Annotated in this window: 50 protein-coding genes and 1 pseudogene (1 of these 51 running past the window's edge); 16 read left to right on the top strand and 35 right to left on the bottom strand. The window is 73.2% G+C overall.

The window, feature by feature from the left end; translation table 11 throughout:
* Positions 1–68: 68 nt before the first annotated feature.
* The 8 genes from RY076_RS05700 to RY076_RS05665 all read right to left on the bottom strand — a co-directional run bounded on the left by RY076_RS05700 (position 69) and on the right by RY076_RS05665 (position 10,015).
* Positions 69–1,121 (bottom strand): NAD(P)-dependent alcohol dehydrogenase, encoded by a 1,053-nt coding sequence (locus RY076_RS05700; RefSeq protein WP_323096626.1) that lies wholly within the window; start codon positions 1,119–1,121, stop codon positions 69–71.
* A gap of 140 nt (positions 1,122–1,261) precedes the next feature.
* Positions 1,262–2,083: a ParA family protein gene (locus RY076_RS05695; RefSeq protein ID WP_323096625.1), complete on the bottom strand. Its 822-nt coding sequence runs from the start codon at positions 2,081–2,083 to the stop codon at positions 1,262–1,264.
* A 226-nt stretch (positions 2,084–2,309) separates the two neighbouring features.
* The gene (locus tag RY076_RS05690; protein ID WP_323096624.1) at positions 2,310–3,164 is read right to left on the bottom strand and encodes a RecB family exonuclease; all 855 of its coding nucleotides are present in this window, start codon (positions 3,162–3,164) and stop codon (positions 2,310–2,312) included.
* 52 nt (positions 3,165–3,216) lie between these two features.
* Complete coding sequence (locus tag RY076_RS05685; protein ID WP_323096623.1) at positions 3,217–4,260, bottom strand: NAD(P)H-dependent flavin oxidoreductase; 1,044 nt, start codon at positions 4,258–4,260, stop codon at positions 3,217–3,219.
* Entirely contained in the window at positions 4,257–5,996 is a 1,740-nt protein-coding gene (locus RY076_RS05680) for a class I adenylate-forming enzyme family protein (RefSeq protein WP_323096622.1), read from the bottom strand. Before RY076_RS05680 ends, RY076_RS05685 begins: the two co-directional genes overlap by 4 nt.
* A gap of 85 nt (positions 5,997–6,081) precedes the next feature.
* Complete coding sequence (locus tag RY076_RS05675) at positions 6,082–7,128, bottom strand: winged helix-turn-helix transcriptional regulator (RefSeq protein WP_323096621.1); 1,047 nt, start codon at positions 7,126–7,128, stop codon at positions 6,082–6,084.
* A 7-nt stretch (positions 7,129–7,135) separates the two neighbouring features.
* Positions 7,136–8,653, bottom strand: a complete 1,518-nt coding sequence (locus RY076_RS05670; protein WP_323096620.1) for a carotenoid oxygenase family protein — start codon at positions 8,651–8,653, stop codon at positions 7,136–7,138.
* A 111-nt stretch (positions 8,654–8,764) separates the two neighbouring features.
* A complete protein-coding gene (locus RY076_RS05665; RefSeq protein WP_323096619.1) occupies positions 8,765–10,015 on the bottom strand; it encodes an acetyl-CoA acetyltransferase in 1,251 nt (416 codons plus the stop codon).
* A gap of 201 nt (positions 10,016–10,216) precedes the next feature.
* Between RY076_RS05665 and RY076_RS05660 the strand changes: the two genes are divergently transcribed.
* Complete coding sequence (locus RY076_RS05660; protein ID WP_323096618.1) at positions 10,217–11,482, top strand: acetyl-CoA C-acyltransferase; 1,266 nt, start codon at positions 10,217–10,219, stop codon at positions 11,480–11,482.
* A gap of 166 nt (positions 11,483–11,648) precedes the next feature.
* Here the strand turns inward: RY076_RS05660 and RY076_RS05655 are convergent, their stop codons facing one another.
* From RY076_RS05655 to RY076_RS05640, 4 genes are all read right to left on the bottom strand, one after another.
* Positions 11,649–12,524 (bottom strand): PHP domain-containing protein, encoded by an 876-nt coding sequence (locus RY076_RS05655; RefSeq protein ID WP_323096617.1) that lies wholly within the window; start codon positions 12,522–12,524, stop codon positions 11,649–11,651.
* A gap of 216 nt (positions 12,525–12,740) precedes the next feature.
* Complete coding sequence (locus tag RY076_RS05650) at positions 12,741–13,679, bottom strand: type IV toxin-antitoxin system AbiEi family antitoxin domain-containing protein (RefSeq protein WP_323096616.1); 939 nt, start codon at positions 13,677–13,679, stop codon at positions 12,741–12,743.
* A 210-nt stretch (positions 13,680–13,889) separates the two neighbouring features.
* Complete coding sequence (locus RY076_RS05645) at positions 13,890–14,432, bottom strand: MaoC family dehydratase (protein ID WP_323096615.1); 543 nt, start codon at positions 14,430–14,432, stop codon at positions 13,890–13,892.
* A gap of 124 nt (positions 14,433–14,556) precedes the next feature.
* Positions 14,557–16,203: a threonine/serine exporter family protein gene (locus RY076_RS05640; protein WP_323096614.1), complete on the bottom strand. Its 1,647-nt coding sequence runs from the start codon at positions 16,201–16,203 to the stop codon at positions 14,557–14,559.
* 205 nt (positions 16,204–16,408) lie between these two features.
* On the opposite strand from RY076_RS05640, the gene RY076_RS05635 reads away from it, so the two are divergent.
* Positions 16,409–17,950 (top strand): aminopeptidase P family protein, encoded by a 1,542-nt coding sequence (locus tag RY076_RS05635; protein WP_323096613.1) that lies wholly within the window; start codon positions 16,409–16,411, stop codon positions 17,948–17,950.
* 18 nt (positions 17,951–17,968) lie between these two features.
* Here the strand turns inward: RY076_RS05635 and RY076_RS05630 are convergent, their stop codons facing one another.
* The 5 genes from RY076_RS05630 to RY076_RS05610 form a co-directional block, all read right to left on the bottom strand.
* A complete protein-coding gene (locus RY076_RS05630; protein ID WP_323096612.1) occupies positions 17,969–19,246 on the bottom strand; it encodes a hypothetical protein in 1,278 nt (425 codons plus the stop codon).
* 70 nt (positions 19,247–19,316) lie between these two features.
* Positions 19,317–19,952, bottom strand: coding sequence for a YflT domain-containing protein (locus tag RY076_RS05625; protein WP_323096611.1), 636 nt, complete (start codon positions 19,950–19,952; stop codon positions 19,317–19,319).
* Positions 19,953–20,033: 81 nt separating this feature from the next.
* Positions 20,034–21,233: an acyl-CoA dehydrogenase family protein gene (locus RY076_RS05620; protein ID WP_323096610.1), complete on the bottom strand. Its 1,200-nt coding sequence runs from the start codon at positions 21,231–21,233 to the stop codon at positions 20,034–20,036.
* 122 nt (positions 21,234–21,355) lie between these two features.
* Entirely contained in the window at positions 21,356–22,231 is an 876-nt protein-coding gene (locus tag RY076_RS05615) for a caspase family protein (RefSeq protein WP_323096609.1), read from the bottom strand.
* A 95-nt stretch (positions 22,232–22,326) separates the two neighbouring features.
* The gene (locus RY076_RS05610) at positions 22,327–25,827 is read right to left on the bottom strand and encodes a DUF7379 domain-containing protein (RefSeq protein ID WP_323096608.1); all 3,501 of its coding nucleotides are present in this window, start codon (positions 25,825–25,827) and stop codon (positions 22,327–22,329) included.
* Positions 25,828–26,036: 209 nt separating this feature from the next.
* On the opposite strand from RY076_RS05610, the gene RY076_RS05605 reads away from it, so the two are divergent.
* Positions 26,037–26,978 (top strand): peptidoglycan-binding domain-containing protein, encoded by a 942-nt coding sequence (locus tag RY076_RS05605; protein ID WP_323096607.1) that lies wholly within the window; start codon positions 26,037–26,039, stop codon positions 26,976–26,978.
* 164 nt (positions 26,979–27,142) lie between these two features.
* Positions 27,143–28,051, top strand: coding sequence for a serine protein kinase RIO (locus RY076_RS05600; protein ID WP_323096606.1), 909 nt, complete (start codon positions 27,143–27,145; stop codon positions 28,049–28,051).
* 84 nt (positions 28,052–28,135) lie between these two features.
* On the opposite strand, the gene RY076_RS05595 is transcribed toward RY076_RS05600, so the two are convergent.
* The 3 genes from RY076_RS05595 to RY076_RS05585 all read right to left on the bottom strand — a co-directional run bounded on the left by RY076_RS05595 (position 28,136) and on the right by RY076_RS05585 (position 31,215).
* Positions 28,136–28,813 carry a nitroreductase family protein gene (locus RY076_RS05595; RefSeq protein WP_323096605.1) on the bottom strand — a complete coding sequence of 226 codons (678 nt, stop codon included), beginning with the start codon at positions 28,811–28,813 and terminating at the stop codon, positions 28,136–28,138.
* Between the two features lie 114 nt (positions 28,814–28,927).
* Positions 28,928–30,337: a proline--tRNA ligase gene (gene proS, locus RY076_RS05590; protein WP_323096604.1), complete on the bottom strand. Its 1,410-nt coding sequence runs from the start codon at positions 30,335–30,337 to the stop codon at positions 28,928–28,930.
* 29 nt (positions 30,338–30,366) lie between these two features.
* Complete coding sequence (locus RY076_RS05585) at positions 30,367–31,215, bottom strand: hypothetical protein (RefSeq protein WP_323096603.1); 849 nt, start codon at positions 31,213–31,215, stop codon at positions 30,367–30,369.
* 271 nt (positions 31,216–31,486) lie between these two features.
* Here RY076_RS05585 and RY076_RS05580 point away from each other — a divergent pair, with 271 nt between their 5' ends.
* From RY076_RS05580 to RY076_RS05570, 3 genes are all read left to right on the top strand, one after another.
* Complete coding sequence (locus RY076_RS05580; RefSeq protein WP_323096602.1) at positions 31,487–32,407, top strand: RNA polymerase sigma-70 factor; 921 nt, start codon at positions 31,487–31,489, stop codon at positions 32,405–32,407.
* 61 nt (positions 32,408–32,468) lie between these two features.
* The gene (locus RY076_RS05575) at positions 32,469–32,993 is read left to right on the top strand and encodes an RNA polymerase sigma factor (protein WP_323096601.1); all 525 of its coding nucleotides are present in this window, start codon (positions 32,469–32,471) and stop codon (positions 32,991–32,993) included.
* Positions 32,990–33,916, top strand: coding sequence for a hypothetical protein (locus RY076_RS05570; RefSeq protein WP_323096600.1), 927 nt, complete (start codon positions 32,990–32,992; stop codon positions 33,914–33,916). Before RY076_RS05575 ends, RY076_RS05570 begins: the two co-directional genes overlap by 4 nt.
* Positions 33,917–33,928: 12 nt before the next feature.
* Here RY076_RS05570 and RY076_RS05565 read toward each other — a convergent pair whose 3' ends face one another.
* Positions 33,929–34,810, bottom strand: a complete 882-nt coding sequence (locus RY076_RS05565; protein WP_323096599.1) for an HpcH/HpaI aldolase/citrate lyase family protein — start codon at positions 34,808–34,810, stop codon at positions 33,929–33,931.
* 6 nt (positions 34,811–34,816) lie between these two features.
* On the bottom strand, positions 34,817–35,893 hold the full coding sequence (locus tag RY076_RS05560) for an HpcH/HpaI aldolase/citrate lyase family protein (protein ID WP_323096598.1): 1,077 nt from the start codon (positions 35,891–35,893) through the stop codon (positions 34,817–34,819).
* A gap of 90 nt (positions 35,894–35,983) precedes the next feature.
* Between RY076_RS05560 and RY076_RS05555 the strand changes: the two genes are divergently transcribed.
* The 4 genes from RY076_RS05555 to RY076_RS05540 all read left to right on the top strand — a co-directional run bounded on the left by RY076_RS05555 (position 35,984) and on the right by RY076_RS05540 (position 39,790).
* Positions 35,984–36,619 carry a hypothetical protein gene (locus tag RY076_RS05555; RefSeq protein ID WP_323096597.1) on the top strand — a complete coding sequence of 212 codons (636 nt, stop codon included), beginning with the start codon at positions 35,984–35,986 and terminating at the stop codon, positions 36,617–36,619.
* 18 nt (positions 36,620–36,637) lie between these two features.
* On the top strand, positions 36,638–37,942 hold the full coding sequence (locus tag RY076_RS05550; protein ID WP_076262613.1) for a magnesium transporter MgtE N-terminal domain-containing protein: 1,305 nt from the start codon (positions 36,638–36,640) through the stop codon (positions 37,940–37,942).
* Positions 37,939–38,511, top strand: a complete 573-nt coding sequence (locus RY076_RS05545) for a DUF1003 domain-containing protein (RefSeq protein WP_323096596.1) — start codon at positions 37,939–37,941, stop codon at positions 38,509–38,511. Before RY076_RS05550 ends, RY076_RS05545 begins: the two co-directional genes overlap by 4 nt.
* Positions 38,512–38,647: 136 nt before the next feature.
* Positions 38,648–39,790 (top strand): Mrp/NBP35 family ATP-binding protein, encoded by a 1,143-nt coding sequence (locus tag RY076_RS05540; protein WP_323096595.1) that lies wholly within the window; start codon positions 38,648–38,650, stop codon positions 39,788–39,790.
* A gap of 75 nt (positions 39,791–39,865) precedes the next feature.
* Here the strand turns inward: RY076_RS05540 and RY076_RS05535 are convergent, their stop codons facing one another.
* The 7 genes and pseudogenes from RY076_RS05535 to RY076_RS05505 form a co-directional block, all read right to left on the bottom strand.
* Positions 39,866–41,701 carry an ABC transporter ATP-binding protein gene (locus tag RY076_RS05535; protein ID WP_323096594.1) on the bottom strand — a complete coding sequence of 612 codons (1,836 nt, stop codon included), beginning with the start codon at positions 41,699–41,701 and terminating at the stop codon, positions 39,866–39,868.
* Positions 41,698–43,479 carry an ABC transporter ATP-binding protein gene (locus RY076_RS05530; protein WP_323096593.1) on the bottom strand — a complete coding sequence of 594 codons (1,782 nt, stop codon included), beginning with the start codon at positions 43,477–43,479 and terminating at the stop codon, positions 41,698–41,700. Before RY076_RS05530 ends, RY076_RS05535 begins: the two co-directional genes overlap by 4 nt.
* A gap of 102 nt (positions 43,480–43,581) precedes the next feature.
* Positions 43,582–43,929, bottom strand: coding sequence for a Sec-independent protein translocase protein TatB (gene tatB, locus RY076_RS05525; protein ID WP_323096592.1), 348 nt, complete (start codon positions 43,927–43,929; stop codon positions 43,582–43,584).
* Between the two features lie 61 nt (positions 43,930–43,990).
* Positions 43,991–45,634, bottom strand: a complete 1,644-nt coding sequence (locus RY076_RS05520) for a S1C family serine protease (protein ID WP_323096591.1) — start codon at positions 45,632–45,634, stop codon at positions 43,991–43,993.
* A complete protein-coding gene (locus tag RY076_RS05515; RefSeq protein ID WP_323096590.1) occupies positions 45,631–46,308 on the bottom strand; it encodes an anti-sigma factor in 678 nt (225 codons plus the stop codon). Before RY076_RS05515 ends, RY076_RS05520 begins: the two co-directional genes overlap by 4 nt.
* 75 nt (positions 46,309–46,383) lie before the next feature.
* Positions 46,384–47,037, bottom strand: coding sequence for an RNA polymerase sigma factor SigE (gene sigE / locus RY076_RS05510; protein WP_413785738.1), 654 nt, complete (start codon positions 47,035–47,037; stop codon positions 46,384–46,386).
* Between the two features lie 244 nt (positions 47,038–47,281).
* Positions 47,282–47,740, bottom strand: a pseudogene (locus RY076_RS05505) (hypothetical protein); the annotation flags it as partial.
* A 73-nt stretch (positions 47,741–47,813) separates the two neighbouring features.
* Here RY076_RS05505 and RY076_RS05500 point away from each other — a divergent pair.
* Positions 47,814–48,437, top strand: coding sequence for an O-methyltransferase (locus RY076_RS05500; RefSeq protein WP_076262629.1), 624 nt, complete (start codon positions 47,814–47,816; stop codon positions 48,435–48,437).
* 276 nt (positions 48,438–48,713) lie between these two features.
* Positions 48,714–49,922: a MinD/ParA family ATP-binding protein gene (locus RY076_RS05495; RefSeq protein WP_323096589.1), complete on the top strand. Its 1,209-nt coding sequence runs from the start codon at positions 48,714–48,716 to the stop codon at positions 49,920–49,922.
* A 103-nt stretch (positions 49,923–50,025) separates the two neighbouring features.
* On the opposite strand, the gene RY076_RS05490 is transcribed toward RY076_RS05495, so the two are convergent.
* The gene (locus RY076_RS05490; protein WP_076262632.1) at positions 50,026–50,199 is read right to left on the bottom strand and encodes a DUF3117 domain-containing protein; all 174 of its coding nucleotides are present in this window, start codon (positions 50,197–50,199) and stop codon (positions 50,026–50,028) included.
* Positions 50,200–50,340: 141 nt separating this feature from the next.
* Between RY076_RS05490 and RY076_RS05485 the strand changes: the two genes are divergently transcribed.
* Positions 50,341–51,198 carry an enoyl-CoA hydratase/isomerase family protein gene (locus RY076_RS05485; RefSeq protein ID WP_323096588.1) on the top strand — a complete coding sequence of 286 codons (858 nt, stop codon included), beginning with the start codon at positions 50,341–50,343 and terminating at the stop codon, positions 51,196–51,198.
* A gap of 15 nt (positions 51,199–51,213) precedes the next feature.
* Here RY076_RS05485 and RY076_RS05480 read toward each other — a convergent pair whose 3' ends face one another.
* The 4 genes from RY076_RS05480 to dapE all read right to left on the bottom strand — a co-directional run bounded on the left by RY076_RS05480 (position 51,214) and on the right by dapE (position 54,947).
* Positions 51,214–52,431, bottom strand: coding sequence for a hypothetical protein (locus tag RY076_RS05480; protein ID WP_323096587.1), 1,218 nt, complete (start codon positions 52,429–52,431; stop codon positions 51,214–51,216).
* A complete protein-coding gene (locus RY076_RS05475; RefSeq protein WP_323096586.1) occupies positions 52,428–52,904 on the bottom strand; it encodes a cell division protein DivIVA in 477 nt (158 codons plus the stop codon). The genes RY076_RS05480 and RY076_RS05475 overlap by 4 nt, the downstream gene beginning before the upstream one ends.
* Positions 52,901–53,656: an LOG family protein gene (locus RY076_RS05470; RefSeq protein WP_413785747.1), complete on the bottom strand. Its 756-nt coding sequence runs from the start codon at positions 53,654–53,656 to the stop codon at positions 52,901–52,903. The genes RY076_RS05475 and RY076_RS05470 overlap by 4 nt, the downstream gene beginning before the upstream one ends.
* A 151-nt stretch (positions 53,657–53,807) precedes the next feature.
* On the bottom strand, positions 53,808–54,947 hold the full coding sequence (gene dapE, locus RY076_RS05465) for a succinyl-diaminopimelate desuccinylase (RefSeq protein WP_323096585.1): 1,140 nt from the start codon (positions 54,945–54,947) through the stop codon (positions 53,808–53,810).
* Positions 54,948–55,039: 92 nt separating this feature from the next.
* Between dapE and dapD the strand changes: the two genes are divergently transcribed.
* A complete protein-coding gene (gene dapD / locus RY076_RS05460) occupies positions 55,040–55,972 on the top strand; it encodes a 2,3,4,5-tetrahydropyridine-2,6-dicarboxylate N-succinyltransferase (protein ID WP_323096584.1) in 933 nt (310 codons plus the stop codon).
* A gap of 55 nt (positions 55,973–56,027) precedes the next feature.
* Complete coding sequence (locus RY076_RS05455) at positions 56,028–56,903, top strand: hypothetical protein (RefSeq protein ID WP_323096583.1); 876 nt, start codon at positions 56,028–56,030, stop codon at positions 56,901–56,903.
* Between the two features lie 29 nt (positions 56,904–56,932).
* On the opposite strand, the gene RY076_RS05450 is transcribed toward RY076_RS05455, so the two are convergent.
* Positions 56,933–57,116, bottom strand: the 3' portion of a protein-coding gene (locus RY076_RS05450; RefSeq protein WP_323096582.1) for a hypothetical protein. The gene runs 173 nt beyond the window's last position; the window shows 184 of its 357 coding nt (coding positions 174–357); its start codon lies off the right edge, out of view; the stop codon is at positions 56,933–56,935.

The raw sequence follows: 57,116 nt of genomic DNA, 5'->3' as shown, positions 1-57,116 counted from the left end.
CCGGCACCGGGTCTCGGTGCCGGCCCCTCGCGTCCGGGCCGTGGGAGCATACGGCCCGGACGCCCGCGTCAGGACTGCGGGTTGATCGTGGCGGTGTCGATGACGAAGCGGTAGCGCACGTCGCCGGCGACGACGCGCTCGTAGGCGGCGTCGACCTCGTCGGCAGAGATCGTCTCGATGCTCGCGCCGATGCCGTGCTCGGCCGCGAAGTCGAGCATCTCCTGGGTCTGCGCGATGCCGCCGATGTTCGAGCCGGCCATCACCTTGCTGCCGCCGATGAGCGAGAACGCGGCGAAGGTGTCGGGGTCGCTCGGGGCGCCGACGTTGACGAGCGCGCCGAGGGGCTTGAGCAGCGACAGGTAGGCGTCGACCGGCAGGTTGGCGCTGACCGTGTTGAGGATGAGGTCGAAGCTGCCCTTGAGGTCCTCGAACGTCTGCTCGTCGGCGGTGGCGCGGTGGTCGCTCGCCCCGAATGCCCGGGCGTCCTCCTGCTTGCCGAGGGTGCGGCTGAGCACCGTCACCTCGGCGCCGAGCGCCGCGGCGAACTTCACGGCCATGTGGCCGAGCCCGCCGAGGCCGACGACGGCCACCTTCTTGCCGGGGCCGGCGCCCCAGCGCTTGAGGGGGTTGTACGTCGTGATGCCGGCGCAGAGCAGCGGCGCGGCGACGTCGAGGTCGAGGCCCTCGGGGATGCGGACCGCGAACCGCTCGGACACGACGACCTGCTGGGCGTAGCCGCCCTGGGTGGCCTCGCCGTCGTAGCCGCGGCCGTTGTACGTCATGACGGCACCCTGGGTGCAGAACTGCTCCTCGCCGTCCTTGCAGTACTCGCACTCACCGCACGAGTCGACCATGCAGCCGACGCCGACGCGGTCGCCGACCTTGTAGCGGGTGACGCCGTCGCCGACGGCGGAGACGACGCCGGCGATCTCGTGCCCGGGGACCATGGGGAAGATCGCGCCGCCCCACTCCTCCCGGACCTGGTGGATGTCGCTGTGGCAGATGCCGGCGAACTTGATGTCGATGAGGACGTCGTCGTCACGCAGATCACGGTGCTCGACGGTCCGGGCCTCGAAGGCGGCTCCGGCGCTCGGCGCGACCAGTGCGGGCGTGGAAATCACAGGGTTTCTCCTTCACAGGGGTTGGCGACGCTCTGAGGTGCAGCGTCACCCGTCCCCGGAAACATTCCCGGCGGCGCAGATCCACGAACCGGCTCTGGGTCCCCCGGACGCGCCGGACGCGCGACGGTGTGACGGACGCCTCAGAGGCGCGGCAGGAGCGACGCCGCGACGTCGCGGTAGGCCTGTGCGCCGCGCGAGGTGCGGGCCGTCGACAGGATCGAGCGGCCGACCGCGGGCGCCTCCGCGAACCGGACCGTCTTGGGGATCGGTGGGTCGAGCACCGGCAGGTCGTAGCGCTCACCCACGTCGGCGAGCACCTCGCGGGCGTGGTTGCTGCGGCCGTCGAAGAGCGTCGGCAGGATGCCCCACACCTGCAGGTCGCGGTTGAGGATGCGCTGCACGTCGGCGACGGTGTCGAGCAGCTGCCCGACGCCGCGATGGCTCAGCATCTCGCACGGCATCGGGATGACGAGGCCGTCGGCGGCGGTGAGCGCGTTGAGGGTGAGCACGCCGAGGCTCGGCGAGCAGTCGAGCAGCACGACGTCGTAGAGCGTCGGCAGGTCCTCGAGCGCCGAGCGCAGCACGTACTCGCGGCCCGGGCGCGGCATGAGGGCGGCCTCGGCGCCGGCGAGGTCGATCGTGGAGGGCACGAGGTCGACGCCCTCCTCGCACGCCACGACGACGTCGGCCAGCGGCGTGCCACCGGTCAGGACGTCGTGGACCGACTTCTCGACCGTGTCGGGGTCGACACCGAGGGAGAAGGTGAGGCAGGCCTGCGGGTCGAGGTCGACGAGCAGGACGCGTCTGCCGTGCTCGGCGAAGGCGGCGCCGAGGCTCGCGACCGAGGTGGTCTTGGCGACGCCGCCCTTCTGGTTCGCGACGGCGAGCACGGAGGGGCGTTCCGCGGGCTCGCGGCGGGTGGTCGGGGCGGTGCTGGCGTCCTGGCGGGAACGGGCGGCCATGGGCGTCAGTGTGTCAGGTCGAGGGCCCAGAAGGCCGAGATCGTCCGCGGGCGCGCCCGCAGCGTGACGGAGCCGACACGACGGCACGTCGCCCGCGTCGCGAATGCCTCGGATCGCCGCCGAGCGCAACAAGCGACCACCTAGCACGTTGCCGCGTCAGATCGCGCCCACGACCACGGCGAGCGACCACGTGGCGGGCGGGCCGGAGCCTGGCCCCGGCGGGCGGTCAGACGTCGTCGCGGTCGAGCCCGGCCCAGTCGGACTTCTCGGGGCCCTGCTGCTGGCCCTCGGGGCAGTGCGCCCGGAAGTCGCACCAGGAGCACAGCGGCGAGGTGCGCGGCGCGAAGCGGGTGGACTCCACGCCGACGTCCTTGAAGTCGGCGTCGGCGCGCCTCAGGTCGGAGGCGATGGACTCGGCCTCGGCGACCTTGCGGGCCAGCGACTCCTCGGTGTGCACGTGGCTCGCGACGGTGCCGCTCGGCAGGTGGTGCAGCTCCACGCGCAGGCACGGCCGGCGGAACATCCGCGCCACCGCGACGGCGTAGAGCGCGAGCGGCAGCGACGTGCGCGCGTCGTCGTCGGTGGGCACCTGCCGGCCTGTCTTGTAGTCGACGACGACGAGATCGCCGTCGCGGTCGTCGAGGCGGTCGATGCGCCCGGTGACGGCGATCTCGTCGGTCTTCAGCGACACGCTGCGCTCGATGCCGACCGGCTGGTTGTCGCGGTCGCTGTGGCGCAGGTAGTCGGTGACGAGGTCGCGGACGCGCAGGCGCCAGGCCATCGACTGCTCGGGGTCGCGGAAGCCGACGTCGATCCACGACGAGCGGACGAGCTCGGCGACCCCGGCGGGCGTGCGCTGGGACACCGGGAGGTCCCAGAAGTCGCGCAGCACGTTGTGCGTGGCGATGCCGACCGACGTGTGCGCCCGCTGCGGCCGGGCCTGTGGGCGAGGACGGTCGAGGTACTGCATCCGGTAGCGACGCGGGCAGTCGAGCCAGGCGAGCAGCTTGGACGGCGATCCGGTGTAGAGGGGTGTCGGCATGCCGGCGAAGGTCGTCTGCTCTGCCGGTCCCGTCGTCACGCCGACACCCTACGGCCCTCCCCCGACATCCGTCGGGCGACACCCACAGGGGTCAGGATCGGCTTCCGCCGGTCCGCGCCACGGCCGCGAGCCGGTCTGCCGCGGCGTGGAACTCGGTCTGGAGCGCGTCGACGACCTCCGCCACCGACGCGACGCCGGTGATGGCGCCGACGCCCTGACCCGCGGCCCACAGCTCGGCCCACCGCTTCGGCTGCGGTTGGGCGACGTCGTAGGTGCGGTCGCCGGTGAAGACGAGGTGGTCGGGGTCGAGGCCGTGGGCCACGAGGCTCGGGCGCAGCCACGACGCCGGAGCCCCGGTGACGCCGTCGCTGACGACGAGGTCGCCGCTCGCGGAGTCGACGACCATCCGCTTGTACTCCTCGGCGGCCCGGCTCTCGCGGGTGGCGAGGAACCGGGTGCCCATGTAGACGAGGTCGGCCCCGGCCGCGACGGCCCCCGCGACGCCGAACCCGTCGGCGACCCCGCCGCCCACCACGACCAGGCCGTCGAAGAACCCGCGCACCGCCGACACGAACGCGAACGGCGACAGGTGGCCGGTGTGCCCGCCTGCGCCCGCGCTGATGCACGCGAGCCCGTCGACCCCGGCGTCGACCGCCTTGTGCGCGAGCCGGAGGTCGACGACGTCGCCGACGACGACCCCGCCGTAGCCGTGCACGGCCTCGACGACCGGGGCGGGCGATCCGAGCGCCGTGATGACGACCGGTGGCCGGTGCCGCACGACGAGCTCGAGGTCGGCCGCCAGGCGCGCGTTGCTGCGGTGCGTCACGAGGTTGACGGCCCACGGCGCGCCGCCGACGCCGGCTGCCACCTGCGCGAGCCAGCCGTCGAGCTCCTCGGCCGTGCGGCAGTTCTGCGTCGGGAACGCGCCCAGGATGCCGGCCCGGGCGGCCGCGACGACGAGCTCGGGTCCCGACACGAGGAACATCGGGGCCGCGACGACCGGCACCCGCAGCCCTGCGGCGAGCGCCCGGGCGTGCTCGACCCCGCCCGACGCGTCGACCTCGCGTGACGTGTCGACCTCGCGTGACGCGTCCACCCCGCCCGACGCGTCGACGCCGCGTGACGCGTCGGTCACGGGACGGGCTCGCGGACGTCCGGGGCGCCGGGCCGGCGCAGCATCCGCTTGAGCACCTTGCCCACCGGGTTGCGCGGCAGCGCGTCGCGCACCTCGAGGCGCTCGGGCAGCTTGAACGAGGCGACCTGCTGCTCGCGCAGCCACGCGACGAGGTCCTCGAGCGTCAGCGACTGCCCGTCGCGCAGGACGACGACGGCCGCCACCCGCTCGCCGAGGGCGTCGTCGGGGTCGCCGATGACGGCGACGTCGGCCACGGCAGGGTGGGCGGCGACGAGCCCCTCGATCTCGGCCGGGGCGATGTTCATGCCGCCGCGGATCACCTGGTCGCGCGCCCGGTCGAGGTAGCGCAGGAACTGGCCCTGATCGCCGGCGATCTCGAACAGGTCGCCGGTGCGCAGGTAGCCCTGCTCGTCGAAGGGGCTCGGCAGGTGGTCGCCGCCGAGGTAGCCGGCGAAGACCGTGGGGCCGCTGATGCGCAGCTCGCCGGGACGGCCGGCGTCGGTGACCTCCTCGCCGGTGACGATGTCGACGAGGCGGGTGTGCATCCACTCCCCGGCGCTGGTGGACCACGTGACACCGGGCGCGCCGAAGCGGGGGAAGAACTGGGCGCGGTCGTCGGGGTCGGGGAAGTCCTCGGGGCTGGAGAGCAGCCCGATGCCCTCGTTCGAGCCGAAGAAGTTGATGACGCTGATGCCGCGGTCCTGCCAGCCGCGCACCATCGCCGGCTGCAACGGGGCCGAGCCCGACCCGATGCGGGTCAGGCTCGAGGTGTCGAGGGCGGCGAGCAGCTCGGGGTTGCCGAGGAGCATCCAGAGCAGCGCCGGCGGGGCGCACGTGTACGTCGCGTGCTCGGTGGCGACCTGGCGCAGGAAGGTCGGCAGGTCGAACGGGTGGTGCTGCACGAGGACGCAGCCGCTGAGCAGCCACGGCAGGAACATCCCGCTGATGCCGGCCATGTTGACCATCGGGAAGGGGTTGAGCAGGACGTCCTCGACGGTGACGCGGGGCGCCTCGGTGGTGGCGACGCCGACCGCGAGCCAGTCCATGTGGCAGCGCGGCACACCCTTCGGCTCGCTCTCGGTGCCGGAGGTCCAGCAGATCGTCACGGCGTCGTTGGGGTCGCCCGGGTCGGCGGCGACGTGGGCGGCCACCGCGGCGCGGTCCTGCTCCGACGCCGGCTCCGGGTTCCAGACGACGACGCCCTCCGGAGTGTCGGCCGTGTCGGCATCGGGGCCGAACGCCACGACGGTCTGCACCGACGCGACGCCGGCCAGCGCGTGCGCGGCCTCGGCCGCGAGGGCGTGCTCCCCGACGCGTCCGGTCGTGACGAACGCGACCGGCGCGGCCTGGCGCGCGGTGCCGGCCACCTCGCGCTCGCGCAGCTGGACCGGCAGCGGCGACGCGACGACGCCGAGGGTCCACGCCGCGAGGTACACCTCGACGAGCTCGACGGTGTTGGGCAGCTGGACGCCGAGCACGTCACCACGGCGCAGGCCCAGCTCGAGCAGCCGGGCCGCGAGCCACGTCACCTCGGCGTCGAGCTCGGACCACGTGAGACGGCGCGGGGCGGAGCCGGTCAGTGCCTCGCGGTTGGCCGGGTCGACGACCGCGAGCGCGTCGCCCCGCTCGGTGACGCGCTGCCGGAAGAGCCCGTCGAGGGTGTCGCCGCTCCACCAGCCGCGCGCCCGGTAGTCGGCGACCTTGTCGTCCGGGTGCAGTCCTCGTGCGATCGCCATCGGGTGGGCTCCTGTCGGGTCGGAGGGCTCGGTGGGTCCGGTGGTGCGTCGGGTGATCGGGTCCGTGGTTCGGGCCGGGCCCGGGCTAGGTGAGGCTCGGGCGCCGCGGGCCCGAGCCGTCCCGCGGCACGACGCGGATGTCGCTGCCGTGGAGCAGCTCGCCGCACGCGTCGCACGCGAGGCGCACGGCCAGGGCTGCGCCGCAGGCCTGGTGCCGCTGCATGAGGGCCGGCCCCTCGGGCGCGACGTACCAGTGCTCTGCCCACTCGAGGGCGAGCGCGACGGGTGGGTAGAAGGCGCGGCCCTTCTCGGTGAGGCGGTACTCGAACCGGTCGGGGCGCTCCCCCGCCACGGGGGCGAGGAAGCCGATGTCGGTGAAGGCCCGCAGCCGCTCCGCGACGACCGCCGGGGGCGCGCCCAACGCCTCCTCGAAGTCGCCGAAGCGTCGGACGCCCCGCATGGCCGCACCGGTGATGGCCGCCGACCACCGGTTGCCGAAGATCGTCATCGTCTCGGGGAAGAGCCCGGCGTCGGTGCGTGCCTCGCTCGCCGGGCGGCGACGCGTCGCTCCACCGGGCACGGACCGCTGCCACGATCCGCTCGGTCCGAACCGGCCCTCGATGTCGCGGATCGTCACCGTCGCCCGGCACGTCGTGCACTCCAGGACCGGCGAGAAGTGCCGGCCGCACGCGGTGTGCTCCATGTCGGGCAGCGTCTGCGCGTGACGGGTGACCCACCGCCGCTCCCACTCCCAGATCGCGATGAGAATCGGCCACATCGCCCGTCCGCGCGCCGTCAGCACGTACTCGGCCCGCACCGGCCGCTGCTGGTACACGACGCGCGTCAGCACCCCGTCGCGCTCCATAGCCGCGAGACGAGCGGTGAGCACGGCGTTGGAGATCGGCAGCTGCTCGAGGAACTGCCCGTACCGCGTCACCCCGCGCAGCGCCCGCTGGAGGATGAGCAGGGTCCACTCGTCGCCGACGAGGCCGAGCATGCGGCCGATCGAGTTCGTCGAGCCGCGGTCGAGGCGCGTCGGGGCATCGCCCGACTGGGCCGGCAGGGTGGGCGGGTCGAGCGGTCCGGGCGGCAGGGGGCCACCGGGCACGTCGGCGTCGGCAGGACGCGGCACGAAACGCTCAGAGACCGATGGCATCGGCCGCCCGGTCGGTCTCGCGCCAGCGGCGCAGCTCGGCGCCCGGTGCCCAGGTGGAGTGCGTGCCGCTCGAGATGCGTTCGGGCAGGCGCAGGGTGCACACCGGCCCGTCGGACACCCGCGCCGCGTCGAGGACGAGGCAGAAGGACGCGTCGGCGCGCATGTCGGTGGTCAGGGTGACGAGGTAGCCGTCGTCCTCGCCGGTGCTGCCGATGCGCGGCGCCATCGCGGTCTCGCTGCCGAAGACGTCGTCGCCGAAGGCGTACCGCTCCTCGCTGCCGGTGTGCAGGTCGTGCTTGACGAGGCCGTCGAAGAGGAACCACGCCGGCTTGCCCGTGGCGGCGTAGGCGTACCGGTAGTCGCCACCGGCGTAGCTGCCGTTCATCATGCCGAACTCGGTGATGCTGTCGGAGAGCTGCTCCTCGCGGACGAGCCCGGTGCGCAGGTCGAGGCGCCAGCGGTGCAGCCGCGACTGCATCCGGTCGAGGGCGAGGAACCGGAACGCGCGCTCCCACCGGTTGCCCATGCCGTTGTCGCGCGGCGAGGGGTCGCCCTGGTAGAAGCCGTCGAGGACGATCGTGTCGCCGTCCTCGTAGGCGTTGACGAAGTGCAGCACGTAGGTCGGGTCGGCCTCGAACCACCGGATGTCGCGCGTCTGCCCGCGGCGCGGCACGACGGCGAAGCGACTCGGCAGGTCACGGTGGAAGCGTGCCACGTGCGCCCCGTGCCGCAGGGCCTCCGGCTCCCAGAAAAGCGGGAAGTCGTTGAGGATCACGTAGTTCTCGGTGAAGGCCATGTCGTGCGGCAGCCTCGGGCCTGGCAGCGGCACGTCGATGTAGTGCACGAGCTCGTCGGACGCGTCGACGACGCCGTAGTGCATGTACGGGTCGTCCTTGGCGTAGTTGAAGAAGAGCAGCTCGCCGGTGCGGTCGTCGACCTTCGGGTGGGCCGACACGCCCCAGTCGAAGGGGAACCGGCCGTTCCACGTCGCCTTGCCGAGGGTCTCGGCGGTGGTCGGGTCGAGGCGGTAGAGGTCGCCGCACTGGTAGAAGCTCGTGAGCGCGGTGCCGCGGTGCACGACGACGTCGGTGCTCGACGCGTCCTTCATCCGCCCGCGTGCCCCCCAGCCCTCCTCGCGCAGCGACAGGTACGGCGGCTCGGCGAGGCCGGCCCACAGCGACTGCCCGGCCTCCTGCTCGGCGAGGAACCCATCGGTGCGCACGAACCTGTTGCGGTAGAAGGTCTTTCCCTCCCTGAAGCCGACGACGTGCACCATGCCGTCGCCGTCGAACGGGTGGTAGTTCTTCAGCGACGGGTGCACCGGGTTCTCGGTGTTGCGCAGGTAGACGCCGTCGAGGTCGGTGGGCACCTCGCCCTGGACCACCTCGAGGTCGTCGGCGACGAACTCGGTGGTCTGCGGCCGCCAGGGGCCGGTGCGGTACGGATGGTCGTCGTCGGGGGGCAGCGTCGACAGCATCCGGCCGACGATCTCGACGTCCATGTGAGTCTCCTTGCGCCGCGGTTGGCTGTGCGGGCCGTACTGGTGGTGCTGCGTGCTGGTGGTGCTGCGGGCTGGTGGTGGTGATCTGGTGGCGCTGGCGCTCCTGGTGGCTCAGGTGCGCCTGCCGCGCCCGTCGGGCGCCGCGCCGACGACGAGCGCGACCGTCGTGGCCGTGCTGCCGCCGAAGTTCAAGGTGCCGAAGGTAGTCGCCCCCTCGACCTGGTACTCCCCCGCCGCGCCGCTGACCTGCCGGGCGGCGTCGACGAGCATCCGGACGCCGGTGGCGCCGACGGGGTGGCCACCGCCGATGAGGCCGCCGCCCGGGTTGACCGGCAGCCGGCCGCCGAGCTCGATCGAGCCGTCCTCGACGGCCTTCCAGGACTCGCCCGGTCCGGTGAGGCCGATGTGGTCGATGGCGAGGTACTCGGTGGGCGTGAAGCAGTCGTGCACCTCGAAACCGTCGACGTCCGCGAGGGTGACGCGGGCGCGCGTGAAGGCGTCGGTGACGGCGTCGCGCACGTGGGGCATGACATAGGGGTCGTCGGCGTCGCGCTCGAGCTTCTGCCTCAGCCCGAGGCCGACGGTGCGGTGGCCCCAGCCGAGGACGCGGGCGGCCGGCCTGGCGTCCGGGTGGGCGCGCAGCCACGCGTCGGACACGAGGACGACGCCGGCGCCGCCGTCGGTCACCTGGCTGCAGTCGTAGCGGCGCAGCCGGCCTTCTACGACGGGGTTGCGGGTGTCGTCGCCGGCGACCGACGCGTCGGTGAGATCGGGGACGTCCCAGGCGCGGGTCTGCGCGTTCGGGTTGCGGCGGGCGGCCGCGAGGTTGAGGGCGGCGATGGCGCGCAGGTGCTCCTCGTCGAGGCCGTAGCGGCGGTCGTACTCGTCGGCGACGCCGCTGAAGACGTGCGGCCACATGAACGTCGCACCCTCGCCGTCGTGGCCGACCCAGGCGGCCGCCGCGAGGTGGCGGGCGGCCTCGTCGCCCGGCACGGTCTTCTCCAGCTCGACGCCGACGACGAGCGCGCAGTCGTAGCGGCCGGACTCGAGGTCGGCCATGGCGGCGAGGACGGACGCGCCGCCCGACGCGCAGGCCGCTTCGTGGCGGGTGGCCGGCCGACCCCAGAGGTCGGGCTCGACGGTGGCTGGCATGGCGCCGAGGTGGCCCTGTCCGGTGAAGAGCTGGCCGAAGGCGTTGCCGACGTGGACGACCTCGACGTCGGTGGCGGGCACCCCCGAGGTGGAGAGGGTTCCGCCGACGATCTCTGACGTGAGATCGGCGACGGACCTCCCCTCCCGGCTGAGGTTGCGCGCATAGTCACTCTGGTATCCGCCGAGCACCCACACTGTCGTGTGCGTCATCGGTGCCTCCTTGCCCGGCCGGCCTCGCGGCGTCGGGGCCGGGCTCGTCAGCGTCGCCAGGGCGACGTGCCTTGCCTCCCACGCCAGACCGTACTACAACTAGCAGAGTTACTCCACGGGTCGGCTTGCGGCAGGGGCCGCTTCAGCGCAGGGGACGGGTCGGCCCGTGGGGTACGCCGGCGACGCGGGCGAGGAGGCGGCGTGACGACGACAGCCCCCGACGCGGGCAGCCCTGGTGGCTCGGACGCGTTCGTCCTCGACTTCGTGCGGACGCCGCGGGGTCGGGCGAGCGCCCGCGGCTCGCTGCACGGCCGCACGGCCATCGACCTCGTCGTCCACCTGCAGGACGCCCTCGTTCGCCGCACCACCCTGGACCCGCAACGCGTCGACGACGTCACCCTCGGCTGCGCCACCCAGAGCGACGAGCAGGGCGCCAACCTCGCCCGCACCGCGAACCTCCTTGCGGGATGGGGCGACTCGGTCCCGGGCGCGACAGTCAACCGGTTCTGTGCGAGCGGCATCGACGCCGTCGGCCAGACCGCCGCGCGGCTGCGTGCCGGCGACCTCTCGCTCGCGGTGGCCGGCGGCGTCGAGAGCGTGTCGCGGGTGCCGATGTTCTCCGACCGCGGGCCGCTCTACGCCGACCCTGCGGTCGTGCGGCGCGTCGGCTCGGTTCACATGGGCATCGCCGCCGACCTCAACGCGACGCTCGAGGGTTTCACCCGCGACGAGCTCGACGCGTACGGGCTCGAGACCCAGACGAAGGCCGCACGAGCCCGCGCGGACGGCGTGTTCGCCCGGTCCCTCGTGCCGGTCCCGGCCGACGACCGCGGCCCCGGTCTCGACCACGACGAGCTCGTCCGGCCCGGCACGAGCGCCGAGACCCTGGCCGCCCTGCCACCCGCTTTCGTGGCGCTCGGGGCCGACGGGCAGGACGCCGTGGCCCTCGACGCGTACGGGCGCGGCCCGGGTCGGGCGCCCCTCCCCCGCATCGAGCACCTCCACACGGGGGGCACCTCTCCCGCCGTCGCCGACGCCGCGGCGCTCCTGCTGCTCGGCACGCGTCGGGCCGGGGAGCAGGTCGGGGTGGCGCCCCGCGCGAGGGTCGTCGCTGCGGCGTCGACGGCCTGCAACCCCGTGATCATGCTCACCGCAGGGCAGCGCGCCGTCGAGCAGGTGCTGGCCCGGGCGGGTCTGCGGCCCGCCGACATCGACGTGTTCGAGTTCGCCGAGGCCTTCTCGGCGTTGTGCCTGCGCTTCCGGCGCGACCTCGGTGCCGGGCCCGACCGGATGAACCCCGACGGCGGCACCATGGCGATGGGTCACGCGTTCGGCGCCACCGGGGCGATCCTCGTCGGGGCATGCGTCGAGGCCCTCGAACGACGCGGCGGCCGCTACGGGGTCGCCGCCGTCAGCGGCGCGGCCGGGCTCGGCACCGCGGTCCTCCTCGAGCGCGTCGACCCCTGAGTGCCGGGCAGGCGGCTCAGCCCTCACCGGCCGGCGACCCGCCACCCCGACCGACGCGTCGGGTGTCCGTTCGCGTCAGAGGTTCGCACTTCCGGCAGCGGTGCACGACGCGTCGCGCACCGGTCGAGGAAGCGCGCACTGCTCACGGTCCGGCGTCGGACCAGGGCTACGGGCGCAGCACCTGCGTGACGCCGCTGCTGCGCGCCTCGATGACCGCGAGCGCCTCGGGGCTCGTCGTGTTCTCGCCGAGGCGGTTCAGCTTGCCGCTGCCGTGGTAGTCGCTCGAGCCGGTGACGACGAGCCCGAGCCGGTCGGCGAGCGCCGTGGCGCGGGCGACCTCCTCGGGCCCGTGGTCGCGGTGGAAGACCTCGAGGCCGACGAGGCCGGCGTCGGCCATCCGCTCGAGCAGGTCGTCGGTCAGGCCGCCGCTGCGGGTGCGCGTGAACGGGTGCGCCACCACTGGGGAGCCGCCCGCGGCCCGCACCAGCTCGACGGCCTGGATCGGGTCGGGCGACCAGTGCCCGACGTAGTACGGCGAGTCGTCAGTGAGCCACTCGCGGAACGCCTCGTCGCGGTGCGCGATGACGCCGCCGACGATGAGCGCGTCGGCGATGTGGGGACGCCCCGGCGTGGCACCCGGCGCGACCTGCGCGAGCACCTGCTCGTAGGTCACCGGGATGCCGTCGGCGGCCATCTTGGCGACCATCCGCTGCAGGCGCGTCGCCCGGCTCTCGCGAGCACGGCCCAGTGCCCCCATGAGGTCGGCGTCGTGCGGGTCCGTGAGGTAGCCGAGCAGGTGCACCGAGGCGTAGCGCCACGTGCACGACACCTCGATGCCGCGCACGAGGCCGACGCCGTGCTCCGCTGCCGCGGCGGCCGCCTCGTCCCAGCCACCGACCGTGTCGTGGTCGGTGAGGGCGAGCACGTCGATGCCGGCGGCGGAGGCGGACGCGAGCAGCTGTGACGGCGTCTCGGTGCCGTCACTGACCGTCGAGTGGGCGTGCAGGTCGATGACCGGCGCCCCTCCCCTGACCGTGCTCACGGGCCCAGCGTAGGGGCGAGGCCGTGCTCGTGGTCGCCACCACCCCGCCGTCCTCACCCCCAGCCACCGTCCCCGCCGTCCGTGCTTGACCCCGCAACACACCGAGTAGTTGCCAAGTCGGGCCGGAATAACCGGAACGGGTTGGCAACTACTCGGTGTGTTGCGAAGTGGGTTGGCGGCCGGTAAGGGGGACGGCGCGAGACCGGGCGGGAGCACTCAGGCGGAGCGACGCCGCGGTCGGGCGTCGCGGATCCGGGCACCGATGAGCCCGGGGCGGTCGAGCTCGGACCAGATGACGCGCTCGAACGGATGGCCCAGGCGCCGTACCCGGTCCTCGCGACGCTTCTCGAGCCACACGACCTGACCGGGATCGGCGGGCGTGCCGTCGAGGTCGTCGCGAGCGCGCTGGTACTTGACCTTGCCGTCGAACTCGAGCACGACGCCCTCGACGAGGAAGTCGACGCGAGCGGCGAACCCATCGCTGTCAGTGATGAGCACCTGGCTCTCGAAAGACAGGCCGAGGTCCTGCAGGATCATTCGCGTTCGCGACTCCCCCACCGACTCCGCCTTGCCGTCCATGCGCAGCACCGCCGCGAGCGCCCGCCTCCGGCCTTCGTGCGGCGAGACCTTCGCCGCGGCGTCCAGCAGCTCGTGCAGCTCGACCAGGCCACGGTGCAAGGCGGCGTCGCCGGCCACCACCGCGCACTCGTGCCCCATCGTCAGGGCGGCGCGGACCAGGGCGGTCGCGACGGGAACCGCCGGCAGCCCCAGCAGCTCGCGCGTCGATCCACCGGTGCGCGGGTGCAGGGTCACGCCATCCCGCCGCACCGACTGCCCGACAGATCCCGAGAGATCGATGCGGTCGGCGTCGTACCGCCAGAGCGGCAGGCCGTACAGCGCCAGTGCCGCGTGGTGGCTCAGCACCTCACCGGGTCGAGTGCGGGCCACCGCCATGGCCGCCAGCCGGTAGCGCTCGTCGCGGTCGGCGTCGGTCCACGGCGCCCGCGCCACGAACGCACCGCGCCGCACCCTGATGACCTCGCCCGCGCGCACGGCCGCCCGCAGGCCGGTGGGTCCGATGCCCCGGCGCCCCGCCTCTGCTGCCGAGAAGACGCCGTGCTGCTCACCCGCGAGGGCCTGGAGTCGGGAGTCCATGCGCCGATCGTCGGGCCCTCAAACAACGTGCGCAGCGACGAGGGACTGCTCCTGTGGACGGCGCCGTGCGGCCCCCGGGGCTGTGGACGACCGCAACACACCGAGTAGTCGCCAACCCGTTCGGGTTATTCCAGCCCGAATTGGCAACTACTCGGTGTGTTGCGGGGCCGACACGAGGAGGGGCGGCGGTGGCGGTCAGGGACGGTGGGGTCAGGCCTGGGAGGCGGGGTCGGGGCCGGGCCAGTTGCGGTCCGGAACCGGGGTCGGGCGGCCGGGCTGCTCGCCGCCGCGCGCCTCGAGGTAGGACTCCTTGGGCACCATGACCTTGCGCCGGAAGATGCACACGACCGTGCCGTCCTGCTTGTAGCCGATCGTCTCGACGTGGACGACGCCGCGGTCGTCCTTCGAGGTCGACTCCCACTTGTCGAGGACGCGGGTCTCGCCGTAGAGCGTGTCGCCGTGGAAGGTCGGCGCGACGTGGCGCAGCGACTCGATCTCGAGGTTGGCGATGGCCTTGCCCGAGACGTCGGCCACCGACATGCCGAGCAGGATCGAGTAGACGTAGTTGCCGACGACGACGTTCTGCCCGAACTGCGTCGTCTCGCCCGCGTAGTGCGTGTCGAGGTGCAGCGGGTGGTGGTTCATCGTCAACAGGCAGAAGAGGTGGTCGTCGTACTCGGTGACCGTCTTGCCGGGCCAGTGCTTGTACACCGCGCCGACCTCGAACTCCTCGTAGCTGCGCCCGAACTGCATCGCTCCTCCATCTGCCAGACACCGACGGCCAACGGTCCCCAGCCTGCCCGAGCCCCACGCGTCGGGACACCGCCGGACGCCGTGGGCTTGCTCACGCCGTGGGATCGCTCACCGACGCCTCCCGCTACGTCGTCGTCTCCGACGCGCCCAGTGCCGCGCCTCCCGACGCCCCCGACGCCGACGCCGACGTGGCTCCCAGCGTGACCGACACACCGGACGCCGACGCGTCGCCGCTGGCGGCAGCCTCCTCGAGGACGGCCGACAGCTCACCCGTGTCGGACAGGACCGGCGCGGTGCTGGCCGCGGCGTCGCGGTCGGGGTCGGACGGGAGGGTGGCTCCGGCCGCCGGTCGGGGCCGCACGCCCTGCTTCTTGGCCTCGAGCAGCCCGGCGAAGTACGTGCCGAGCGAGACCCCGGCGGCCAGGCCCAGACCCAGGCCGAACGCCTGCAGCAGCGTCGGGATCCCGGTGGCGAGACCGTTGCCGTCGGGGTTGGTGACGATGGCGGAGATGCCCTCGTAGGCCATCCGTCCCGGCAGCAGCGGCACGATGGCTGCCGTGGTGACGGCCAGCGCCGAGACGCCGAGCCGTCGTGACACGAGCCGCGCCGCGAAACCGGTGAGCAGGGCGGCGATGGCCGAGGCGGCCACCGCGCCGAAGTCGAGACTCTCGGCGCCGGCCAGCGCGAGCCAGCCGAGCGCGCCGGCCAGCGCGGCCACGACGACCGCGCGCCCGCTCGCGAACGACGACACCGCGAACGCCGCCGAGATGATCGCCGCGCACACCACCTGGACCGTGAGGTTGCCGATGAGCTGGGTCTGCGACGAGATGGCGATCGGGTAGTCGAGCCGCGAGCCGACGGCCAGCACGACGGAGATGCCGACGGCGATGCCGAGGGAGAGCACGATGACCTCGAAGGCGCGCGCTCCGGCCGTGACGTAGTACCCCTCGAGCGCGTCCTCGGCGGCGCCGACGATCGACAGCCCGGAGAGGAGCAGCACGATGCCCGAGGCGACGACGAGCGAGGGCGAGACCTGTTCGGCGAGGTCGAGGCCGTGGGAGCCCGCGACGACGACCAGGGTGGCGACGGCGGTCGGGATGGCCGCACCGACGCACTGGGCGAAGAACGCCGAGACCCCGGCCCCGGTGAGCCAGGTGATGGCGCGGCCGGCGATCGTCGCGGTGACGAAGCTCGTCAGGATGATGAGCCAGCCCGCCCCGAGCAGGCCGGCCGCGCCCGCCGCGAGCACGCCGCCAGCGACGGTGACGACCCAGCGCCGGTACGGGTGGGGGGCCGTGATGACGGCGTCGAAGCGCACCCGCGCCTCGTCGACGGTGACGGGGTCCTGGACGAGGCCGACGATGAGGTCGCGCAGCCTCTCGAGGCGCGTGTAGTCCTGCACGCGGAACCGGACGATGCGCAGCACGGTGATCGGGTCGGCGTGCGGCCCGCGGTGGTAGGACACCGAGACCGAGGTGTACGTGACGTCGACGTGCACGGCGGACAGGCCGTAGGCCCTGGTCAGCATGAGGACCGTGGCCGTGACGTCGGCGGCCGCGGCCCCGGTGGACAGCATCGCGACACCCGCACGCATCGCGAGGTCGATGACGGCCAGCGAGGTCTCGCGGTCGACCCCGTCCGGACTGGTCCAGACGGGGATCTCGTCGGTCGGTGGGCCGTTCGGCCGCATGGCCCGACGGGTGCTCGCGCGGAGCGAGGGCAGGGCCCGTCGTGCGGTCGTCGGCCGGGTCGGTCGGTCGGTGCGCGCCACCTCCCTGACCCTAGGACACCGGGCCGACGCGGACGCGGGCCCCCCGGCGTGGACGCGGGTCCCGACGCGGGTCCCGACGCGGGTCCCGACGCGGGTCCCGACGCGGGTCGCGCGGCGCGCGGTCACGGGGCCGTCCGTCCCGCTGCCGCGGGTGCCGGAAACCGGCTACGGCGTACCCGCCGGTTCGTGGCACCATGAGCCGGTGATGAGCGAGAAGCAGCAGACCTCACCGAGCCGCAAGCGCCCGACGACCGACGAGTTCCGGGCGTTCGTCGCCTCCGGCTGGGCGCCGCGGACCACCGGGGTGGCGCCCCGGTCCGAGGCCGCCGACTGGGCCGCCAGGCGTCGCGACGCCGTGAGCGCCGCCTTCCCCGGCGAGCGCCTCGTCGTGCCCGCGGGTGGCCTCAAGGTGCGCAGCAACGACTGCGACTACGTCTTCCGTCCGCACAGCGCGTTCGCCCACCTCACCGGCCTCGGCAGCGACCGCGAGCCCGACGCCGTGCTCGTCCTCGAGCCGACCGGCGAGGGCGACGACGCCGGGCACGAGGCGGTCCTCTACTTCCGACCGCTCGCCGACCGCGACACCGAGGAGTTCTTCGGCGACTCGCGCTACGGCGAGTTCTGGGTCGGCGCCCGCCCGACGCTCGCCGACGCCGAGTCCGAGCTCGGCCTCACGGCCCGCCACATCGACGAGTTCGCCGACGCGGTGGCCAAGGACGCCGGCTCGGTCACGGTCCGCGTCGTGCGTGACGCCGACGCCGAGGTCTCCGAGCGCGTCGACAAGGCGCGCGCGGCCGCCGCCGAGTCGCAGGACGCCGCCGAGGTCGAGTCGCGCACCGAGCAGGAGCGCGAGGCCGACGACGCGCTGGCCCACTTCCTCTCCCTGCTGCGCCTCGCCAAGGACGACTGGGAGGTCGAGCAGATGCGCTCGGCCATCGAGGGCACGCACCAGGGCTTCGAGGCCGTCATCGCCGACCTGCTCGAGGCGGTCCGCCGTGGCCGCGGCGAGCGCTGGGTCGAGGGCGTCTTCGGCCTGCACGCCCGCCACCACGGCAACGGCGTCGGCTACGACTCCATCTGCGCCAGCGGCGACCACGCCAACACGCTGCACTGGATCAAGAACACCGGCGACATCAGCGAGGGCGACCTGCTCCTGCTCGACGCCGGCGTCGAGGTCGACTCCCTCTTCACCGCCGACATCACCCGCACCCTGCCCGTCAGCGGCACCTTCAGCGACGCGCAGCGCAAGATCTACGACGCCGTGTACGCCGCCCAGGAGGCCGGCATCGCGGCCTGCAAGCCGGGCAACAAGTTCAGCGACGTCCACGCCGCCGCGATCCGCGTCATCGCCGAGCACCTGCACGAGTGGGGCCTGCTGCCCGAGGGCGTCGACGTCGAGGGCACCCTCGACGCCGAGCACGGCCAGTACCACCGGCGCTGGATGGTCCACGGCACGAGCCACCACCTCGGGATCGACGTCCACGACTGCGCCCTCGCCACCCGCGAGGAGTACAACGACGCGATCCTCGAGCCGGGCATGATCCTCACCGTCGAGCCGGGCCTCTACTTCAAGGCGGACGACGAGCTCGTCCCGGCGGAGCTCCGCGGCAACGGCGTGCGCATCGAGGACGACGTGCTCATCACCGAGGACGGCTGCGAGAACCTCTCGGCCGCGATGCCGCGCAGCAGCGCCGACGTCGAGGCCTGGATCGCGCGCGTCTGGGCCGAGCGCGGCGTCACCGCCTGAGCCATCCGCATCAGGGCGTCAGGGCGTCAGCGGGACATCCGTCGGCGTCGCCGTCCCGATGCCGCTGCCGGGGCTGCCCGGCACCGCGCCCGAGCCGCTGGAGCCACTCGAACCGCTCGACCCTCCCGTGGTGCCCGACGTCGCGTCGGGCGCCACGGGCCGTTCCGGGCTGATGACCCCGGCCCCGCTCCCGCCGGACGAGACCGCGCCGTTCGGGTCCGGTCCCGGGATGCGCGGGCTCCACTGCTCGACGAGCCCCACGACCTCCCCCACCTGCGCAGACTCGACGCCGCCGCCCCGGACGGGCGGCCCGCAGTCGGGGTCGACGTCGACGCGCACGGCCGGGCCCTGCGGGTAGGTGAGCACGAGGTGGAAGCGCCGGTCGGTGGCCGCGCCCGAGCCGTTGCACGTGTGCGAGGTCGGACGCGTCGGCAGCGCCTGCAGCGCGGCGACGACCTGCGCCGACCTGGACGCGTCGAGGGCGGTGGGCTTGGTGCTGCCGTCGGCGGCGACACGGCACACCGTCACGAGCGGCGCCCCTTCCGGGGCGAGCGTGTGGTCGTCGCCCAGACGCCCGAACGTCCTTGCGTCACAACGCGCCCCGGCCGGATCGGGAGTTGCGGCGAGGAGGGCGCGGAGCGGGACGCCGAGCGGGGCGCCTGACGTGAAGTCGCCGTTCGTGGCCTTCGAGCAGGCGTTGGCGTCGGCCTTCGCGGCCACCCAGACGATCGCGTCGTCGTAGCGCACACCGACGAGGTAGGCCGTCTCGTCGCCGGCCATCATCGTGCAGACGTTCTCCTGGCCGTTCCACCGTGGCGCCCAGGAGAGCAGGTCGACGACCTGACGCCGTTGCTCGGCCGTGGCGAGCGTGCGCTGGGTGAGCCGGTACGGCGCGGTGGGCGGCGCCGACGACGTGACCGTCATCGTCGGGTAGGCGCAGACGACGAGCGAAGCCGGGTCGCGCTCGGGCAGGAGCCGGGCGTTGCCGTCGAGCCCCTGCGGCTTCTGCGGCACCGTGAGCCCATCGGCCGAGGCAAGGCTCCTCGGGCACAACAGGGCGCCGTCGGCGTCGACGGGCTGGGCGGTGACGGGGCGGTTCGGCCCTGCCGTCGCCGCCGGAGGCGTCGTGGCGCCGGTGCCCGGAGAGGGCGTCGAGCCGCAGGCGGCCAAGGCCGACCCCGCCGCGAGGACAGCGCCCACGAGCAGGACGCGTCGGAGCGGGCCCGCTGGCCGGGGACGGGCGGCGTCGGCGGGGGTGCTGCGGGGCGGGCGGGTCGGCATCGGGAGCTCCTCCATCGGGTGGTCCTTCACCCGTGGTGACACGTCGGGGCCGCGAACCGTTCCACGCCCCGACGCGTCGGCACCCCTACGCGCTCGGCGGTGCGGGCGGGTCGGAGCGGGGGGCGTCGTCCGGCGTCGTGCCCGACGGCCCGCCCGGCGTCGAGGACGGCGCCGCTGCCGGGTGGGTGGCGGACGTCGGGGTATGCGTCGTGCGGGCTACGCCGACGATGCCGGCCTCGGCGAGGATCGCCCGGCCCTGCTGGGCGAACTTGTGCTCGCAGAACACCTCGTACTTCGTGGCGACGACCTGGCTCACCGAGGAGAAGTCGCGCGCCCCGCGGGTGAAGGAGTAGCCGACGAGCGACCAGATGAGGCCGAACGCCGCGCCGTACCCGACGGTGAGCAGCAGGAGGCTGAGGGGGTTGGACGTCTGGGTGAAGAGCATGAGGATGAGGCCCACGAACAGGCCGAGCCACACGCCGGACAGCATGCCGCCGAGGGCGACGCGGCCCCACGTCAGACGCGCGGTCACCCGTTCGAGCTGCTTGAGCTCGGTGCCGACGATGAGGCAGTTCTCGACCGGGAACGCCTTGTCGGACAAGGTGTCCACGGCTCTCTGGGCGTCCTCGTACTTGTCGAAGATGCCGAGCGACATGGGGTAGTCGAGGGAGAGCGTCGCGAATCGTGGCCGTCCCCCCGGCCCTTTCGGTTGCAGGCTCATACGTCCATCCTCGCATCCCGGGTGCTGCGCTCAGGGCACCTCGGGGCAGGTCGGACCTCGGGGCATCTCGCGCCCACGGCCTCAGGCCTTGAGCTTGTACTCCTCGACGAGGCGACGGCCGATGATCATCCGCTGGATGTCGGCGGTGCCCTCGCCGATGAGCAGCATCGGCGCCTCGCGGTAGAGCCGCTCGATCTCGTACTCCTTGGAGTAGCCGTAGCCGCCGTGGATCCGGAAGGAGTCCTCGACGACCTGGGCGCAGTTCTCCGACGCGAGGTACTTGGCCATGCCGGCCTCGAGGTCGTTGCGCTGGCCGGAGTCCTTCGTGCGGGCCGCCTTGACCATCATCTCGTGGGCCGCCTCGACCTTGACGGCCATGTCGGCGAGGCGGAAGAGCACCGCCTGGTGGTCGACGATCTTCTTGCCGAAGGTCTCCCGCTGCTGGGCGTAGGAGACGCCGAGCTCGAAGGCCCGCCGCGCGACGCCGCAGCCGCGGGCTGCGACGTTGACGCGGCCCACCTCGACGCCGTCCATCATCTGGTAGAAGCCCTTGCCCGGCTCGCCGCCGAGGATCTGCGCGTCGGTGGTGCGGTGCCCGTCGAGGATGAGCTCGGTCGTGTCGACGCCCTTGTAGCCCATCTTCTCGATCTTGCCGGGCACGGTGATGCCCTGGGCGGTCTCGCCGAAGCCGGCCTCCTTGTCGACGAGGAAGGTCGTCATGTTCTTGTAGACCGAGTCGGCGCCTGTGTCGGTCTTGACGAGGACGGCCACGAGGTTGGCCGAGCCGCCGTTGGTGAGCCACATCTTCTGGCCGTTGATCGTCCACTCGCCGTCGTCGCCCTTGACGGCCTTGGTCTTGATCGCGGACACGTCACTGCCGCAACCCGGCTCGCTCATCGAGAAGGCGCCGCGGATCTCACCGGTGGCCATCTTTGGCAGGTAGTGCTGCTTCTGCTCGTCGGTGCCGTGCTGGAGCAGCATGTAGGCGACGATGAAGTGGGTGTTGATGATGCCGCTGACGCTCATCCAGCCGCGGGCGATCTCCTCGACGCACAGGGCGTAGGTGAGCAGCGACTCGCCGAGGCCGCCGTACTCCTCGGGGATCATCAGCCCGAAGATCCCCATCTCCTTCATCCCCTCGACGATCTCGGTCGGGTACTCGTCGCGGTGCTCGAGCTCGGTCGCGACCGGGATGATCTGCTCGTCGACGAACTCACGCACGAGCTTGACCAGCTCGGTCTGCTCCTCGGTGAGGCCGTCGGTCTGCTGGAGTCGGGACATGCTCGGATCGCCACCTTGCGTCTGGGCTGCATCGTGCCGGGGTCGGCTGCGACCGAGTATGCCGCCGCGTCGCTCACCCTCGCAGCGCCCTCGCGTGTGAGGGTGCCCACCTGTGTCGTCGGTCACCAGGGCTGGCCGAACCCGACCTTCTTCGAGGCGACCGGACCCTCGAGCGTCGACCGCTGGCTGAAGTCGCCGCCCTTGAGGCCGGAGGTGACCGAGCGCAGCAGCTCGGTGCGGGTGGCGGTGGGGCTGCCCTTGAGCGCCTGGAGGAACATGTAGGTGAACGCGCCGTTGGAGCGGCCGTCGAAGGTGGCGTCGGCCGCCGTCTGGTCGGGCTTGCACGCGGCGAAGAGCACCGGCTTGGCGCCGGCTCGACGGCCCTTGGTCAGCTCGACGAGGGCCTTGCGGTCGACGGTCCGGGGCGGCGCGAGGGCACGGATCGAGCGGACCTGCTCGAGGCCGGCCGGGGTCGGCGGCGGCAGGAACCGGGGCGCCCGGCCCAGGACGGCGGCCTGCATGACCTCCTCGAGGTCGCGCAGCCCCGTGCCGCTGTGGCACGTGTCGAGGAGCACCTCGAGCAGGACGCCGCTCGGCACCGACGCGAACAGGTCGTGCAGCTCGTCGTCGACGATGACGGTGTCGCGGTCCCACTGGTTGCCGCGCTGGCGGATGTCGTGGCACGCGAACGCCTCGTCGAGGCCGTCGGGCTCGTAGTCACCGCCCGGCTCGTTGGGCACCTGCGTGCCGTGGCTGGAGAAGGTGAAGACGATGGTGTCGCCGGCCTTGGCCTTGCCGACGAGGTCGGTGAGCGCGGCCATGATGTTCTTCTTCGTGGCGTCGGCGTCGGTGAGGACCGTCGTGTTGCGCGCGGTGAACCCGAACGCGCGAAGTCCTGCCGCGACGTCGTTGGCGTCGTTGACGCAGCCGTTGAGCCAGCTCGTCCGCGGGAGCGACGCGAACTCGTTGATGCCGACGCAGAGGGCCTTGCGTGCCATGGCCGTTCCTTCCTACTTCGAGGGGTGGAGGTGACGCGGGTGGTGGTACGGGTGGTGCACGTGTCGGTGGAGTTTGGGTCGGGCGAGGCTGCGGCTCAAGCGGTTTCGAGAACCGCATCGGGCCGCGCGTAGACGACGTAGGCGAGCCAGGTGGGGTCGCCCGCCTCCCGGGCGGCGGTGCGCGCGGCGGCGGTGGCCCGCGACATCGGTGTGCCGCGGAGCAGCTCGTCGTAGAGCGTCTCGACGAAGACGCGGGCCGGCTCCTCGTGCACCGACCACAGGCACGAGACGAAGGCCGACGCCCCGGCGTCGAGGAAGGCCTTGGCGAACCCGCCGACGGTCGTGAACAGCTCGCCGCCACGCCCGGTCTGACAGGCGTTGAGCACGACGACGGGCCCGGGCTGCCCGGCCGCCCACGCGACGTTCTGCGAGACGTCGGTGGAGGTGAGGAACTCCTGTAGCACCTCCTGCCCCCGGCGCCGCCCCTTGAGCAGCACCTTCGCATCGGCGATCTCTGCAGCGTCGGCGGCGCCGTGACCGGAGAAGTGCAGCAGGTCGAAGGACCCGCCACGCAGGACGCGCTCGACTCCGTCGGGCGTGGCGGTGACGGGCCGCGCCCCGAAGCGCTCATGCAGGTACGCGGCCTCGAGCAGGCCGACGTCGTTCTTGAACATGGGGTCGGCGTACTCGGGGCAGATGGTGCGGGCCCTGCCGGACCGGACCCGGATCCGTTGCGGCGGGAAGCTGCCCAGCTGCCAGCGCACGAGGCCCCCCTGGGCCAGGAACCTCGGCTCCACCCCGCGCTTGCCGCGGGCAGGCTTGAGGTGGAACAGCTCCCAGGGCACGTACGGCTCGTCCGTGTAGACGATGAGGTCGGTGACGCGGTCGCGGTTGGCCCACAGGTAGGCGCGCATGTCCTCGGGGAAGAACTGGTCGAACAGGAGCGAGCCGGTGTTCTGCAGCTGCTTGAGGCGCCGGGAGTCGGTGAGGTCGGGGTCGCGGATGACGTGCTCGACCTCGGCGATCCGCTCGCGCACGAAGTCGTCACGCCCGACGACGGGCTCGGACTCGAACAGCCTCGGCTCCTCCCCCGGCACGAGGCGCACCGCGTAGGAGTAGACCCGGTCCCCGTTCGGCCGTCGGCACTCGACGATGTCGAGGCAGGGCAAGCCGTCGAGCTCGGGTGCGTCGATGCCGGGATGCACCGTCGCGCTCACCGGCGGCGGCGTGAGCACCGACGCGGCGCCGGCCGTGGCCTCGAGCGTCACGTTCGCCACGGGCACCCAGCCCTGGCGCAGCACGACGGCAACCGCAACCGGTCCGTCGGCGAGGGGGCGCGCGGTGAACGTCAGCTCGCTGGCCCAGTCGCCGGACGGCAGGCCGAACACCTTCGGCTCGCGCTCGAGCACCTCGACGTTGTCCTTGGCGAGCACCTGCACCGACACGGGCCGTTCGGCGACGACCTCGACGGTCTCGGTGACGCTCGCGGTGCCCTCGGTGGGGGTGAGCCGGCCGCGGGCGAGCCGGACCCGCACCGTGAACACCTGCCCAGGCGTCAGGACCGACGGCATCTCGGCCCCGAGGCTGGCGCGGGTCGTGGGCGCCGCGGCGGGCGCGGGAGACGGCGGCTCGGCGGGCCTGCTGCTCGTCGTCCGAGGCGCAGTGATCCGGTCCAGGGCCCTGCGGACGGCGCGGGCCAGGCTCGTCCCCAGTCCCCGCCCCGCGGCGACACGCGGCGGGGCGGGTGCGGGCACGGTCGGCGCGGGCGGGATGGCACGGGAGTCCGCCGGTGCGGGCGGGGGCGGCGCGGACGGGGGCGGCGCGGACGGAGGCGGTGCGGGCGGGGGCGGCGCGGACGGAGGCGGTGCGGGCGGGGGCGGCGCAGGTGTGGGCGGCGCCGGAGCCAGGTCGCGCGGCCCGCCGCCGTCGGGCTCGGCACCGACCTCCGGCGGCTCGGCACCCACGGCGGGTGGCATCCCCTCGGCGCCGCCGGTCATCCAGCCAGGCAGGGACGCGTCGTCGCCGCCACCCGCACCGAGGCCGAGCGGCAGCCACTGCGACAGCGCACCGATGACCTCGAGCTGCGCGAAGTAGTCCACGTGCGTGACACGTCCGTTGCTGCCCAGAGCGAGCGAGTCGCGCACGTAGCCACCGCTCGGCGGGCCGATCGCCGACATCGACGCGACGTCGACGACGAGGTCGTTCGGGCCGTGGAAGAGACCGTCGAGGAACCCCTCGGCGAGCCAGGTCGCGAGCTCCTTCGGCAGCCGCGACGGCGCGTCGTGCCCGTCGAGGGTCGCATGGAAGTCGCTGCTCACCACGTACCAGCTCGTGCCGGGGGCCGGCTGGCCCGGCTGGACGGCGTTGAGCTCGGTGACGAAGGGGCCCCCCGGCACCATCGCCGCGAGCCCGGGCACGGCGGCGTGCTCGCCGCCCGAGGTCGCCGCCGCAGCGAGCACCTTGACGAGGCCGCCGACGGCGCGCACGACCCCGCCGACGACCGCCGCGAACGGTGCGGCCCCGGGCACGAGCCCGAGCCCGCTCGCGGCGATGGTGACGAGGTTGATGTAGAGGTCGACGAGGTCGTGCCAGCGCGACGGGTCGGCCAGATGCGTGCCACCGTGGGTGGACGCGACGAACACAGCGTTGTCCACCGTTGCGCCCCAACCGGACCCGGGCAGGACCTCCTCGATGAACGACCGTGTCACGAGGCCGCCGCGGCTGTGCGTCACGACGTCGATGACGAGGTCGTCGCGCACGCCCGGTACGCGGAGCCGGTCGAGCAGGTCGCGGGCGTTCTGCTCCGGGTCGAGGCTCAGGGTGCGGTGGTCGTAGCCGACGACGGCGTCGTAGGCCTCGACGAGAGTGCGCACGAACCCACCGGCTCCGGGGGCCAGCGACAGTGCCCCGAAGGCCCCGGCGGTCGAGGAGAAGGTGCCGTGCACGAGCAGCAGGACGCGCGGTGGGCGGTCCGTCGGCAGCGGGACTCCTGCGAGCGTGTCGACGGGGCGCCACTCCTCGAGCGGCTCGCCGGTGACGTGGACGAGGCCGGTGCGGGTCGAGGCCTCGAGGTGGTCGACGACGTGGCCGAGCAGCGGCGCGACGAAGCGCAGGACGATCGCCTCGGCAGCCCCGTGGACGAGGTCGCCGATGAGGCCGCGCTCTGCCGCAGGGGTCCCGACGCCACGCGTGGCCCGCCCGCTGCGAGGGGCTCCTCCCCTCGGGTGGGCCGGACCCACCGGTTGCACATCGATGCGGAAGCTCACCGTGCGTGGCCCGTCGCCGAGGTCGCGCGTGCGTTCGGCGGGCAGGTGCCAGGACCAGACGCCGTCGCGTTCGACGAGGACGACGGCGTCCTGGTCGGGGGCGACGTCGACATCGATCGCCACTGTCCCCACGCGGTTGGAGGTGGAAGCATCGAGATCACGGGTCACGCTCGGGGACAATGCGATCCGCTGCACCACGTCGAACTCGTCGCCCTGCAGGGCAGCGACGACGCCCTCCTTGCGCGCCGCGTCCGACGACGGGAGCGGCAGGTCGCGCGTGCGGTCGGGCACGGGGACGGCGTCGTAACCCGGTGGCGTGTGAATGCGCACTCCCCCATCGAAGGACGCGGACGGCATTCCTGGCTCACCTCCGAGACGAACCTGCTCCTTGCCACGGTAGAGCCGCGGCGGGTCACTTTGATACGGATCGCGCCAAGAGGGCCCCGCACGGGGAGTGCTCCCCATTCCGCGCGGGACCGGACGCCCCTACGGTCGGGCGCGGGGTCCACAGGGGGATCCCGTCGACGAAGGGACACACGATGGGTTCGACCACCTCCGCGCACCGGGCTCCGGCGCCGCGGGCCGCACGCCTCGTCACGGCGCTGCTGGCTGCACTCGCCCTGACGGCCGTGGCCGTCATCGGGCACGACACCCCGGCCCAGGCCGTCAGCTCGCTGACGACCCGCCAGCTGCAGCAGGACCTCTGGGGCCTGCTCTACTACTCCGGGCCGATCGACGGCGTCAACGGCTCGGGCACGAAGGCCGCGGTGCGCGCCTTCCAGAAGGACAACTGCCTCACCCAGGACGGCGTCGCCGGCGCGGCCACCCAGCCCAAGGTGATCGCCAAGGTCAAGGCCGTGCAGACCAAGGCGGGCGCATCGGCCGACGGCGTCTACGGCCCCGTGACGACGAGCAAGGTCAAGGCGTACCAGAAGGCGCACGGCATCCCCACGGGTGGCCAGGCCGGCCCGCAGACGATGAAGGCGATGGGAATCAAGCGGGTCCTGTCGTGCACGCCCACCCCGCCGCCCAGCGGGGGCTCCACGGTCGGCGGGACCATCTCGCGCACCGAGGTGCTGGCCCGGGCCAAGTACTGGACCGACCGACGCGTGCCCTACAGCATGAACCGCTACACCGGCGACCCGCAGGGCCGCCAGTACCGCACGGACTGCTCGGGATTCGTCTCCATGGCCTGGCACCTGTCGTCGGCGCTGTCGACGGTGACGCTGCCGAGCGTCTCGCACCGCATCACCAAGGGCGAGCTGCGCCCCGGCGACGTGCTCCTCAAGGGCGGCCCCGGGTCGGCGGGCGCGTCCGGTCACGTCGTGCTGTTCCGCGGCTGGGCCAACTCGGCGCACACGTCGTACTACGCGAGCGAGGAGTCCGGCTCGCACGGCGCCATCGCGCGCACGGTCCCGTACCCGTACTTCTCCGGCTACGGCACCTTCCTGCCGTACCGCTACGGCAAGATCACCGGCTGACGCCGGACCGCGCACCGGAAAACCGGTTGCGTCACCGTGTGCCGCCGCGCCAGTCTCTACCCGAGCGCGGCGGCACACGGCTGTCCACACCGACCCAAGGAGGGTGACATGTCCATCACGGTTCCGGGCACGCCTGCCCAGTTCACTTCTTCCTTGGAGTTCCCTTGTCTTTCAATGCATTCCACGAGGACGAGTACGAGGTATTCGATCCTCGGCTGACCGACGGCCGGCCCTCCGACCGCGACGTCCAGCAGCTCGCCGTCGACACCGACCCCGACGGCCCTCCCGAGGGTGAGCGGTGGTCGTCCTGGGACGGCGCCACGCACGGCCCCAAGCCGCGGCCCGACTGGGTCATCACCGACCTCGGGGCCGTGGAGTCCGACCTCGGCGTCCTCAAGACCGGCAAGGAGGCCGATGTCCACCTCGTGCGACGGTGGGTGCCGGGCTCGCCCGAGCGCGACGTGCTCATGGCCGGCAAGCGCTACCGGTCGAGCAAGAACCGGCTCTTCCACCGCGACTCGGGCTACCTCGAGGGGCGGCGCGTCCGGAAGTCGCGCGAGACACGGGCCATCCGTACCCGCACCTCGTTCGGCAAGGAGCTGATCAGCGGCCTCTGGGCCTTCGCCGAGTTCGAGACGCTGGTGCGGCTCTGGCACGAGGGGCTGCCGGTGCCCTACCCGGTGCAGATGTCCGACGACGAGATGCTGATGGAGTTCATCGGCTCCCCAGACGGGCAGGCCGCACCGCGCCTCGCGCAGACCCGTCCGGACCCGGAGCTGCTGCCGGCGCTCTTCGAGCAGCTGCGCGAGGCGATGCTCCGGCTCGCCGAGCTCGGTTGGGCGCACGGCGACCTGTCGCCGTACAACGTGCTCCTCGAAGGTGAGGGCGAGGCCTCGCGCCTCGTCCTCATCGACTGGCCGCAGGTCGTCGACGTCATCGGCAACCCGCACGGCCCGGAGTTCCTCGAGCGCGACGCCCGCAACATGGGCGACTGGTTCACCCGCCGCGGCTTCGAGGTGGACCACGGCCTGCTCTTCGGCGACCTCATGGCCGCCGCGACGTCCCGCTGGTGACACCGGCCGGTGGGTACGGGACGGCCCGGCGGGGGCCACGCGTTCGTGGCGTGGCCCCCGTCCTGGGCCGTCGCTCGAGGCACGTCAGCCGTCGGCGTCGGTGAGGAAGTCCGCGGGGTGGCCGAACTTTCCCGAGTGCACGAACTCCTCGAGCGGCAGGCGCGAGCGCGGGAGCCGGGCCCGGGTCCGCACCCAGTCGGGCATCTGCTCGTCCTCACCGCCCCGGGCGGGCAGCCCGAGCGCGATGCCGGTCGTCACGGCCCAGTGGCGCGGCACCGCGAACGCCTCGGTGGCGGCGCGGTGGTCGAAGCCACCGAACTGGCGCACCTGCAGGCCCATCGAGCGGGCCTGCACCGTGATGTGGGCGACGGCCTGGCCGAGGTCGAACATCGCGTAGTCGCTGTAGGACACCTCGTGGTCCTCGTCGGTGGCCACCTGGTGCAGGGTGAAGACGATCGCCGACGCCGAGGGCGCCCACACGCGGTTCGGCGGGGTCAGCACCTCGAGCATCGCGTCGTGCGTGGCGTCGCCTCGGCGGCCGACGATGAACCCCCAGGGCTGGGAGTTGCCCGCCGACGGCGCCCACCGGGCGGCCTCGAGGATGGCCCGGAGCGCGTCCGGGGACAGCTCGTGCTCGCGGTCGTAGACCATGACGCTCTCGCGGTCGCGCAGCAGCGGCGTCAGCACCTCGGGCTGGGCCGTCGTCGTCTGCGACGCCGCCCGCCCCGGCGTCACCGTCTCGTCACTGCTCTGCTCGCTCACGCGTCCACCGTCCTCTCCACCACCTCAACGACGCCGCGCGCCCGGACCTTCCCGGCGGGGCGTGACGGCGCCCACGACGCCCACGCCGCCTCTCGGCGTGCTGTCGCTGCGTGGTCAGTACGCGCGGCCGACGACGGCGAGGACGCCGTCCGCGTCCTCCGAGTCGGGCACCGACCCGTCGGGCATCGTCAGGCAGCGCACCGTGACGGCCGACGCAGCGAGGCGCGCCTCACCCTCGACGCCGAGGGTCGCCCACGGAATCGTGGCCCACCCGGTGCGGGCGGCCTCGAGGGCGTCCTCGACCGTCGTCACGGCACTCGTACCCGTGTCGCGGCGCGTGAGCGCCTCGGCGTAGAGGGCGTCGTGGTCCTCGTCGAGCGCGGCCGTCACGGCCGGGACCAGTGCGCCGAGCAACACCGGCGTCTTGCCGCCGGCCACCCGTCGCACGACGGTGACCGACCCCTCGGCGAGGTCGCGCGGACCCACCTCCACGCGCACCGGGATGCCCTTGAGCTCGGCGTCGACGGCGCGTCGTCCGAAGGCGGTGTCGGTGCGGTCGTCGAGCTCGGCCCGGACGCCGGCGGCGAGGAGGTCGGCGACGACCTGGCGGGCTGCCTCGGCCACGCCCTCGCCGTCCTTGACGACCATGACGAGCGCCTGCACGGGCGCGAGCCGCGGCGGCAGCCGCAGGCCGGCGTCGTCGCCGTGACCCATGATGAGGCCCCCGAGCATCCGCGTGGAGGTGCCCCACGACGTCGTCCAGCACAGCTCCTGGCGGCCCTGCTCGGACAGGTAGGTGATGTCGAAGGCGCGGGCGAAGTTCTGGCCGAGCTCGTGGCTCGTGCCCATCTGCAGGGCCTTGCCGTCACGCATCATCGACTCCAGCGCAAGGGTGTTCGTCGCACCGGCGAACCGCTCGCGCGCGGTCTTGACGCCGAGCACCACGGGCATCGCGAGCGTCTCGCGCATGAACGCCGCGTAGACGTCGGCGTGGATCCGCCGGGCGTAGGCCCGTGCGTCCGCCTCCGAGGCGTGCGCGGTGTGCCCCTCCTGCCAGAGGAACTCGCTGGTGCGCAGGAAGATTCGCGGGCGCAGCTCCCACCGCACGACGTTGGCCCACTGGTTGAGCAGCAGCGGCAGGTCGCGGTAGCTCTGGGTCCACTTGGCCATGTACTCGCCGATGACCGTCTCGGACGTCGGGCGCACGACCACTGGCTCCTCGAGCTGCTTGCCACCGGCGTGCGTCACGACGGCGAGCTCGGGGCTGAATCCCTCGACGTGCTCGGCCTCGCGCTTGAGGTAGGACTCGGGGATGAACAGCGGGAAGTAGGCGTTGCGGGCGCCGGCCTCCTTGATGCGCCGGTCCATGTCGGCCTGCATCCGCTCCCAGATCGCGTAGCCGTACGGTCGCACGACCATGGTGCCGCGCACCGGGCCGTTGTCGGCCAGCTCCGCCTTGGCGACCACGTCCTGGTACCAACGGGGGAAGTCCTGCGACTGCGGGGTCAGCACGCTCTTGGGCATGCGCTCGATCCTAGGGTGGCGGTGCACGCTCAGGCGTCGCGGGCCTCGCGGATCGTCGCGCGCAGGAACGCCTGCCACGCCTCGACGCCGTCCGTCAGCTCGCCGACGCCCCCGTGGTCGCGCAGGATCGCCGTCGTCGCGTCGCGCGTCGGGGCGTCGAGCTCGCCGGTGGTCTGCACCCCGGAGCGTCCCCACACGTGCACGCACATCGCCTGGATCGCCTGCACCTGCGCACCGGAGCGCGGGATGAGCCGCGGCACCCCGCCGGGGCCGAAGCGTCCGCTGTCGACGTGGATGTGGTTGGAGTGCGACGCGTCGAAGAGGTAGGTCAGCACGTCGGCGAAGTGCAGGTGCAGGCCGGCGGCCACCTGCCAGTAGGTGCGCATCCGGCGCCGCACCTCGGCTGCGGTGTCGTCGCGCCAGCGGTCGTAGCGCAGCGAGGCGACGTCGGCGCCGCCGGTGCGCAGGCGGGCGATGTCGAGCGCCTGCCCGGAGTGGTGCCACGACGTGCCCGTGCCCTGGGTCCACCCGCCGTAGGAGTGCAGGGCGTCGGGGCGCTGGCCGGTCAGGGTGCGGTGGGTCGTCATCCACGCGGCAAGCGTCGCCGCGAAGGCGTCCTGCACGTAGTACGGCGTCGCACGGCCGTCGACCTCGTAGACGTGCGCCGCTCCCCCGATCGCGGTGCGGCGCCGGAGCGTCTCGCGGTCGAGCGCCACCGGGTGCGAGCGCGACTCGGGCGTCATCGTCACCGGGGTGTCGGTCCCGGTCGCCGAGGCCAGGGCCCAGCCGCCCCCGGCCACCGCGGCGACGCCCAGGCCGCCGAGGACGAGGGCGCCCCGACGCGTCAGGCGCAGGGGCGGCTCCCCGTTCGGTGCCACGCGGCGCCCTCCCGACGGCCGGGGTCCCGACGCGGGAGGGCTCGGTCGGCGCGTCTCGGACGTCGTCACCACCCCAGTCTCACCCGAGCGAGGCCTCACCGGGAAACCTCGCCCCCGCGTGGCGCGTCCGAAATGTCCGTTTGCCTGCCGCTGGGTCGTCGCGATGTCACAGTCGTGGGCCGGCGCGTGTCCACCCGGTGAAACCCGCGCCGGACGCTGCGATGATCGCGGTACCCGGCCGCCGACCCCACGGACCCCGAGGTGATGACCGATGACGACGCCCCCGACGCCGAACCGCCCCACGGGTGGTGCGGTCGACTCACGCGACGCGGCGACCGCCGTCTTCGAGCAGCACCGCGGCTCGCTCGTCGGCGCCGCCTACCGGATCCTGTCGAGCCACAGCGACGCCGAGGACGTCGTGCAGGAGGCGTGGCTGCGGTGGCGCGAGGTCGACCTCGACACGATCGACGAGCCGCGCGCCTACCTGCTCACGGTGACGACGCGTCTGGCCCTCAACAGGATCCGCCAGCTGCGTTCACGTCGGGAGGCCTACGTCGGGCCGTGGCTGCCCGAACCGGTCGCGACCGACCCCCGCGACGACGGCGCGGCCGCCGCCGAGCTCGCCGACGACGTGTCGATGGCGATGCTCATCGTCCTGGAGTCGCTCAGTCCCCTCGAACGGGCCGCCTTCGTGCTGACCGAGGTGTTCGGCATGCCGGCACCCGAGGTCGCCACGACCCTCGACCGCTCCCCCGCCGCCGTGCGCCAGCTCGTGCACCGCGCGCGCTCGCACGTCGAGGCCCGCCGCCCGCGCGGCGTCGTCGACGCGGCACGCCACCGGCAGGTCGTCGAGCGCTTCCTCGCCGCCGCGACGACCGGCGACGTCGATGCGCTGTTCGAGGTGCTCGCGCCCGACGTCACCCTTGTCAGCGACGGCGGCGGCATCCGCAAGGCGGCGCTGCGCCCGATCCACAGCGCCGACAAGGTCATCCGCTGGCTTGCCGCCGTGATGAACCGGCCCGAGGCGCAGCTCGTCACCGGTGCGGAGATGCGCGTGGTCAACGGCGAGGACGCCGTCGTGTTCCTCACCGCCGAGGGGGTCGACTCCGTGTGGTTCCTCACCGTGGAGGGCGACCGGGCCGTCGCCCTGCACGGCGTGCGCAACCCGGAGAAGCTGCACGCCGTCACCTGAACGAGCACCAGGACTCGCGGCAACCATCACGGATCTCGTTCGTGGTGTAGACGTGAGAGTGATGACAGGGGTCACGGGCGTCACCGGCGCCACGACGGAGCACGCCTTCGCCGCCGTGTTCGATGCGAACGCGGCGCGGCTCGTCCGCTTCGCCGCATTCCTCGGCGCCGAGGACGCTGAGGACGTCGTGCAGGAGGCGTTCTGCCGGCTGTACGCGCGCCGCGACAGCTTCGACGGCGAGGTCCGGCAGGCGGGCGCCTACCTCAACCGCACCGTGCTCAACCTCGTTCGGGACCGCGGCCGGCGCCACGTGCGCACGGTGCGTGTCCTGCGGCTGCACCACCGTGAGGCCGAGCGGGTCGTGCCCTCGGTCGAGTCGCTCTCGCTCGCCTCCGACGAGGGTCGCCGGCTCGTCGCGGCGCTCGGCCACCTCCCCCGCCGCAGGCGCGAGGCCGTGACGCTGCGTTTCTGGCTCGACCTCTCCTACTCCGAGATCGCCGACGCCATGGGCACCAGCGTCGGCGCTGCCAAGTCGGCCGTGTCCCGCGGCATCGACGACCTACACCGACACCTGGAGCAGCCATGACCGTCACCGACAAGACCGACCTCCGGGACCTCTTCGAGCAGGCCGGCACCGCGCTGGACGTCGACACCGGCCGCCTGCGCGGCGGACTCGACGCCGCCCTCGACCGCCCCGGGTCCGGCACCCGGTCCGGCACCCGGTCCGGCACCGGGTCGACGCGGGCGCGCGACGCACGGGCCCGTGGCCCGCGGTACCTCACCGGTGTCGCAGCCGCCGGCGTGGCCCTCCTCACCGTCGCCGGCGGGGTGGCCGTGTTCCGGTCAGGCCCACCGGGCGACCCGTCCGCAGCATCTCGCCCCGCCGCGGTGCCGGCACCGGCCGGCGGCGGTGGCACCGACGCCGTGCCCGGCCTCTCGGTGCCGCCTCCGACGACGCGAGCCAGCGAGGTGGCGCCGCACGTCCTGCCGGTCACGCCGACCCTGCCCGCCGCCCAGCGCAGCATCGACAACGTGGAAACCGCCTCGGTTCCCGGCCAGGACGTCGTGCACGTCGAGGGGCTGCTCACACCCGTCCTCGCCTACGACAACGGCTACCGCGAGCGCATCTGGGCCCTCGCGCCGGCCTCGTGGGAGAGCGGGCAGAAGGGCGTCTGCCGGATCAAGGTCGTCTCCGGTGTCGACGTCGACGACCCCGGCATGTGGGACCAGAGCATCCTGTGCATGCCCGCCCCGCGGGCCGGCCGGCTCACCACCTCGGGAAAGGGCAGCGTCCTCTACGAGGACTTCGACTCGATCCCCGCAGAGCGCGGCAGGACCACCGCGCTGGCCGTCGTGTCCGCACGGGCGAAGGCGTGCACGGTGGAGGGCGGCGGCACGACGGTCCCGCTCGACCACCGCGTGCCGGTGGCCGGCACCGACTACGCCTTCGTCTACGGTCTGGTCGATCCCGACGAGCGCGGACTGCTCAGGCTCAGCTGCACCACCTGACCGGGCCGGCGCTCACGAGAGCGCGGCGATGGCGTCCGCGGTGGCGAGGACCTTGCGAGCCGTGTCGACGTGGAGGTTCTCGATGAGGCGGCCGTTCAGCGTCGCGACGCCTCGCCCCTCGGCCTGCGCCTGCTCGAACGCGGCGATGACGGCGCGCGCGTCGTCCACCTGATCGGGGCTCGGCGCGAAGACGGCGTTGGCCGGCTCGACCTGGCCCGGGTGGATGAGGGTCTTGCCGTCGAAGCCCATCTCGCGGCCCTGCCGCGCCTCGGCGAGGAAACCGTCGGCGTCCTTGACGTCGTTGAAGACCCCGTCGAGCACCGCCACTCCGGCCGACCGGGCGCCGAGCACCGCGAGCTGCAGGCTCGTCATGACGGCGGCGCGGCCGGGCGCGAACGTGGCGCCCAGCTCCTTGTACAGGTCGTTGGTGCCGAGCACGAGACAGGCGAGGCGATCTGAGGCGGCGGCGATCTCGGCAGCGTGCAGGATCGCGGCCGGCGTCTCGACCATGGCCCACAGTCGCGTGTGGTCCGGGGCCCCGGCCGCCTCGAGGGCCGCGACGAGGGCGCGCACCTCGTCGGCCGACCCGACCTTGGGCACGACGACGGCATCGGGGCCTGCGGCGGCCGCGGCGGCGAGGTCGGCGTCGTGCCACTGCGAGCCGAGACCGTTGACGCGGATCGTCACCTCACGCCGGCCGTACTCGCCGGAACGGGCTGCCGCACAGGCGTTCTCGCGGGCGGCGTCCTTGGCGTCAGGCGCGACGGCGTCCTCGAGGTCGAGGATGAGGGCGTCGACGGGCAGCGTCTTCGCCTTCTCGAGCGCCCGCTCGTTCGAGCTCGGCATGTAGAGCACGGAACGCCGCGGTCGGAACGTGGTCTGGTCGGGTCCCATTGCGGCTCAGGCCTCCTGGCTCGTGTCGGCCGGCTCGGCGTAGAGCCCGGCGAGGCCGGGGTCGGTGGCGGCCAGCCGCTCGGCCAGCTCGACGATGACGAGGCACTGCTTGAGGCTCGCGTCGTCCTCCATCTTGCCGTCGAGCATCACGGCACCCGTGCCGTCGCCCATGGCGGCGACGACGCGCCGGGCGTGGCGCACGTCCTCGACCGACGGGCTGAAGACGCGCTTGCCGATCTCGATCTGCACCGGGTGCAGCGACCAGGCGCCGACGCAGCCGAGCAGGAACGCGTTGCGGAACTGGTCCTCGCACGCGACGACGTCCGTGATGTCGCCGAACGGCCCGTAGTACGGGTAGATCCCGTGCATCGCGCAGGCGTCGACCATCCGGGCGATCGTGTAGTGCCAGAGGTCCTGCTGGTGCACCGGACGCGTCGCGTGGACGTCGTCGCCGGACGCGTCCTCGCGCACGAGGTAGCCGGGGTGGCCGCCGCCGACGCGGGTCGTCTTCATGCGGCGGTCGGCCGCGAGGTCGGCGGGTCCGAGCGACAGGCCCTGCATGCGCGGGCTGGCCCCGCAGATCTCCTCGACGTTGACCATGCCGCGCGCCGTCTCGAGGATCGCGTGCACGAGGATCGGACGCGTCAGCCCGGCCTTCGCCTCGAGCTGGGCCAGCAGCCGGTCGACGTAGTGGATGTCCTCGGCACCCTGCACCTTCGGCACCATGATGACGTCGAGCTTGTCGCCGATCTCGGTGACCAGCGTCGTGAGGTCGTCGAGCGCCCACGGGCTGTCGAGGGCGTTGACGCGGGTCCACAGCTGGGTGTGCTCGCCGAAGTCGGTGGCCTTGGCGATCGCGACGAGGCCGGCCCGGGCCGCCTCCTTGCGGTCGGCCTTGACGGCGTCCTCGAGGTTGCCGAGCAGCACGTCGACCGTGCCGACGAGGGCGGGGACCTTGGCCGCCATCTTCTCGTTGCTCGGGTCGAAGAAGTGGATGACCCGCGACGGACGGGCGGGCACCTCGGTGAGAGGAGCCGGCGCGCCCACCGCGAGGGGACGGAAGAAGTCCTTCGCGCTGCGCATGGCCGTCAACCTAGCGTCGGCCCGGCCGCGTCCGTTATGACCGCGCTCACGCCCGGCCGGCATGAGGCGCGGATCACTAGGGTGGGGCCTGTGACCGACGCCAGCACCCGACCGACCGAGGAGCCCACCCAGCCGGCCGCCAACCTCAGCGCCCTGCTCGGCGAGGCGATGGGCAAGTCGGGGCTGCTGTGGATCGACGTCGCCGACGACCGCGCCTGGCCGGCCTGGCACGTGTGGGACGACGGCGCCGCGCTCGTCGTCAGCGGTCCCGGCGAGCAGCCGCTGCCGTGGCTGCCCAAGGAGGTCCGCCTCGTCCTGCGCAGCAAGGACACCGGCGGCCGCCTGCTGACCGTCCGTGCCACCGTGCACGTCCTCGACCCCGGCACCGAGCAGTGGGCTCGCGCCGCCGACCTGCTCAAGGCCTCGCGCCTCAACGCCGTCGACGACTCCCTGACGCGTTGGGCCGCCGAGTGCACCGTCACCGCGCTCGTGCCCTTCGGCGAGCCGCTCGAGTCGCCCGGCGCCTACTCCGCCGACGCCCACCGCGCCGCCCCCGCGCGCACTGCCGCGACGACGACCGCCTGGCGGCCGTGGCACCTCGGCGGACGCGGCGAGGAGAAGGCCCAGCGCCAGCAGGCCCGGGCCGAGGAGAAGGCGCGACGCAAGGCCGCGAAGGAACGAGCCAAGATGCGCAAGCGACGTGGCGGACGTCGGCGTCCGTCGTGACCCCATAGCCTTGGGCCCATGAGTGGAAGCACCCGCGTCTTCGTCGCGCGCCTGACCGGCCTGAGCGTCTTCGACCCGCTCGGTGACCAGGTCGGGCGGGTCCGCGACGTCGTCGTCATGTTTCCCTCCGGCCGCCCCCAGCCCCGCGTCATCGGCCTAGTCGTCGAGGTGCCGGGGCGTCGACGCGTCTTCGTGCCGATGACGCGCGTCACCTCCATCGACGCCGGAGCCGTCATCACGACCGGCCTGGTCAACATGCGCCGGTTCGAGCAGCGCACCAACGAGGTGCTCGTCGCGGCCGAGCTGTTCGACCGACCGGTGCGCGTCAGCACCCCCGAGGCCGTCGAGGCCGGGTTCGCCGACGCCGTCGTCGAGGACCTCGCCATCGAGCAGGGCCCCCGACGCGACTGGCTCGGCGTCAAGGTGTTCGTCCGGCAGGTGTCCGGGGTCTCGTCGGCCTCCCGCGCCGTCTCGCGACTGACCCGGCGCCGCTCGGGCAAGACGATGCTCGTCGACATCCGCGACGTCACGGGACTGCACGACCAGGCCGCCGCCCAGAGCGCCGAGCGCCTCCTCGAGACCTACGACGACCTCAAGGTCGCCGACCTCGCCGAGGTCATCCACGACCTCAACCCCAAGCGTCGCGCCGAGGTGGCCGCAGCCCTCGACGACGAGCGTCTCGCCGACGTCCTCGAGGAGCTGCCCGAGGACGACCAGGTCGAGATCATCGCCGGTCTCGACACCGAGCGCGCTGCGGACGTCCTCGAGGCGATGGAACCCGACGACGCCGCCGACCTGCTCGCCGACCTGCCGCCCGAGCAGGCCGAGACGCTCCTGCAGCTCATGGAGCCCGAGGACGCCGCTCCCCTGCGCCGGCTGCTGTCCTACGACGAGAACACCGCCGGCGGCATGATGACGACCGAGCCCGTGGTGCTCGGCCCCGAGGCGACGATCGCCGAGGCCCTCGCCATGGTCCGCCGCGAGGAGCTGGCCCCGGCCCTCGCCTCGATGGTCTACGTGTGCCGCCCGCCGCTCGAGGTGCCGACCGGCCGCTACCTCGGCCTCGTGCACATCCAGCGGCTGCTGCGCGAACCGCCGCACGGCGCGGTCGGCAGCATCATCGACAAGGAGATGGAGCCGGTGCCGGCGAGCGCGTCGCTCGAGACCGTCACCCGCACCCTCGCGACGTACAACCTCGTGTCGCTGCCCGTCGTCGACGACGACGGACGCCTCATCGGCGCGGTCACCGTCGACGACGTCCTCGACCACATCCTCCCGGAGGACTGGCGTGAGGAGCGGCACGAGCTGGAGGTGCGCCCGTGAGCGAGCGAGCAGAGCGCCGCGGCGGATCTCGTTCGGGCCGCATCGACAAGCGCGACAAGCTCGACAAGCTCGACCAGCCGCGCGAGCAGCGTGCCCGGCTCCTGACGTGGTCGTTCTCGCAGGAGGCGTTCGGCGTCCTGTCGGAGAAGTTCGCCCGCTTCATGGGCACGGCGCAGTTCCTCATCGGCATGACGATCTTCGTCATCGCCTGGGTCGGCTGGAACCTCCTCGCCCCGAAGGGCCTCGTCTTCGACGAGTACCCGTTCATCTTCCTGACGCTGATGCTCAGCCTGCAGGCCTCCTACGCGGCGCCGCTCATCCTCCTCGCGCAGAACCGGCAGGCCGACCGTGACCGGGTGGCCCTGGAGCAGGACCGCGCCCGCGACGAGCGCAACCTCGCCGACACCGAGTTCCTGACGCGTGAGGTCGCCTCGCTGCGCCTCGCGCTGCGCGAGCAGGCGACCCGCGACTTCGTCCGCTCCGAGCTGCGCGGCCTGCTCGACGAGCTCGAGGAGCGCGCCCTGATCCATCGCGTCGACGAGCCGGCCGCCCCGCACCGCACCGAGTAGCCACCGGGGCGAGTGGCCACCGACCGACACGCGGGCGGCGCCGGACGCACCGGACGCGCCGGCCACCGGCCCGGTGTGTCGCGGTAGACACGGCCCGTGGTCGGGGGCCGTGCGGGCGCGACCTACGATGGAGCACATGTCCGTCCCCGCACTGCCGAGCCGTGACGCCCTTCTCACGGCGCTGTCGAAGGTCAACGACCCCGAGATCCGCAAGCCGATCACCGAGCTCGGCATGGTCAAGTCGGTCGAGATCGACGACGCCGGCGCGGTGGCCCTCGCCATCTTCCTCACCGTCTCCGGCTGCCCCATGAAGGAGACCCTGACCAGGGACTCCAGCAACGCGCTACTGGCCCTCGAGGGCGTGACCTCCGTCGAGGTCGAGCTCGACGTCATGAGCGACGAGCAGCGCGCCGAGCTGCGCTCGCAGCTGCGCGGCGGCGCCCCCGAGAAGGAGATCCCCTTCGCCAAGCCGAACAGCCTGACGCGCGTCTACGCCGTGGCCTCGGGCAAGGGCGGCGTCGGCAAGTCCTCGGTCACCGTCAACCTCGCCGCCGCGATGGCCGAGCAGGGCCTGCGCGTCGGGGTCGTCGACGCCGACGTCTACGGCTTCTCGGTGCCGCGCATGCTCGGCGTCGAGCAGCGTCCGACGCAGGTCGACGACATGATCCTGCCGCCGATCAGCCACGACGTGAAGGTCATCTCGATCGGCATGTTCGTGCCCGGCAACCAGCCCGTCGTCTGGCGCGGCCCGATGCTGCACCGGGCCCTGCAGCAGTTCCTCGGCGACGTCTTCTGGGGCGACCTCGACGTCCTCCTGCTCGACCTGCCGCCCGGCACCGGCGACATCGCCATCTCGGTGGCCCAGCTCATCCCGACCGCCGAGATCCTCGTCGTCACGACGCCGCAGCAGGCCGCCGCCGAGGTCGCCGAGCGGGCCGGCTCGATCGCCCTGCAGACCCACCAGCGGATCGCCGGCGTCATCGAGAACATGAGCTGGCTCGAGCTGCCCGACGGCACCCGCCAGGAGATCTTCGGCTCCGGGGGTGGCAAGGCCGTGGCCGAGTCGCTGAGCCGCAGCATCGGCGCGCCGGTCGACCTGCTCGGCCAGATCCCGCTCGACACCCGGCTGCGCGAGGGCGGTGACGCCGGCACCCCGGTCGTCCTCGGTGCGCCCGACTCGGCGGCGGGCGTCGCGCTGCGCGGCATCTCCCGCGGTCTGGCGAACCGGGCCCGTGGCCTCGCCGGACGCTCCCTGGGCCTGTCCCCCGTGGGTCGCTGACCCCGGGCTCTCCGACACCGCATCGAAAGAGCAGCTCGTCCGCGGGACGAGCTGCTCTTTCGATTCCCGGGTGGGTCAGGCCAGGGAGGCGACCCACGCCTGGTGCAGCCCGGCGAACCGGCCCGACCCCGCCTCGATGAGCTCTCCCGGCGCACCGTCCTCGACGATGCGCCCGTGCTCCATGACGATGACCCGGTCGGCGATCTCGACCGTCGAGAGACGGTGCGCGATGACGATCGCCGTGCGCCCGGCGAGGATCGTCTGCAGCGCCTGCTGGACGAGCCGCTCGGACGGGATGTCGAGGGACGACGTGGCCTCGTCGAGGATGAGCACCGCCGGGTCGGCGAGGAAGGCCCGCGCGAACGCGACGAGCTGGCGCTGCCCGGCGCTGAGCAGGCCGCCCCGGTTGGAGACCGGGGTCGCGTACCCCTCGGGCAGCGCCGAGATGAACTCGTGCGCCCCGAGCGCCCGCGCCGCCGCCTGCACCTGCTCGTCGGTGGCGTCGGGGCGCCCGAAGCGGATGTTGTCGGCGACGGAGCCGCTGAACAGGTAGTTCTCCTGGGTCACCATGACGACCGCGCGGTGCAGGTCCGCGGAGGTGACGCGGCGCAGGTCGGTGCCGTCGAGGCTCACCGTGCCGCTGGTGGGGTCGTAGAAGCGGGTGGCGAGCTTGGCGAGTGTGGTCTTGCCGGCGCCGGTCGTGCCGACGAGGGCGAGGGTCTGCCCCGCGGGGACGGTGAGGTCGAGGTCGGGCAGGACCGCCGTGCCCGGCACGTACTCGAACCGGACGTGCTCGAAGTGGACCTCGCCACGCGCGTCGACGAGGGGCACCGGGTCGGTCGGCTCGGACACGTCGGGCTCCTCCTCGAGGACCCCGGACAGCTTCTCGAGGGCGGCGGAGGCCGACTGGAAGGTGTTGTAGAACTGCGAGATCTCCATCATCGGCTCGAAGAACTGCCGCAGGTAGAGCAGGAACGCCGCGAGGACGCCGACGGTGACCTCGCCGTGGTAGGCGAGGTAGCCGCCGTAGAGCAGCACGACGCCGATGGTGATGTTGCCGATGAGCCGGATGCCCGGCATGAACCACGCGACGAGCCGGAAGGCGACGAGGTTGGCCTGCCGGTACTGGTCGTTGACGTCGTCGAAGATCTCCTGGTTGCGCGGCTCGCGGCGGAAGGCCTGGACCGCGCGGATGCCGTTCATCGACTCGACGAAGTGGACGATGACGAGCGCGACCTTCTCGCGGGTGGCGCGGTAGCTGCGCGCCGACGCCTTGCGGAACCAGTTGGTCAACCAGGCGAGGAACGGCCCGCAGAGCAGCGCGACGAGGCCGAGCTTGACGTCGAGGACGAGCAGCAGCACCGACGTGCCGACGAGGGTCAGCGCCGCCGTGACGAGGCCGTCGAAACCGGTCTCGAGCATCTCGTAGATGGCGTCGACGTCGGACGTCTGCCGCGAGATGACGCGTCCGGAGGTGTAGCGGTCGTGGAAGGCCGGGCTGAGGCGCTGGAAGTGGCGGAAGACCCGGCGTCGGATCGACAGGAGGATGTCCTGGCCGATGCGGCCCGAGCGCACGAGGAAGAGGTTGCGCGCGACCGCCTGGGTGATCGTCGCGAGGAGCACGAGCCCGACGATGACGAGCAGCGGCCCGAGGTCGTTCGAGGCGCTGATCGGCGGGATGCCGACGTCGATGCCCTCCTTGACGAGGTACGGGATCGCGAGGCGGGCCGCGTTCTCGACGACGACGACGACGATGAGCCAGCCCAGGGCCCGGCGCCACGGCCGGAGCACGTCGCCGAGCAGCCGGCGCGACCGTCCGGCGAGGCGGGCGGAGGTCTCCGCCGTCAGCTCGCCCTCGATCTCGTCGGACGCGACGCCGCGCCAGGTCTGCTCCTGCGTCGGGGTGCTCATGCCGACACCTCCTCGTCGACGGGACCGTCGACCGGGTCGGCGGCGAGCAGGTCGCGGTAGGCCGGGACCGAGTCGAGCAGCTCGCGGTGCGTGCCGACGTGGGTGATGGTGCCGTCCTGGAGCAGGGCGACGCGGTCGGCGAGCAGCACCGTGGACGCGCGGTGGGCCACGATTAGCCCGGTGGTGTCGGACAGCACGCGCGACAGCGCCTCCTCGACGAGCTTCTCGGTGTGGACGTCGAGCGCGGACAGGGTGTCGTCGAGGACGAGCACCGCCGGGCGCGACAGGACGGCGCGGGCGAGCGCGAGGCGTTGGCGCTGGCCGCCGGACAGCGACATGCCCTGCTCGCCGATGCGGGTGTCGAGGCCCCACGGCAGGTCGTGGACGAACCCGGCCTGGGCGATCTCGAGCGCGGCGAGGACCTCGTCGTCGCCGGCGTCGACCCGCCCGAGGGTGACGTTCTCGCGGGCGCTCATCGAGAACAGGGTCGGCTCCTCGAAGGCCGTCGCGACGAGGCTGCGCAGCGCCGCGAGGTCGAGGTCGCGCACGTCGACGCCGTCGATGGTGATGCGGCCGCCGGTGACGTCGAAGAGGCGGGGCACGAGCGAGGTCAGGGCGGTCTTGCCGGTGCCGGTGGCCCCGACGAGCGCGAGGGTCTGGCCGGGCGGCAGGTCGAGGTTGACGTCGCGCAGCACCGGCTGGTCGGGGGCGTCGGGGAAGGCGAAGTCGACGTGCTCGAAGCGCAGGTGGCCGCGCCGAGGCGGCGCGGCGTGCTCGCCGGAGACGATGTCGGGCTCGGTGTCGAAGATCTCGAGGACGCGTGCCGCCGCGGTCATCGCCTCCTGGGCCATCGCGAGGATGACGCCGAGCGAGGAGACCGGCCACACGAGAGAGAGCATGAGGGTGATGAAGGCGACGAGCTCGCCCGGCGTCAAGGCGCCCCGGCCGACGCCGATGGCGCCGAGCAGCAGGACGACGACGACGGCGAGGTTGGGGATGACCTCGAGGAAGGTCCAGAACTTCGCCGACAGGCGCACCTTGTCCATGCTCGTGGCGCGCAGCTCGAGGGACGCGGCGTCGTAGCGCCCGGCGACGTGGTCGCTGCGGCCGAAGGACTTGATGACGCGGATGCCGACGGCCCCCTCCTCGGCCTGCGTGGCGAGGTCGCCCTGCTGGTCCTGCACCTGGCGCGAGATGACGACGTAGGCCTTCTCGAAGCGCATCGAGAGCCAGATGATCGGCACCGACACGGCCGCCACGACGAGCCCGAGCGGCCAGTACATCGACAGCAGGACGCCGGTGACGACGGCGAGCTGGAGGACGTTGACGACGAGGAAGAGCAGCCCGAACCCGCTGAACCGGCGGATGGCCGAGAGGTCGGTGGTGGCCCGCGAGAGCAGCTGGCCCGACTGCCACCGGGTGTGGAAGCTCATCGGCAGTGCCTGGAGCCGCTCGTAGAGGTCACGGCGCAGGTCGGTCTCGAGGCCCAGGACGGCGTTGGACTGCACCCACCGGCGCAGGAAGATCAGCACCGCCTCGAGGACCCCGAGGCCGAGGGCGAGCAGCCCGAGCGGCAGGACCGGGCCGAGCTCGTGGTGCGTGATCGGGCCGTCGATGATGGCGCGCGTCACGAGGGGCAGCGCGATGGACAGCCCGACGCCGGCGAGCGAGGCGACGAACATGACGAGGAGGGCCCATCGGTGCGGCCGCAGGTACCCCCGCAGGCGCCAGAGGGACCGGACGGAGGCAGGCGGGTGCGCGGCGGGTTCGTGAGGCATCAAGGGGTGACGATAACCCCCGCCACCGACACCCGATGCCTCTGGGTCAGATTCTTTCGCGAGTCGCGCTCCGGACGCCCCGGCGGGACCTCCGGGACCGGCTCACGTGGCGTCGGCGTCCCACGGCGTCGGCTTGGACGGGTCATGGCCGCGGGGCGTGCTGACCGGCTTGTCCGGCGCGACCTCGGCGTCGTCGTCAGGCGCGCTGAGCGCGTCGCGGACGATCTTGCGCGGGTCGTACTGGCGCGGGTCGTAGGCCCGCCAGTCGATGTCGGAGAACTCCGGACCCATCTCGTCCTTGAGCTGCTCCTTGGCCCGGTCGGCCATGGCGCGCGCCTGCCGGACGAACCGGCCGAACTTCGCGGCGTACTCCGGAAGGCGTTCCGGGCCGAGGACGATGACGGCGAGGACGCCGAGCAGGAGCAGCTCCCACCCGTTGATGTCGAACACTCTTCCTCGCTTTCCTGCAGGCCGGCGCGCGACATCATACGGAAGCGCGCCGGGAACAGGCTCAGTTGTCCGGGTCGGCCTCGAGCGTCATCTGCAGGTCGGTCTGCCTGCCTTCGCGCAGCACCCGCAGCGTGACCGTCTCGCCGACGGCGCGGGAGCGGATCCCGACGATCAGCTGGTCGGGCGTGCGGATGCGCTTGCCCTCGAAGGCGATGATGATGTCGCCCGGCTTGACGCCGGCCTTGGCCGCGGGACCGCCGGAGGTCACGGCGCCGCTGCTGTCGTCGACCTCGGCGCCCTCGCCGCTGAAGGTGCGGCTCAGCTTGACGCCGATGATCGGGTGGGTGGCCTTGCCCGTCGCGATGAGCTGGTCGGCGGTGCGCCGCGCCTGGTCGCTCGGGATGGCGAAGCCGAGGCCGATGCTGCCGCCGGTGGAGCCGCTCGTGCCGGGCACGCGGGCGATCGCCGAGTTGACGCCGATGACCTGGCCGGCCATGTCGAGCAGCGGACCGCCGGAGTTGCCGGGGTTGATCGCGGCGTCGGTCTGGATGGCGTTGATGTAGGTCGACTCCCCCGGGTCGCCGGGCTGCACCGGGCGGTTGAGGGCGCTGACGATGCCGGTGGTGACGGTCTGGTCGAGCCCGAGCGGGGCGCCCACCGCGATGACCTGGTCGCCGACGACGACCTTGTCGGACGCGCCGAGCGTGAGCGGCGTGAGGTCGGTGCGGTCGATCTTGATGACGGCGAGGTCGTAGGAGGCGTCCTTGCCGACGACGGTGGCCTTCGCGCTGTCGCCGTTGCTGAGGATGACGTCGATCTGGCCGTTGGCGGCCGACACGACGTGGTTGTTCGTGAGGATGTGGCCCTTGCGGTCGATGACGAACCCGGACCCGGTGGCCGACCCCTCGCTGCCGCCGTCGACCTTGATCGTCACGACGCTCGGCAGGGCGGTCGCGGCGATGTTGGCGACGCTGCCGGCGGGCCGGGCCGTGGCCCCGACGCCGGGGGCGGGCAGGGTCGATCCGCTCGTCAGTGAGACGCGGTCGCCGAGCAGCTGCCCGGCGACGCCTCCCACGACCGCCGAGAGCAGGCACAGTCCCGCGACGGCCGCGACGAGGACGCCACGGCGCCGGCGCCTGGTGGTGGTGGAGGTGGTGACCGCGGGCCCGGGCCCCGTGTCCGGGGCGTCGCTCTCGGCGGGCGCCATCGGCACCGTGACGGGCGAGCCGGTGGGCGCGGCCCAGTAGCCGCTCGGGGTCGAGCTCGTCATGGCCTCGGCATCGCCCGACGCCGCAGCCTCCGACGCACCCGCCGTACCGGCGGCGGCAGGCTCGTCCGCGGCCACCGGCGGCGCGTACGACGCGCGGTGCGCCGCCTCGGCCGCGGCGTCGGCGCGGTCGCTGCCCCAGGAGGCGTCGGCGCGGGCCGGCACACCGGGCGCGTCGGCCGGGTCGCCCCCGAAGACGTCGAACCAGGCGTCGGAGCCCGACTCCTCGCCGCGGGCACCCGCGACGGCGGGAGCCGGCGCCCCCGGAGTCGTCGCACCCGGCGCGCCGGACGCGTCGGGAATCTGCTGGGTGTCGCCGAGGTCGATGATGCCGGTGCGCTCGCTGCCGTGCACCGTGGTGCGGTCGGCATCGGGCGCGCCACCGGGCTCGGGAGCACCGGGGTGCTCGGGGTCGGGCCTGCGCGGCTCGTCGCTCATGGGGTCGATTCTGCCGAACCCGCGCCGGAGAAGCGCACCTGACCCAGCTGCGGTGCCCGGTTGACGACGCGGTTGGTCACGACCCAGTACGGCACGGTGACCGCACCGAGGCGGCTCGTGAGCGACGCGTCGGGCCCGGACGTGGAGCCGAGGGACGTCGACCGGCTCACCGTGAGGGCGGTCAGGCCACCACCGACCGAGCCCGCGCCGAAGCTCGCGACGGGGACGCGGGAGGCGGGTACGCGCGTGCTGCCCGGGACGGGCGAGACGGCCAGGCCCCACGCCGCGGCGACCGACGCGCCCGCGGCGATCGAGGCCACGACCGCGGCGCGCATCGGCGAGCGGTGCAGCGCCGGGGCGCCCGGGTGGACGGTAGGGACGGGGTCGTAGGTCGGCAGGGCGCCTCGAACCCCCACGGGCGCGAGCGGGATCCGCGGGCCGTCACGCTCGGGGTCGGCGGCCGGCGGCGTGGCCGCGAGGCCGAGCAGTGCCGAGCGCAGCGACGTCGGGACGCCGGTGTCCGAGCGCAGGGACGCCACGATCCGGCGCTCCCGGTCGACCGCGTCGCGGCACGAGAGGCAGCACACGAGGTGCTTGTCGTACAGATGCAGCATCGCCGGCGGCAGGGCCCGGTCCACGTAGGCGCGCACGTAACCTCGCAGGTGCGGCGTCACGGGTTCACCTCCAGGCGGTTCGGGGTCGGGGCGGGCATCGGGTCGTGGTCAGCGGGTGGTGGTCAGCGGGTGGTGTCAGCGGGTGCCGGCCGCGACACGGCGACCGGGGAGGCGCAGGCCGGCACGAGCCGGCTTGGCGGCCTTCGGCGTGGCCGGGGCGGCGTCGGGGGCGCGGTGGGCCAGGGCCTCGCGCAGCTGGGCGCGGCCACGGTGGATCCGCGAGCGGACGGTGCCGAGCTTGACCCCGAGCGTCGCGCTGATCTCCTCGTAGGAGAGCCCCTCGATGTCGCACAGGACGACGGCGGCGCGGAACTCCGGCGCCAGGGCGTCGAGCGCGCGCTGCACGTCGTCGTCGAAGCGGGCGTCGTGGTAGGTCTGCTCCGGGCCCTTCTCGTAGCTCGGCAGCCGGCCGGCGGCGTCGTCGGGCAGCGCGTCGAAGCGGATCCGCTGCTTGCGGCGCATCTTGTCGAGGAAGACGTTGGTCGTGATGCGGTGCAGCCAGCCCTCGAAGGTGCCGGGCTGGTAGGAGTGGAGCGAACGGAACACCCGGACGAAGACGTCGTGGGTGAGGTCCTCGGCGTCGTGCGGGTTGCCCGTGAGGCGGTAGGCCAGGCGGTAGACGCGCGCCGAGTGCTGCTCGACGATCTCCTCCCACGTGGGAGGGGTCCACGTCGACTCGGCCGGCGCCACCGTGGAGGTGGGCTGGGTGGACGTCACGCTGCTGGTCACGAGAGAGCCTGGGGCCTTTCAGAGGATCGGTTCAACGACGTGAACGCGCCGCGCCGCTGATTCGTTCCCCCTCAAGGTGCCCGATCGCGCTGTCCGGCTACCAGCCGGAACCTGTGCGCACGCTGTGAGTCGCCGAGCGGTAAGCCTAGCGGTGGCCGTCGCCCCACTCCCCGGTGTCGCTCCGACCGGCCGCGTCGGACCGGGCGCCGGCGGCCCTGCGGGTGCCCTGCTCGCTCGCGTCGTCGGGGACCGCCTCGTGGTGGCGCAGCCCCGGCGTCCGTTCCCGGTTCTTCATCTCCGCCTCGAAGAGGTGGCGCCGACCCCCGACGAGGGCCTCGCGCGCCTCCCGCTCGAACCGCCGGAACGTCGCGTAGTAGTCGTCGTCGTACTCCTCGATGACCTGGAAGGTCCAGCGGCCCTCGAGCACGTTCCGGCCGACGAGCTCGCGGTCGATGCGGTCGGCGAGGTCGGTGTGGCCGGCCGCACGGAGCATCTCGACGGCCTCGCCGAGGGCGAGGTCGGCGGTGCCGGTCAGCCGGTGGAACCGGTAGAGGTGGCCGCGGGCGTCCTCGACGACCTCGAAGGCCTCCGAGAGCTTGCCGAGCGCCTCGACGGTGGCGTCGTCGACGCCGGGCGGGCGGCAGTGCTCGCCGGTGGGTCGGTCGAGCTCCGGCGGCGTCGTCGGCGGATCGGTCTCGTCCATGTCCGCACCATAGGCACGACGGGGCCCGGCGGCGTCCGGAATCCCGTGTCCTCGCCGCAGTAGGGTTGCGGCCATGAGTTCGCAGAAGGTCGCCGCGTGGTCGCACGCCGAGGAGTTCGTCGCCCCGAGCGAGCACGTCGAGCAGGCCCGCCTGCGCGGCGAGGAGCTCGGTGCCCGCCCTGTCGGCAACGGCGTCGGGGCAACCCTCCAGGTGCTGGCGGCCGCCACCGGCGCCAAGGCCGTCATGGAGGTCGGCACCGGTGCCGGCGCGTCCGGCCTCTGGCTGCTCGGCGGCATGCCCGCCGACGGCGTCCTCACGACCATCGACCTCGACACCGAGCACCAGCGCGCGGCCCGTGACGCCTTCTCGGCCGCCGGCGTGGCCCACCAGCGCACCCGTGTCATCGCGGGCCGCGCCCTCGACGTCCTGCCCCGCATGACCGACGCCGCCTACGACCTCGTCGTCGTCGACGCGGACAAGGAGGAGTACCCCGACTACGTCGAGCAGGCGGCGCGACTGCTGCGCCCCGGCGGCACCCTCGTGCTCACGTGGTCCGACGACGAGTCCGACCCCGCCCGGCGCGACCCCGAGACCCGCACGCTGCGCGAGGTCGGGCGCACGATGCGCGACCACGACCGCTTCACCGTGGCGCTGCTGCCGGTCAGCGACGGGCTGCTCGTCGCCGTCAAGGGCTGACTCGCCGGCGGGCCGTCACCCCCGCCACACCCTTCCCACGCGGCTCCCCCGTCACCCGCCGGACCATCGCGGCCCACCCCGATCCCACCCCGCGCCCACCCCTCGGACGCCACGTCGCGGGACGTTCCGGGACGTACCGGGACAGACCGCCCGCGCGTGTCCCGGATGTCGGCGTCGACCCGCCTCCGGGCGCATCCCGAGGGCTAGCCTTGGCCTCCTCACGGTTCGTTCTGCTGCCGGGCCACGCGCCCGGCTCGTCACGGGAGACGGGCGCGCATGAGCACGATCGAGCAACCCTCCACCCCACCGGCCCCGGGGGCCGACGCTCCCCGCTCCCCCGGGCAGCCCGAGAGCTCCGCCACGCCCGAGCGCCCCACGGCCTCCGGCCCGACGGCCAGCGACCTCGCCGCGGTCGCCCGGGCGACCGCGGCCGCGAGCGCCGAGCGCTCCTCCCGTGCCGGGCTCTTCGCCCGCCAGACGCGTCCGGCGCAACCTCGCGAGGTCCGTGACGCCGCGGCGTCACCGGCCGGCGCACCGCCGGCCACGCCCGCCGCTCCGCTCACCGCCGAGGCGTTCACCGACGAGAGCCTCCTCGGCCGCGAGCGTGCCACGGCGCGCACCGGGTGGCGGCGACGGGTCGCGACGCTGACCGGAGGGCGGGTCACCCCCGGCCCTGGCGCGGCCGAACGCCACCACGACGCGCTCGAGTCCCGGGTCCGGGCGCCCATCGAGGGCACCCGGCGGATCGTCGTCATGAGCCGCAAGGGCGGCGTGGGCAAGACGACTGTCACCGTCGGGCTGGGCGCGACCTTCGCCCAGGGCCGCGGCGACCGGGTCGTGGCGGTCGACGCCAACCCCGACGCCGGCAACCTCGCCCGCCGCATCGCCGGCGACTGCCCGCGCACCATCACCGACCTGCTGTCCGACGCCGACGCCATCGACACGTTCGGCGCGATGCGCCGCTACACCTCCCAGTGCGACGAGTCGCGCCTCGAGGTGCTGGCCTCCGACGACGACGCGAGCATCAGCCAGGCCCTCGACCGTCCGGCCTACCGGCGGGTCGTGTCGCTGCTCGACGTCTACTACAACCTCGTCCTGCTCGACACCGGCACCGGCATCCTCGACAGCGCCAACCAGGGGCTCATCGCCGAGGCCGACCAGCTCGTCCTCGTGCTGCGCCCGGCGCTCGACGGAGCCCGAGCCGGCGCCCAGACCCTCGACTGGCTCGACGCGCACGGCTTCGGCGACCTCGTGTCCTCTGCGGTCGTCGTCGTCAACGCCGTGACCCATCCGGGCGAGCCGGCCGTCATGGCGATCACGGAGCACTTCTCCCGTCGCTGCGCGCACGTCTCCCACATCCCGTGGGACCCGGCCCTCGAGACCGGCGGGCGCACGCTGCTGTCCAACCTGGCGCCGGCGACCCGGGAGGCGTTCGTCGACGTCGCCGCCGCCGTGGCCGACCGCTTCGGCGTCGCCGTCCCCTGACCCCCGGCCGGACCGCGCTCCCCCGGCCGGGACGAACGACGGCCCCCGACCTACAGGTCGGGGGCCGTCGGAGCCTGGAGCGAGGATCCCTCGCCGGACGGCGTCAGCTGACGCCGTCGCAACCCTGGATGGCGTCGCGCAGAGCCGCAGCCTCGTCGGGGGTCATCTCGACGACGAGCCGGCCGCCGCCCTCGAGAGGCATTCGCAGCACGATGCCGCGACCCTCCTTGACGACCTCCAGCGGTCCGTCTCCGGTCCTCGGCTTCATTGCTGCCATGGTTCCCCTTCCCTAGGAATCCTCGCGCTTTGGTCCCATTATTCCGTGTCTCGATTCCGAGACCTAATCCGGGACGTGACGAACCGCACGAGGGGGTGTCCGACCTACCGTCGGCGGCCCCGATGGGACAGAGTGACGCCCATGACCGCACCCCGTGACGACCTGACTCCCGACGCCACCACGGACGCCACCGGCGTGCCCGGTACCGACGCCGCCGGTCCGCTCGTCGTCGAGGTGGACGGCGGCGTCGCGTGGGTGCGCCTGTCCCGCCCCGACGCCATGAACGCGCTCGACGAGGCGCTCAAGGACGCGCTCGTCGCGGCCCTCGAGTCGCTCGCCGCCGACGCGTCGGTGCGGTGCGTCGTGCTCACGGGGACCGGCCGGGCCTTCTGCGTCGGGCAGGACCTCAAGGAGCACGTGCGCAGCCTCACCGACGAGAGCGCCACGCTCGCCACGACGGTGACCCGCCACTACAACCGGATCGTCACCGCGCTCGCGACGATGAACAAGCCGGTCGTCGCCGCGCTCAACGGCGTGGCCGCTGGTGCGGGTCTCAGCTTCGCCCTCGCCTGTGACGTGCGGGTGGCGGCCGACACCGCCGGCCTCAACACCTCCTTCGCCGGCATCGCGCTCTCGTGCGACTCGGGCGCGTCGTGGTCGCTGCCGCGGCTCGTCGGCACGGCCCGGGCGAAGGACCTGCTGATGTTCCCGCGGACCGTCTCACCGCAGGAGGCGCTGGAGCTGGGCCTCGTCAACCGCGTCGTGCCGGCCGCCGAGCTCGAGGCCACCGTCCGCGAGCTCGCGGCGACGCTGGCCACCGGGCCGACGCTGGCCTACGGCTCGATCCGTCGGGCCGTAGCCTTCAGCGCCACCGCGCCGCTGGCCGACGCCCTCGCCAACGAGGCCGAGCTGATGGCCTACACGGGCCACAGCGCCGACCACCGCGCGGCCGTCGACGCGTTCCTCGCCAAGGAGAAGCCGGTCTACACCGGACGCTGACGCTCGGGCCCCCGGTCACGGCGGGTAGTCGCCGTTCGGCGACGGCACGTAGCGCCACAGGATGTCGGCCCAGAACCACTGACCGACGACGAAGAGGACGAGCAGCGGCACGGCGCGCAGCAGCAGCCGGGTCCACGTGGTGCCGCGCCGGTCCTGCCAGCCGGCGCCGACCACGACGACGAGCAGCGGGAAGAGCGGCACGAGGTAGCGGAAGATGCTCGTGAACGGGTCGAGCACGGCCGCGAGGTACGCCGGGTAGGCCAGCGACCACGTGCGCAGCTCGGCGCCGAGTGCCCGGGCCCACGGGCCGGCGACGAGTGCGACGATCGCGATCGGCACGACCCAGAGCAGGACCGGTCCCCACGTGTCGCCGAAGACGTACCGGGCCATCCCCGGCCACGGCGTGAACGGCTCGACGGTGCCCGAGCCGCGCCACGACCCCATGGTGCGGGTGTACGCGTCGCGCTCGCCGGTGCCCCACCAGGCGATCGCCGGCCACAGGAAGCCGGCGACGCCGCACGCGACGAGGGAGGTGAGCCCGGCGACGTACTCGCCGCGCGTCACCGGCCGCTCGCCGCGAGCGCGCCAGCGCAGCCACAGCGCCACGAGCGTCACGACGCCGAGCGGCACCGCGACCGGACGCGTCAGGCCGAGCAGGATCGCCACCCCGGCGGCGACGAGCCAGCGCTCACGGGCCACGGCGTAGAGGTAGGCGACGAGCAGCAGCATCGCCGGTGCCTCGGTGTAGGCCAGCTGCAGGGTGACCGACGCCGGGAAGCTCGCCCAGAGCAGCACGACGACGAGGGCCGCCCGGTCACCGATGCGGTCGCGCAGCAGCAGGCCCATGAGCACCGCGGCGCCGAACCCGCACAGCAGTGCGATCGTCGAGCCCGCCGCGGGGAACGACAGGCCCGTGGCCATGAGGGCCCGAGCCGCGTACGGGAAGAGCGGGTAGAAGGCCCAGGCGTTCTGCCGCACCGAGCCCAGCTCGTCGACCGGCAGCGTCGACGGGTACCCGTCGTGGGCGATGGTCTGGTACCACTGCCCGTCCCAGAGCGCGGTGAACGGGAAGTAGGTGACCGGCACGTCGTCGCCGCCCGTCATGCCGCTCGGCACCTGGTGGCGCATGACGAGCAGCAGGATCGTCGTCGTGACGACCCGCGCCAGGGCGTAGAGGCCCAGCACCCACCCGACGAAGGCCCGGCGGGACAGGCTCGGGGCGAGGTCCCTCATGCGGTGCGGCTGTCCTTCGCCGTCGCGGCGTCGGCCTCCGGCTCCGCTTCGGCCGGTTCGTGCTGCTCGGCCGCCTCGGTCGGCTCGGCGGGTTCGGCCGCCTCGGTCGGCTCGGCCGGCCCGGTCGGCCCGGTCGGCTCGTGCTGCTCGGCCGCCTCGGTCGGCTCGGCGGGTTCGGCCGGCTCGGTCGCCTCGCCTTCCTCGCCCCGGAGGACGGCGATCTGCTCGTCCTTCTCGCGCAGCTCCCTGCGGAGCCGGTCGACGACGCCGTCGACCTGGCTCATCCGGTAGCCACGGGCCGCGATGTCGAAGACGAGGTCGTCGAAGTCGTCGTCGGCGATCGGGTCCTCGGGCAGCGGCTCGTGCGACAGCGACGCGGTCGGCCGGCCGAGACCGCCGCCGGCCAGACCGAGGATCATGGCGACGACCGCACACACGACGACGACGCCGACGAGGAGGATGAGCCACTTCACGACGCGGCCCCCTCGCCCTCGGCGTCGGTGCCGGCGCGGTCCTCGTCGGACGGCGTCCGGCCCGGCCCGTCGAAGGCGCGGATGGCGCGGACGGCCTCGGCGGGGTCGTCGGTGACGACGAGGCGGTCGAGGTCGGCGGGCGAGATCATGCCCTGCCCGAGGACGGTGCCGCGCAGCCACTCGAGCAGCCCGGACCAGTACGACGCGCCCATGAGCACGACGGGGAACTCCGTGACCTTCTGCGTCTGGGCGAGGGTGAGGGCCTCGAAGAGCTCGTCGAGCGTGCCGTAGCCGCCCGGCAGGACGATGAACCCGTGCGAGTACTTGAGGAACATGACCTTGCGGGCGAAGAAGTACCGGAAGTTGATGCCGAGGTCGACGTACTCGTTGAGGCCGGTCTCGAAGGGCAGCTCGATGCCGAGGCCCACCGACGTGCCGCGGGCGTCGTACGCGCCGCGGTTGGCGGCCTCCATCGCCCCCGGTCCGCCGCCGGTGATGACGGCGTAGCCGGCCTCGACGAGGCGGCGACCGACCTCGACGCCCATCGCGTACGCGGGGTCGTCGACACCGGTGCGGGCCGAGCCGAAGACGGCGACGGCCGGCCCGAGCTCGGCCAGCGACCCGAAGCCCTCGACGAACTCGGACTGGATCCGCATGACCCGCCACGGGTCGGCGTGCAGCCAGTCGGTGCGCTGCGGCGTCTGGAGCAGCCGCTGGTCGGTGGTCGTCGGGGGCACCTGCCCCCGGCGCAGGGTGACCGGGCCGGTCTGGCGCCGGGTCTCGGCGCGCCCGCCCGGCCTCGAGGCCGGCGCGTCCGGACGCGTCGGCGTCGGCTCGTCGGCGGAGGCGTGCTCGTCGTCAGTCACAGCGTCACCCTACGTGCCGGTGCCGTGCCCCGACGCGTCAGCCGAGCCAGCGCAGCAGCGCGGCCTCGGCGTCGACGTACTGGGTGACGGGGCAGTGCTCGTCGTCCATGTGAGCGAGGTTCGGGTCGCCGGGACCGTAGTTGACGGCGGGGATGCCGAGCGCCGAGAACCGGGCGACGTCGGTCCAGCCCTCCTTGGCGTCGACGGGCACGCCGAGCGACTCGACGAACGCCTTGGCCGCCGGCAGCTGCAGGCCGGGACGCGCGCCATCGGCGGCGTCGGCGAGGGTCACCTCGAAGCCCTCGAAGACATGCTGTACGTGGGCGAAGGCCTCGGCCGAGTCCTTGTCGGGGGCGTAGCGGTAGTTGACGGTGACGGTGCAGCGGTCGGGGATGACGTTGCCCGCGATGCCGCCGCTGATGCCGACGGCCTGGAGGGCCTCGTGGTAGTCGAGGCCGTCGACGGTGATGGTCTCGGCCTCGTAGGCCTTGAGGCGCGACAGCACGGTGGCGGCGTCGTGGATCGCGTTGTGCCCCTTCCACGGTCGGGCCGAGTGGGCCGCGACGCCGGTGGTGGTGACCTCGGCGCGCAGCGTTCCCTTGCAGCCGCCCTCGATGGCGCCGTTCGTCGGCTCCAGGAGCACCGCGAAGTCGCCGGCGAGCAGCTCGGGGCGGTTCTGTCCCACCCGGGCCAGGCCGTTGTACTTCGCGTCGATCTCCTCGCACTCGTAGAAGAGGAAGGTGAGGTCGCGGTTCGGTCCGGCCAGCTGGGCGGCGATGCGGAGCATGACGCCGACGCCGCCCTTCATGTCGACGGTGCCGCGGCCCCACAGGTCCTCGCCGACGCGCCGGGTGGGCAGGTTCGGCTCCGCCGTGAGCGGCACGGTGTCGATGTGGCCGGCGAGGACGACCCGCTCGGCGCGGCCGAGGTCGGTGCGGGCCACGACGGTGTTGCCGTCACGGACGACCTCGAGGTGGGCCAGCGGTCGCAGCGCGGCCTCGATGGCGTCGGCGAGCGCCTGCTCGTCCTGGCTCACCGACTCGATGTCGCAGATCGCCGCGACGAGGGAGGTGACGTCGCTGGAGAGGTCGAGCGCAGGCGCTCCGGACGGCGTCGAGGACGTCGGCTCGGTGCGCTCGGCGATCACGGGCTCGGTGGACGGGGTCGGCTGCGGCATACCGGGAAGGCTAGCGGGGGCGGCTGCCCGCCAGCCGGACGGACCGGCCGCCGGGTTTCGACCAGCGCCGGCGCGGCCCTATCCTTTCGCGCATGTCGGAGCGCAGCGCATGGGGTCACGGACTGACGACGATCACGGACGGCGGGCAGGTGCTCGACACGTGGTTCCCCGAGCCGGCGCTGGGCGCCCGACCGGCGGACGCGGGCACCCCGGCGGGGCTCGCGTCGCTCGCCGGTGAGGACACGGTGCGCCGGGTGCGCACCCAGGTGCGGCTCGTCGAGATCGACCTCGACGCCGCCCCGGCCGACGCCCCCGACGCCTACCTGCGCCTGCACCTGCTCTCGCACTGCCTCGTGGCGCCCAACACGGTCAACCTCGACGGCGTCTTCGGCGTCCTGCCGAACGTCGTGTGGACGAGCGTGGGCGCCTGCCCCGTCGAGGGCTTCGAGCAGACCCGGATGCGGCTGCGCACCTCCGGTCAGCACGTGTCGGTGTACGGGGTCGACAAGTTCCCGCGGATGACCGACTTCGTCGTGCCCCAGGGCGTGCGCATCGCCGACGCCGACCGCGTCCGGCTCGGCGCCCACCTGTCCCCCGGCACCACGGTCATGCACGAGGGCTTCTGCAACTTCAATGCCGGCACGCTCGGCACCTCGATGGTCGAGGGCCGCATCGTGCAGGGCGTCGTCGTCGGCGACGGCTCCGACATCGGGGCGGGCGCCTCGATCATGGGCACGCTCTCCGGCGGCGGCACGGAACGCGTCAGCATCGGTGAGCGTTGTCTCGTCGGAGCCAACGGCGGCATCGGGATCGCCCTCGGCGACGACTGTGTCGTCGAGGCCGGTCTCTACGTGACGGCGGGGACCAAGGTGACCCTCCCCGACGGCTCGGTCGTCAAGGCCCGCGAGCTGTCGGGGTCGAGCAACCTCCTGTTCATCCGCAACAGCGTGACCGGCGCCGTCGAGGCCCGCGACCGCGCGGGTACGGGCATCGCGCTCAACGCCGCGCTCCACGCCAACGACTGACCCGCCCGCAGCACCGCACGACCCGGCGAGCGACGCCGACGACGACGAGGACCTCATGCCGACCCGCCAGCGCCCGACTCTCGCCGAGTCCCGCGCACCCCGGCCCAGCCCCGCCCGACGCCGGCGGCGCGGCGTGGTCGTGCTCGTCGTCGTCGCGCTCGTGGCCGCCGGCGTCTGGTTCGGGGCGCGCTTCCTCTACACCAGCGTCGTCAACCCGACGTGCACCATCACCGCCGGCGGCGTGACCGAGACCTTCGACCCGGAGCAGACCGCGAACGCCGCGCTCATCGCCGCGCTCGCCGTCAAGCGCGAGCTGCCGCCGCGGGCCGCCACGATCGCGCTGACGACGGCCTTCCAGGAGTCGAAGATCCGCAACCTGCGCTACGGCGACCGCGACTCCCTCGGCCTCTTCCAGCAGCGGCCGAGCCAGGGCTGGGGCACCGAGAAGCAGATCCTCGACATGGTCCACGCGACGAACGCGTTCTACGACGCCCTCGTGAAGTTCAAGGGCTACCAGACCGCCGACATCACGACCATCGCCCAGAAGGTCCAGCGCAGCGGCTTCCCCGAGGCCTACCGCGACCACGAGGGCCAGGGCCGCGTGCTCGCCTCGACGCTGACCGGGCACTCCCCCGCCGGGCTCACCTGCCGTCTCGACGCGGCCAAGACGAGCGTCGGGCCGGACCGGGTCGCGAGCGACCTCGCCGAGCAGATGGGCATCACGGCGGTGCGCACGGAGCAGGGCAAGGTCGTCGTCACCGCACCGACCGCGACCCTCGCGTGGGCCGTGGCGCACTGGGGCGTCGCCCGCGCCGAGCAGTACGGCGCGACCCGCGTCGCGATCGGCGACCGCGTCTGGGACCGCTCGAAGGGCGACGAGGGCTGGTCACCGGGTTCGGGTGGCACCACGGTCACCATCACCCTCGCCTGACCGCAGGCGAGCCGGCGAGAAGGCGCGCGTCAGTCGATGCCGGCGACGGCGTCGAGGTGCTGGAGCAGGTCGTGCGCCGCGAGCTCGACCTTCTTGTGGCGCCACTCCGCGGCCCGGTAGACGCAGGCGATGAGCCCGCTGCGGTGCACCCGGCGCAGGTCGCCGCAGACGAAGGCGTACCGGGCCTTGGTGCCCTCGTTCGCGCCCTCGGTC

Source organism: Intrasporangium zincisolvens (assembly GCF_034724055.1).
Lineage (GTDB): Bacteria > Actinomycetota > Actinomycetes > Actinomycetales > Dermatophilaceae > Monashia > Monashia zincisolvens.
Note: the sequence above shows the minus strand (reverse complement) of the source record. Positions and strands in the feature narration are given on the sequence as shown.

Excerpts from the sequence above, each read along its gene's own strand:
- RY076_RS05540 (WP_323096595.1), top strand. The coding sequence starts at position 38,648 with ATGTCCGTCCCCGCACTGCCGAGCCGTGACGCCCTTCTCACGGCGCTG.
- RY076_RS05570 (WP_323096600.1), top strand. The coding sequence starts at position 32,990 with ATGACCGTCACCGACAAGACCGACCTCCGGGACCTCTTCGAGCAGGCC.
- RY076_RS05530 (WP_323096593.1), bottom strand. The coding sequence starts at position 43,479 with ATGCCTCACGAACCCGCCGCGCACCCGCCTGCCTCCGTCCGGTCCCTC.
- RY076_RS05625 (WP_323096611.1), bottom strand. The coding sequence starts at position 19,952 with ATGAGCCTGCAACCGAAAGGGCCGGGGGGACGGCCACGATTCGCGACG.
- RY076_RS05580 (WP_323096602.1), top strand. The coding sequence starts at position 31,487 with ATGACGACGCCCCCGACGCCGAACCGCCCCACGGGTGGTGCGGTCGAC.
- RY076_RS05650 (WP_323096616.1), bottom strand. The coding sequence starts at position 13,679 with ATGGACTCCCGACTCCAGGCCCTCGCGGGTGAGCAGCACGGCGTCTTC.
- RY076_RS05560 (WP_323096598.1), bottom strand. The coding sequence starts at position 35,893 with ATGCGCAGCGCGAAGGACTTCTTCCGTCCCCTCGCGGTGGGCGCGCCG.
- RY076_RS05480 (WP_323096587.1), bottom strand. The coding sequence starts at position 52,431 with ATGAGGGACCTCGCCCCGAGCCTGTCCCGCCGGGCCTTCGTCGGGTGG.
- RY076_RS05455 (WP_323096583.1), top strand. The coding sequence starts at position 56,028 with ATGCCGACCCGCCAGCGCCCGACTCTCGCCGAGTCCCGCGCACCCCGG.
- dapD (WP_323096584.1), top strand. The coding sequence starts at position 55,040 with ATGTCGGAGCGCAGCGCATGGGGTCACGGACTGACGACGATCACGGAC.
- dapE (WP_323096585.1), bottom strand. The coding sequence starts at position 54,947 with ATGCCGCAGCCGACCCCGTCCACCGAGCCCGTGATCGCCGAGCGCACC.
- RY076_RS05520 (WP_323096591.1), bottom strand. The coding sequence starts at position 45,634 with ATGAGCGACGAGCCGCGCAGGCCCGACCCCGAGCACCCCGGTGCTCCC.
- RY076_RS05490 (WP_076262632.1), bottom strand. The coding sequence starts at position 50,199 with ATGGCAGCAATGAAGCCGAGGACCGGAGACGGACCGCTGGAGGTCGTC.
- RY076_RS05695 (WP_323096625.1), bottom strand. The coding sequence starts at position 2,083 with ATGGCCGCCCGTTCCCGCCAGGACGCCAGCACCGCCCCGACCACCCGC.
- RY076_RS05550 (WP_076262613.1), top strand. The coding sequence starts at position 36,638 with ATGAGTGGAAGCACCCGCGTCTTCGTCGCGCGCCTGACCGGCCTGAGC.
- RY076_RS05665 (WP_323096619.1), bottom strand. The coding sequence starts at position 10,015 with ATGACGCACACGACAGTGTGGGTGCTCGGCGGATACCAGAGTGACTAT.
- RY076_RS05615 (WP_323096609.1), bottom strand. The coding sequence starts at position 22,231 with ATGGCACGCAAGGCCCTCTGCGTCGGCATCAACGAGTTCGCGTCGCTC.
- RY076_RS05620 (WP_323096610.1), bottom strand. The coding sequence starts at position 21,233 with ATGTCCCGACTCCAGCAGACCGACGGCCTCACCGAGGAGCAGACCGAG.
- RY076_RS05635 (WP_323096613.1), top strand. The coding sequence starts at position 16,409 with ATGAGCGAGAAGCAGCAGACCTCACCGAGCCGCAAGCGCCCGACGACC.
- RY076_RS05565 (WP_323096599.1), bottom strand. The coding sequence starts at position 34,810 with ATGGGACCCGACCAGACCACGTTCCGACCGCGGCGTTCCGTGCTCTAC.
- RY076_RS05645 (WP_323096615.1), bottom strand. The coding sequence starts at position 14,432 with ATGCAGTTCGGGCGCAGCTACGAGGAGTTCGAGGTCGGCGCGGTGTAC.
- RY076_RS05575 (WP_323096601.1), top strand. The coding sequence starts at position 32,469 with ATGACAGGGGTCACGGGCGTCACCGGCGCCACGACGGAGCACGCCTTC.
- RY076_RS05485 (WP_323096588.1), top strand. The coding sequence starts at position 50,341 with ATGACCGCACCCCGTGACGACCTGACTCCCGACGCCACCACGGACGCC.
- proS (WP_323096604.1), bottom strand. The coding sequence starts at position 30,337 with ATGCCCAAGAGCGTGCTGACCCCGCAGTCGCAGGACTTCCCCCGTTGG.
- RY076_RS05670 (WP_323096620.1), bottom strand. The coding sequence starts at position 8,653 with ATGGACGTCGAGATCGTCGGCCGGATGCTGTCGACGCTGCCCCCCGAC.
- RY076_RS05605 (WP_323096607.1), top strand. The coding sequence starts at position 26,037 with ATGGGTTCGACCACCTCCGCGCACCGGGCTCCGGCGCCGCGGGCCGCA.
- RY076_RS05680 (WP_323096622.1), bottom strand. The coding sequence starts at position 5,996 with ATGGCGATCGCACGAGGACTGCACCCGGACGACAAGGTCGCCGACTAC.
- RY076_RS05630 (WP_323096612.1), bottom strand. The coding sequence starts at position 19,246 with ATGGAGGAGCTCCCGATGCCGACCCGCCCGCCCCGCAGCACCCCCGCC.
- RY076_RS05535 (WP_323096594.1), bottom strand. The coding sequence starts at position 41,701 with ATGAGCACCCCGACGCAGGAGCAGACCTGGCGCGGCGTCGCGTCCGAC.
- RY076_RS05495 (WP_323096589.1), top strand. The coding sequence starts at position 48,714 with ATGAGCACGATCGAGCAACCCTCCACCCCACCGGCCCCGGGGGCCGAC.
- RY076_RS05500 (WP_076262629.1), top strand. The coding sequence starts at position 47,814 with ATGAGTTCGCAGAAGGTCGCCGCGTGGTCGCACGCCGAGGAGTTCGTC.